Genomic DNA, 57,671 nt, shown 5'->3' on the forward strand with positions numbered 1-57,671 from the left:
CTGGTGATTCATACGATAATGCTCTGGCTGAAACGGTGAATGGCTTATACAAAACAGAGGTGATTGAATATTTAAAAGCAGATTGGCAAGGTTTAGCAGATGTACAACTTGCGACACTAAACTGGGTAGATTGGTTCAATAAAAAGCGTGTACACAGTGCACTGGGTTATGTATCGCCTTTTGAGTTTGAAGCAATGTACTATGATAAGATTAACCCGTTAGGTCAGGTGGCCTAACTTAAATAAAAAAGTCTCCGACAAACCCGGTACGGTTCACACAGTTAAACTCAAGTAGTGCTTTGTCTTTTGATCAAGCGGTTGCCGAAAAGGCCAAAGAAGCTGAAGAAGAGAAAGACGACGCTTAATTTTTGAGTCCGTATGTTCATTACTATGGGCATACGGATTGATGTTTTAAGCGGTTTTCTTTCTATTCGTAATAAAGGCATAGAAAAATAAACTTAAAACGGTTGTCAGTGCACAGAATAAATAGGTGAAACTATAACCTTGCTTAGAAATGAGTAGACCCAACAATACAGAGCCAAGAGCAATACCTAAGTCATACATGGTAAAGAACGTGGAGGTCGCATGGCCAATCCGATGCTTTTCAGCACCTTGAATGGCTAAAGTTTGTAGACAAGGCTGTGCAGAACCAAAGCCCATGCCAACGCATACTGCCGCAACCAATAAACCCGTCAAAGATTGAATCTGACTGAGAATTACAAGTCCTAAGCTAAATAATATAATCGCTGGGTAAATCACATAACTTGCCCCACGACGGTCATAAACTTTGCCTGTAATCGGACGTAGGCTCATCATGGAAATCGCAAAGACGATAAAAAACAAGCTCGCGTAGTTCAGCAGATGTTTAGACTCTGCATAAGTTGAAATGAACGACATGATACTGGCATAGGAAAAAGAAATGATCATGCCCATAATTGAAATATTCAAGGCTTTAGTTTCAACAAAGTCATGGATACTGAGCTTGCGCTTCACGGGTGGTGTCAATTTTTTGGTGGTCTGCTGAAGTGGGATAAAGAAACAAAACAAGAAACCGAGACAGACACTAAACGCTAAAATCCCTGCGATCATTGGATAGGATGCAGACTGGATCAGGGTTAAACCGAGGAATGGCCCAAGTACAATCCCTAGATTAATGGACATGACAAAATAGCCCATGCCTTCGCCTTTACGTTTTTCTGGAATAAACTCATTGACGATAGGTACGGCAACTGTGGTGACGATGCTGAACCAAATGCCATGTAGAAAACGAATCAGTAACAGCAGTTGTAAATTATCGGCAAACAAATAAGCCAAGGAAAACAAACAAAATAGAGCTTCCGCGATAAAAAGCGTTTTCTTATTGCCAAATTTTTCAATAATGATTCCGCTAAAAGGGCGAACTGCGATAGACGATGCCATGAACAAAGTCATGGCTAAGCCTGCTTGTGCAAGGCTTCCACCCAAATCATTCAAAATATAGATTGGGAGGATTGAGGTCTGCGCAAAGTAAAAGATGAACAAAAACAGATTGTTCACTAAGCAAAGAATAAAAGACTTATTCCATAGCGACGATGTATTAAGAGCAGACATGCAGAACCTTTGGTTCGAAGAAGAGGCCACAGGGCGTGAGCTGTTGCTATTATTTTATGCAGAAGCTAGGTCACGGCTGTGAAATTAGAATAACCAAATTATAAGATAATGCACGTGAAAAGTATAATTATAGTAATAAATGCTGGTATTTAAGCGAGTTGAACTGAAAAATATTAAGTTAATTTATCAAAATAAGAGGATAGTTGCAAAAAATCAGTCCGCAGACTGATTTTTTGAGCCGTAAATATGAATACTAGGCTTATAGACCTGCTTCATAGGCTGTGCTTGAAAGGAGTTGTTCTACATCTGCGATATTGTCTGGTTTGATTTTATAAATCCAACCTTTGCCGTAGGGGTCATCATTGACGAAGTCAGGATCATCTTCCAGATTGGCATTGATTTCTACCACGGTGCCAGAAACTGGTGCATGAATATCAGAAGCTGTTTTTACAGATTCAACCACACCCGCTTGTTCGCCTGCAGTGATTTGTTGACCAACTTCTGGTGTTTCAACGTAGACTAAATCGCCTAAGGCATCCTGTGCATGGTCTGAAATACCAGTTACAACAAGATCACCTTCAATACGCACCCATTCATGTGTACTTGCATACTTCAATTCTGAAGGATGATTCATGAATAACTCCTTAAAATACAAAAATCATTTTTCGCATGATTTATACATGCTTTTTTATCAAAACAAAAGATCTATAAATACGGATCTTTACGCCAATTACTCGGGCTGCGGCCACTCCAACGCTTAAATGCTCGGCTGAAATTTGCCACATCACTATATCCCAGTTCATCTGCGATTTGCTCTAAGCTATAGTCTGTACGTGACAAAAGTGACGTGGCATGACGGTAACGCACTTCATCCACAATGGTTGAAAAAGACGTGCTTTCAGCAGCCAGTTGGCGCTTCAGTGTTCGATCAGACATGTGTAAGAGGTCAGCGACATGCTCGATGCTTAAATAGTGTTGTTCTGAGCGCGTCAAAATGTCACGTACACGCATCGATAATCTTCGGCGTTCGCCCATGGCTGAGAGCTCAGCTTCACACTGATTAATGGCTATTTGGCTTGCAAGTGGGTCAGCATTGACCATTTTAAAGCCGAGATAATGCTTATCAAAACTCAAAAGTAAATGTGGTTGATCAAAGCGAACACTATGGTTAGGTAGCTTTGCACGATAGCGATCAAAGCCTTCGGGTTCTGGAAAATCGAAATCAATTTCCCCAGCCAGATTTTCAATACCAGTGAGCGCCTTACTCATCGAAACAATGCCAAAAATAATACTGATCGCAATATCGGTACGCAACGGTTCTATATCGACATCACAGCGTAATTGTAAAGTCGCTTTTTCGCCAAAGGTGGAAAAGAAAAGCTGCAAAAAAGGCATGCGCAGTTGAATAAAGCGGTTAGCAAGTACCAAGGCTTCGCCAATATCATGAGTTGTCATAATGGCATAGCCAATGAAGCCATGAATTGAAATACGCATTTGCGTGCCTAGATGGTAGCCAAGCGTGGGCTCACCAGTGAGACGGCTGGCCAACTTCACAAGTTCATTGGCAGTATGAACAGGTATGCGAAAGTCCGGCTCTGCGAGTTGTTCGCTCGTGAGTTGAAAAGGGGAAAATAGCGTCTCTGCGTTATAGCCCCAACGAGACACAACATCTAACAACAATAAGCCATAAACACCACGAATTCCTTGATCTTGGCGAAGTGAAACTGTTTTCATGCGCGATCCATTGCATTTTTCTTTCTTTTCTGACTGAAGTTATATTGGCATGAATATTTCAAATTCATGGAGCATATTGTTGGACAATATGTTCCGAGCCTATATCAATTCAGTATCCTTTACATTTTTGATTTAGTGGAACGATATTATAAATATCATAAATTTCTGAGCAAAAATATAAGACTCTCGATAAAAATCAAGGCTCAGCAAATGATGCTAAAAGTTAAGTAAAATCTTTTCAAAATCAGCACGCTAAAATCATTGATGATAATGATCTAAGCGTGCTGAGGACGGAAAGTAAAATTAGGCTTCTTTCTTTTTAATTGGATGTTGTTCCGTTAAAAATCCACCTGTTTGACGCTGCCAAAGGTGCGCATAGATACCATTTTTTTGAATCAGTTCTTCATGTGTCCCTTGTTCTGCAATACGACCTTCATCAAGCACAATCAAACGATCCATTTGAGCAATGGTTGAAAGACGGTGCGCAATCGCAATCACCGTTTTATCTTGCATTAAGTCATCAAGGCTAGATTGAATTGCAGCTTCAACTTCTGAGTCTAGGGCACTGGTGGCTTCATCTAAAATTAAGATTGGTGCATCTTTCAAGAACACACGAGCAATGGCGATACGCTGGCGTTGGCCACCTGAAAGTTTCACTCCACGCTCACCAACATAGGCTTCATAACCTGATTTACCACGTAAGTCATTCAGCTGAGGAATAAACTCTTCGGCTTTGGCTTTACGTACAGCAGCATACATTTCTTCATCACTCGCATTGGGACGGCCATATTTGATATTTTCTGCAACACTACGGTGTAGCAGGGAGGTGTCTTGAGTCACTAAGGCAATATTACGACGTAAACTGTCTTGAGTGACATCTTCGATATTCTGCCCATCAATTAAAATTTCACCCTGTTTCAATTGATAAAAATGTAGCAATAGTTGAATCAGTGTTGATTTCCCTGCACCAGAGCGACCCACGATCCCAATTTTTTCACCAGCTCGGATGCGTAGGTTTAAATTGTCTATGACATTTTTACTGTTATACGCAAAAGTGACGTCTTTAAATTCGATCATGCCTTGTTTAACTTCAAGGTCTTTGGCATTAGGTTTGTCTTGAATCGTGATCGAACGACCTAAAGTTTTCATGCCATCTTGAATGGTACCGACACTTTCAAAAAGTGCTGAGGTTTGCCACATGATAAATTCAGCGATACTGCTCAGTTTTAAAATCATAGCCGTTGCAGCAGCAATAACACCAAGTTCAACTCGCCCATTCATCCATAACCAAACTGCAGTACCCAATACACCCGCATAAAGCACTATGTTTAAAAACAGGATGCTGATTTCATATTTAGCGCCTAAACGCATTTGTTTATAGACGGTGACCATGAACTCTTGCATCGAGGCTTTGGCATATAAGCTTTCTCGTCCTGCATGGGCAAAAAGCTTTACTGTTTGAATATTGGTATAGGCATCGGTAACACGGCCAGTCATTACAGCTCGGGCATCAGCCTGTTCATTTGAAACTTTGCTCAAACGTGGAATGAAGTAATACGCTGCGCAGATAAACAACGCTAACCAGACCAGTAACGGTAATATTAGGAGCGGAGAAATAGCGGCAAGCACCAGATTGACCGTGACAAAATAAATCAGCACATAAGCCAACATGTCACCCAAAATAACCCAAAACTCACGTATTGCCAGTGCGGTTTGCATGACTTTTGCGGAGAGGCGTCCTGCAAAGTCATTGTGAAAAAAGTCGAGACTTTGCTTCAGTAGTAAATTATGAAAGCGCCAGCGCAGACGCATAGGAAAATTACTAAATAATATTTGGTGTTTAATAATCGACTGTAAACTGGCAAATAAAATATTGGCCAATAAAATACAGAATAGAAGGGCTAAGTTTGAACCATGTTCCGATAAAAATGTTTCTGGCTGGCTTTTACTGAGCCAATTCACTAAGTCACCAATTTTGGCGTAGAACAAAGCTTCAAAGCTGGCAGCCCCAGCCGTGAATAAAACCAAGATCAACAAATAGCCACGCACACCTTTAGCGGCCTGCCATACAAACGGAAAGAACGTGGTCGGTAAAGGTTGGTTTAAACCTTCGTCTGGATAGGGATCAACACGTTTTTCAAACCATTTGAACATGAATAAAACCTTCAAAAAAATAAGTCATTTATGAGTTAATGACTCGTTTTATAAATAAGCAGAATTTGAAAATTTTAGCATGAAAATACCTCAGTCGTCTGTGTAAATTGCCAGAGACTAAACGTTGTTGTAGCAGTATTGATAGCAAGAAATGTAGATGAATAGATATAAAAGTCTGATTAGAAAGTCTTACAAAGTGAAAAGGAGTGGCTAATTTAATGAAGAGAAAAGGTTGATATTGTGATATATTTCATGTAAATAATCAAGTATTTAATTTACATAATACACAACGTAAATAACACAGTTGTTGAAAAACTAATGTTATGTATTTTCAGAATCTGTATTCTAAAACTAGTAATTTAGACCGTATGTTGAAATGATTATTCTGTATTTTTAAGACCTTGGTATGCCAAAACTAGGGTAGTTTTAGCATACCAAAGTGAAAAAATTACGGGTTTGACAGTGCGATTTGCATGTCATATCCCGATGGTGCTTGGTAAATTTTGAGACCAAATTCGGGAAGAATGGCAATTAAATGATCGAAAATATCCGACTGAATCGCTTCATAGTCTTTCCATGCAATTTGATTGCTAAATGCATAAATTTCCAGTGGCAAGCCTTTTTCAGTCGGTTGTAGCTGACGTACGATTAAAGATTGGTGTTTTGAAATGTTCGGATGCTGATTAAGGTACAGCTCAACATACGCACGGAAGGTCCCGATATTGGTTAAACGTCGCTGATTACAAGGAGATGTATTGCTCAGTTTTTGATTAAACTCAACCAGCTCTGTGCTTTTGTGATCCAAATATTGGTCTAATAATAAAAACTCTTTAAGTTTGCTTTGCTCTGCTTCAGACATAAAGTGAACGCTACTTTGGTCAATATAAAGTGAGCGTTTGATACGACGTACGCCTGCCTGTGACATACCCCGCCAGTTTTTAAAAGTATCTGTGACCAATTTGTTGGTTGGGATCGTGGTAAAGGTTTTATCAAAGTTCTGTACAGTGATGGTATGTAATGACATATCAATGACATCACCGTCTGCATTCAGAGATGGCATTTCAATCCAATCTCCAATGCGAACCATGTCGTAGGATGAAATCTGAACAGAAGCCACCAAAGACAAAATGGTATTTTGGAAGACCAACATCAGCACTGCCGCCATAGCACCGAAGCCCGCCAGCAAGGTGAAGACATCTTTTTTCAGGAAAGTCCCTAAGATCATCAAGCCACAAACGATGAAAATAATGAGTTTGATCAGCTGTAGATAGCCTTTGATAGGCTTATTTCTAGACTTTGGATTACGTTGATAAACCAAATTGAATATATTCAGTAATTCACCAATCGCCAGCGCAATGGTTAAGAAAATAAAGGCCTGTGCCGCCATTTGGACAAAGGTGACCATTTTCGCAGATAGGTGAGGAACGGTAACGATACCATTCATAATGACGATTGCTGGGACAATGTTCGCAATTCGACGAATCACGCTATGCTGCGACATGATGTCGTGATTGGCAAATTTTAGCTTAGTGATGAGATGCCGAATGCCGCGAACGACAACATGCTTGGCAATAATATACGCCAGTATAGCCACTAGAATGAGTATGCAGAACCCTGTCAGCATTTCGATCCAAGGATACTGATCCGACCAATCTTTTAAACTCTGTATAAAATGAAAATTATCCAAAATGCGATCTTCTTTTGATTAAAACACTGTAAATAGTGTAATCAGCTATGCGAATTAAGCAAATTGTGTCACTAAGTTTATACATGTTATCAACGACTTGTTTATTTACTCTCGTAGATTCGGTTTTTAAATCGATATTTGAATGTCATGAAGTATAAATTGTTGATGGTCGGGATGTGTCAGGTCAGTGGAATGGTAAATTAGTTTTATAATGAACTAGGAAAAAAGAAGCTTCCAATATGGAAGCTTCTGATGGTTCAAATTACCACATGAGATCATCAGGGATCACGTACGCAGCGTATGGATCTTCCTCATCGGTGACTGCTTCATTTTTCTCTGAAGTATTTACGATAATAAAGCCTTCAAGTTTGGCATTAATACGATCAGCTAAAGCTTTAGGTAAGAAGGCATAACTTTCATGATCACGTGCAATCACGAGGCTACCAGCAACCAAGGCATTATAAATTTGTTGATTGATATATTGTTTTTTGATTTTGCCATCGTCAATAAACTGATAGGCCACGTCACCATCGGTATCACGGATTTTATGCTGCGTGATCATTTGAATGATCGTCGCTTTGAGCTCTTTTTCTTGCAATATCGCTTTCTTCTCAAGTTCGATGGCTTGATCTTTGGCCTGTTTTTGCTGTTTGTCTTGTGCAATTTTTGCCTTGATCTCAGCTTCACTGCTTTGACCTGTTCTTTGCTCATGCACTGCTTGTTTAGAAAGTTTTTTGGCCTTTTTGTTGTCAACTAAACCGGCTTTGAGTAACTGAGCCTGTAATGCATTTTTTACCATAGCGAATTCCACAACTGCGTTTAAAAACGACGATAACGAAAGTAAATGATCCAATATACAACACTAAGGATCAAGCTTAATGCTGTTGGAACTAAAAAAGAATTGAGTTTTAAATAGGGATACATCCAACTTGCACAGAGTCCGCCGATCAAAAAGCCACTTAAAATCAAAAGATGTAAAACTACGCGCCGACGTTCAACCACGAGTCCGCGCACACGATAACCAAGCGCTAAGCCGAGGTCGGTAAGAACACCCGATAAATGTGTGGTGCGGATGATAGTGCCTTTATAATGGCTCACCATGGCATTTTGCACACCCATTGCGACGCAGGCCCAGAGTAAAGCATAGCGCGGAAAATAAGGCAGAAAGAACCAACATAGGAAAATAAAAAAAGCCACTAACGTGAGTGGTACGCCATAGCGGCGTCCCAATCGAAAGTGACTATTTCCCAGAATTACACCGCTATAAAATGAACCGATGACATAGCAGACAGTTACTAATAGCAAATATAAAATGCTTTCGGGTTGCCAATGTACAAGCGACATCGCCAAAACACTTACATTACCAGTCATATGGGAAACAGACTGGTGTAAAACAGTCACCAGTCCTAAGACATTAATCATTCCTGCATTGACTGCAAGAAAGAATGCCCCCAGTTGAATCCAAAGTGGTAAGTGTTGAAATGGCATAACTTCAAAAAAGAAATAATATACTGATTCTACAATATATTATTTTGAAGCGCGGTCAACTGCTGCAGTAAATAATACGTCAGTTGATGAGTTCAATGCAGTTTCAGTAGAGTCTTGTAGTACGCTAATCACCATACCAATTGCAACCACTTGCATTGAAATATCAGATGAAATACCAAATAGGCCACACGCTACAGGAATCAAGAGTAGAGAACCACCCGCAACACCAGAAGCACCACAAGCTGAAACTGTTGCAAGCACAGATAAAATCATCATGGTGGTAAAGTCAACATTAAGACCTAGCGTATTGACTGCTGCCAGTGTAAGCACAGTAATAGTCACTGAGGCGCCGGCCATGTTAATGGTCGCACCCAGTGGAATGGCAACGCTCGCTGTAGATTCAGCCACACCCAAACGTTTTGCAAGATCTAAGTTCACAGGAATGTTCGCAGCAGAACTACGCGTGAAGAAAGCAGTGATACCACTTTCACGTAAACATTGAAATACCAATGGATATGGATTGCTACGTGTTACCACTGCAACCATAAGCGGGTTGATGACTAAGGCAACGAAAGCCATTGTGCCAAGTAAGACAGCCAATAAATGTGCATAGCTTGCTAATGTGCTTAAACCTGTTTCTGCAAAGGTTACCGCCACCAGACCGAAAATACCGATAGGCGCAAAGTTAATCACCAAACGAATCACGCTATTTACTGCGTGTGCAGTATCATTAAGCAAGTCTTTGGTCGAGTCTTTGGCATGACGGAATGCAGCACCCAAGGCCACAGCCCACGCTAAAATACCAATGAAGTTTGCTTCACTAATGGCAGTTACAGGGTTAGCAATAAAGCTCAGCAGTAGGTTCTTAAAGATTTCAATCAAGCTACTTGGTGGTTGTAAGTCAGTATTTGCAGGTAAGTTTAAGAACAAAGTACTTGGGAAAATGACGCTGACCACAACTGCTGAAAAAGCTGCCAGTAACATACCCACAGCATACATAATGATGATGGGACGCAGATTCGCACTATGACCTACTTTAAAATTTGCAATAGAAGCAAGAACCAAGACAAATACAAGTACAGGCGCGACAGATTTTAACGCTTTAATAAATAAGTCGCCTAGCAGGCTCAAATAAGGTGCAACGCCTGGGAAAACAAGGGCTACACCAATACCCAAAATAATGGCAATAATAATTCGAGTAACTAGACTCATTCGCGCTAAAACAGAAAACATAGAGGCGCCTTGTTGAAATTACGAGGACAAAATACGGATTTTAAGTGCGCCATTTTATACCTAATTTGCTAACTGACTGAAAAATATTTAGATATAAAAATTAAGTTATTGTAATTCCAGTTTTTATTATTCATTTTAATTCATAAAAATGACATATTTAATGGATTTTTATCATAAATGCCTGCTTGATATTTCTCACTATATTGAAAAAGTGCAAGCAGACATTCGGTCTCTTATGAAGTTTTAAGCAGTTGAGGTGAAAGGGTCTGAATGGCTTGATAGTGAGTTAAAAAGACATTCCCACTCAAATGTTTCAATAGTTTTGAGCTTTGCAGTCGATCCATCACAGGACCTTTAACTTCGGACAAATGCAGTTGAATGTTTTGCTTGGCCAATTCTAGATTAATATCTTCCAGCATTTCTAAAGCACTCAAGTCGATACTGCTCACACTGGAGCAATTAATCACCACATGGGCTAACTCAGGTTGTTGGCTCACGGCATTGATCAGCTCGCCTTTCAATATATTGGCATTTAAGAAGGTTAGGCTTTCATCTATACGCATCGACAGTACTTGTGCCGTCGTCTGAACTTGATGGCGTTCAACATTGCGAAAATGTTGAGTCCCCTCGACCAAGCCAATCACAGCAATATGTGGCCGGCTAATCCGCCAAAGCAACAAAATAAAGGTTGAGATCATGCCAATGATCAGGCCAGTTGAAATATCGATACAGACCACACCAAAAAAGGTAATCCACATCGCGATACCATCTGCTTTGGAATATTTCCATGCTTCGATGAAGGGTTTAAAGTCCACAAGTTTCCATATGGAGACGATAATCGTTGCAGCCAAAATAGCTAAAGGAAGGTCCTGAAAGAAACCTGTAAAGTATAAGCTCACTACAATAATCAACAGCGAAGAGAGGACACCAGCCATAGGGGTCTGAGCGCCTGCATCTGCATTAACGACAGTACGAGAAAGGCTGCCTGTTACAGGAAAGGCCGAACTGAAACCTGCACTGATATTGGCTAACCCCAAAGCGATAAGTTCTTGGTTGCTGTTGAGTTGGCTTCGGTTTTGTAAAGCAGTGGCTTGAGCAATGGAAAGTGATTCAACAAAACTGATCATCGCGATCATGGTTGCACCTGGCAAAAGTTGCAGAACTAAAGTCCAGTTCCAATACGGCATATCGAGTGGAGGCATACCAGATGGAATGATTCCGACGGTTTTAATTCCAAGCGTTTGCAGTTGGAAAAAATAGACCAAGGCAATCGAGGCAACCACTAAAAATAAAGGAATGGTACGCGAAAGTAATACGGTCGATCCGAACCAACCTTTTAAGGTATTAGTATTCAGCAGCTTTGGTACATAAATTAAAAATGCGATTGCACACAGTCCAAACAGCAGCGTACCTATGTGGGTTAAACTGGTGTATTGCCAAACACTTACCACAAACTCGGGGATATTATTGGCTTTTAAAGGCAGATCGACAATAAACTTCAACTGACCCAACGCAATCAGCAAAGCAGATGCAATAATGAAACTTTGGATGACGGGGTGGCTAATCAGTTGGATGAGGAAACCAAAGCGAAATAAACCCAACAGCAGGGAAATGATACCGACCATTAGGGCTAATAAACATGCCGCTTGTATATAAACAGGTGAACCAACTTCAAACATCGAGTTCAAAGTCGCAAAGGTTATCATCGAAATGATGGCAACAGGGCCAATAGAAAGCGTCGGGCTGCCGCCAACGATGGCATAAATAATCATTGGGATAATGCTGGCATATAGCCCAGTGATTGGCGGTAAGCCTGCCAACATGGCATAGGCCATGCCTTGAGGAACCAACATGGCAATGACGATAAAAGATGCAAGTAAATCTGACTTAAACGTAGGCGTGTCATAGTTCTTGAGCCATTGCCATGCGGGTAGATAATGGCTTAGACGACGATTCCAATCAGACATAAAAAAATCTAAATCACAAATTTAGATATATTATGCATAAAAAATGCTAAGAAGTCTTAGCATTCGTTTTCAGAGCACAGAAAATATAGCAGTGATTTGGTTTAGAGACGTGGTTTTGGGCAGTACAAGCTATACAAAGTATTTAAAACTTCAATCATGCGTTCATCTTTAATGGAGTAATAAATTTGCTTACCATCACGGCGCGTATTTACCACATCACTTTTACGTAGCATCATTAATTGTTGCGAAAGAGTCGGCTGTTTGATGTCGGTAATTTCTTCAATTTGAGAAACATTAAGTTCTTGTTGCGACAAATGACACAAAATTAATAAACGATCAGTATTGGCTAGAGATTTTAAAATACTCACAACAACTTCAGCAGAGTCGCGCATAGACGTTATTTCAAGTCCTGTGTTCATTTAAAACCTACTCATAAAACAAAACAACTGTGCGCTTAGTATAAAACCAAGCCGTTAATAATGCTGTCTTTTCAAGTCCAATATGCATGGCTTTTAGTGAAATAAAATATTAGCTAAATTTATATATACTTAATATTTACATCAAAATTAGTTATTCGAAATGTTACTTAAGTTCTCGATATTTATATAATTTAAGTCGATTTTTTAAATCAAAAACTCATTCTTTATGATGATTTATAATAAGCTTTGAATATTTTATCATATAGAGGGCATTAAAATCATAATTACAGAGCTTTTTAAAAAATTCATTATAAATTTAAAAAATACAAACATTTATTAAAAGGCATAATTATTGCTAGATAATATTTTTGACCAAAAAGTAAATTTTGAGATGAATGTACAAATTTTTCCATCCCATATAGAAGATGCTGATTATGTGGTTTTGTCATCAGGTTTAGGTGGACATGCGCAGTTTTGGCAGCCACAAATTCAAGACCTACAAACCAAATTTCATGTCCTAACTTACGATCAAGAAGGTTGCCATGAAAACAGTACATTATTAAAACCAGATTATTGTATACGCGATTTGGGGCAGCAGCTTTTGCTGATTTTAAAGCAACAACATATTCAACGCTTTCATTTTATCGGTCATGCACTAGGCGGTTTTATTGGTGCGGAGTTAGCCTACTTGTGTCAATCGACCGAGTATCAGATGTTGTCAATCACGATTTTAAATGGTTGGGACACGTTAGATGCGCATACCTATAAATGCTTTGAAACCCGAATTAACCTTTTAACATGCACTGGCACTGAGGCTTATGTCAAAGCACAGGCTTTGTTTTTATATCCACCAGCTTGGATTTCAGCAAATATAGAAAGTATTCAAAAACAAGAACAGTTGCAAATTCAAAACTTTCCACCGTATGAAAATGTATTGCGACGGCTAAGTGCTTTAATGGACTTTGAACTGAGCGAGGAGATACGAGCCACTTTACAGAATATACCGATGCATTTGATTGCAAACCAAGATGATTTCCTTGTGCCTTACCAACGCTCACAAAACCTAAAACAGTTGTTTCCGCATGCACAGTTGACTCTTTTAAAGCAGGGCGCTCATGCAGCGACTGTAACCGAAACAGTACTGATGAATAAGGAAATGTTGGGCTTTTTAACCGTACAGGAAAGTTCAGTTTAGATTATCGATTGTTTAATTTGGCTTTATAAAGTGAAGGTGTATAGGTTTTAAAATCTATACACCTTTTTTATTTAGGCTAAAAATATAAAAACTCTAGTTTGGATCATTTACCGCACAATCATTGATCACGCCTCACAGAGATAGTGCATAAAATAATAAATAATTTTACTTTTTGGTAAAAAATAAAATTAAGTAAAATTATTTAATATGTTGAAAAATAATAATAAATAATAGTTGGCATGGCTTGTGCAAATATATTTTTACCAAACTAAAGGTTAAAAGTCTTGCTGTATTTAGCCTTTGATGTTCTGCAAATAATGAAATAAGTGTAGAGGATGAACGAGATGAAAATAGGTGTATTTTGCCCGATTGGAAATAATGGCTGGCTGCTTTCTGAAACCGCGCCACAGTACATGCCTTCATTTGAACTAAATAAAAAAATTGTTCAACGTGCTGAGTATTATGGTTTTGACTTTGCTTTGTCGATGATCAAACTGCGTGGCTTTGGCGGGAAAACAGAGTTTTGGGATCATAACCTAGAAACATTTACCTTGATGGCTGGGCTCGCTGCGGTGACCAGTAAAATCCAAATCTATGCAACAGCAGCGACGTTGGTGATGCCGCCTGCAATTGTGGCACGTATGGCATCAACGATTGATTCCATTTCAAATGGTCGTTTTGGTTTAAATGTCGTGACAGGCTGGCAAGCACCCGAATATACGCAAATGGGGATGTGGCCAGGAGATGAGTATTTTGCACAGCGCTATGAATATCTTTCCGAATATGTGGAAATTTTGCGTGAACTCTGGGCGACAGGTCGTTCAGATTTTAAAGGAGAGCATTTTACTATGCAGGACTGCCGTGTGAGCCCACGTCCACAAGCAGATATGAAAATTATTTGTGCGGGCCAGTCTGATACAGGGCTTGAGTTTTCTGCCAAATATGCCGATTACAACTTTGTTTTCGGTAAAGGGCTGAATACACCGACAGCTTATGCAGAAATCAATGAGCGCTTAAAACAGCAAACCGATAAAACAGGGCGTGATGTACAAACTTATGTGTTGTTTATGGTGATTGCTGCAGAAACTGATGAAGAGGCGCATGCGAAATGGCAAACATATAATGCTGGTGCGGATATGGAGGCGATTAATTGGCTAATGAACCAAGGGGGTAAAGATACCAAATCTGGAACAGATACTAATATTCGCCAAATGGCATCTTCGGTTTCGCCTGTGAATATCAATATGGGGACTTTAGTCGGTTCTTTTGAACATGTTGCACAAATGTTGGATGAAATTGGTGAAATTCAGGGGACTGAAGGTATTTTGCTTACCTTTGATGATTTTGTACAAGGGGTCGAAGACTTTGGTCAGCGCATACAACCCTTAATGAAATGCCGTGAACATATCGTGATTGAAGAGGACGCATCCCAAGCTGTTTTGGAGAAAAGTGCATGAATGAGCCGATTGTCTGTACAGAATTTACTAAACAGTGCCTGCACGCAAGAACTTTGAAAGCCGAACCTGAACATATTGCATTGGCACCTGAGCACACGGCATTGATCGTGATTGATATGCAAAATGCCTATACCTCAGAAGGTGGCTATTTGGACTTGGCTGGGTTTGATGTATCTAAAACCAGACCTGTGGTTGAAAATATTCAAAAGTCCATTCTTGCTGCACATGCAGCGGGTATTCAGGTCATTTACTTTAAAAATGGTTGGGATAACCAATACCGTGAAGCAGGAGGGACTGACTCACCGAATTTTCATAAGTCAAATGCTTTAAAAACCATGCGAAAAAATCCTGAGCTACAAGGAAAGCTATTGGCAAAAGGTGGTTGGGACTTTGAGTTGATTGATGCACTCAAGCCTGAACCACAAGACTTAGTCATAGAAAAGCCTCGCTATAGTGGATTCTTTAATACTGCGCTGGACAGTATGTTGCGGGTGCGAGGAATCCGAAATTTAGTCTTTGTTGGTATTGCGACCAATGTCTGTGTTGAGTCAACTCTCAGGGATGGTTTTTTCTTGGAGTATTTTGGGGTCGCTCTTAAGGATGCGTGCTATCAAGCTGGGCCTATCGAGGTGCAAGAAGCTAGTCTTTATAACATCAAAACCTTTTTTGGTTGGGTGTCTGATACACAAAGTTTTGTGAACACCTTTCAAACTTCAAGCAGTCAAACACTGGCAAAAACAGCATAAGTCATACATACGAAAAATAGAGGAAACATCATGCCTAAAGAAATTATTGTGCCTGAAGGCACAGCGAAACCACTTGCACCATTTGTACCTGCAACTAAGGCTGACAATATCGTTTATGTATCAGGCACCTTGGCCTTTGATGAACACAACAACGTTGTTCACGTTGGTGATGCAGCAGCACAGACTCGACATATTTTAGAAACCATTAAACGAGTCCTTGCAACCGCAGGTGGCACAATGGATGACGTCACTTTTAATCATGTTTTTGTGAAAGATTGGGCCGATTATGGCGCGATTAATACTGTATATGCCGAGTATTTTCCAAACGATAAACCTGCACGCTATTGCGTACAGACTGGACTGGTCAAGCCAGAGGCTTTGGTTGAAATAGCTTCGGTTGCACATGTAGCTTAAGTGGAATAATCAAATTTTAATGCCCTGATATACGATTTTTTAGGGCATGGAGAATACGATGAATGCAAAACTGATGAATCAAGATCAAGTTGAAACCATGCAGAATCATAAAGCACCAGAGGCAATGTTGGATCAACATACGTTTCGTCAAGGTATGGCGAATCTAGGGGCTGCGGTCAATGTGATTACAACAGATGGGGGTGCGGGTCAGGCAGGCTTTACTGCATCGGCAGTATGTAGTGTGACCGATACACCGCCGACGTTGTTGGTGTGTTTAAACCGCTCAGCCTCTGTGTTTGAGACATTTAAAACCAATCAAGTGTTATGTGTAAACACGTTGTCGAGTCAGCAACAACATTTATCTAATCTGTTTGGGGGTAAAACGCCAATGCCTGAGCGTTTTGCTCAGGGCACATGGTCCACACTTTTGACCAATGCACCTGTATTGGAGGATGCATTGGTGAGTTTTGATTGTGAAGTAGTACAGACTATGTCTGTAGGCAGTCACGATGTGCTGTTTTGCCAAGTCAAAGCCATGAAGCAAAGTTATGGACTAAATGCGCTGATGTATTTTAACCGTGGTTACTGTGAGCCATTATCAATGTGCTAATTCAAAAATTCCTACTTTTACAAGGAGGGGAAACCCATGCAAACAAAAGAATCGTGGTTTCCAAAATTTAAGCCTTATCAAGGCGATTTAGATACAACGCCTGTGCAAACAGATGAATACTTACCCGCAGGAAAAAGCATTATTTTGGGGTTGCAACATGCTTTTGCCATGTTCGGCGCAACCGTACTTGCCCCCTTGCTGATGGGCTTTGATCCGAATCTAACGATCTTCATTACAGGCATTGGTACGATACTCTTCTTCCTCATGACCGGTGGACGTATGCCAAGCTATTTGGGGTCCAGCTTTGCCTTCATTGGAGCAGTGGTTGCAGTTACGGGTTATACAGGTGTTGGAGCAAACCCAAATCTTTCTTTAGCACTGGGTGGAACCATTGCGTGTGGAGTGTTGTACGCGTTAATTGGCTTAATTGTGATACGCACTGGTACGGCATGGATTGAAAAGTTGATGCCACCTATTGTGACAGGTGCCATCGTGATGATTATTGGTCTACACCTTGCACCAGTTGCTATCAAAAGTGTGTCAGCCAATCAGTTTGACTCTTGGATGGCGTTAATCACGATTATTTGTATTAGTGTCATTGCGGTATTTACCAAAGGTATGGTGCGCCGTTTACTGCTACTTTTAGGCTTAGTTGCATCCTATTTTATTTACTTCTTACTCACCAATGTCATGGGTTTTGGCACTGCAATTGACTTTGCAAAAGTTGGTCAAGCAGCATGGTTTGGTTTGCCAACTTTCCACAGCCCAACCTTTGATATAAACGCCATGATGTTGATTGCACCCGTTGCGATTATTTTGGTGGCTGAAAACTTAGGACATTTCAAAGCTGTGTCGGCGATGACGGGGAAAAATTTGTCTCCTTATATGGGACGCGGTTTCTTTGCAGATGGGGTATGTACCACACTGTCTGCTTCAGTTGGTGGCACAGGGATGACCACCTATGCTGAAAACATTGGGGTGATGGCAGTCACTAAAGTTTATTCAACCACAATCTTTGTTTTTGCAGGTGTATTTGCGATCTTACTGGGGCTTTCTCCTAAGTTTGGCGCAGTGATTAGCACAATTCCCATTGCACTCTTGGGTGGTGCATCCATTGTCGTTTTTGGTTTGATTACCGTTGCTGGCGCAAAAATTTGGGTCGATAACAAAATTGATTTCACCAAGAACAGTACTTTAATGATTGGGGCCGTGTGTCTGATTATGGGAACTGGTAATTACAGCTTACAAATAGGGAGTTTTGACCTAGGTGGTATTGGCACCGCAACACTAGCAGCCATTCTTCTTAATCTTTTCTTGAACCGAGGCAGTGAAAAAGAGCAAGTCGTAGAAAAATCAGAAGATCAAATCAATAGCACTATTGCTCACAGTTAGGAGTACGTTTTGAGTCTGAATATTGCATTTATAGGACTTGGGGCAATGGGCTGGCATATGGCCTCCCATTTGCCAAAACTGGGTTATCCTGTTTGGGTGTGGAATCGCACAGTGGAAAAAGCGTCTTCACATGCGCAAACCTTCGGTACTTTGCAGGTTGAACTTCAACAAGCGATGCAAGCCGATATTATATTTTCATGCTTACCGACCAGTGCAGACGTTGAAGCTTTAATTGCGTTACATCCACCCAAATCAGGAAGTTTATGGGTGGATTGTACCAGTGGAGTGCCTGAGTCTGCGCAGCGAATTTCCACTGATTTGGCAGCACGTGGAGTAACTTACTTAGATGCACCTGTTTCGGGTCAAACCATTGGTGCTGAACGCGGTACTTTGACGGTTATGGTGGGTGGTAATATCGCTGGATTTGAAAGGGCAAAACCTATTATTCAGGCATTTGCAGGGCTGATTGAATACGTTGGGGAAAGTGGTGCAGGCTTTGCGGTTAAGGCGGTGAACAATACGCTCATGGCAACGCATTTATGGGCACTGTCTGAAGGTTTGTCCATATTGAAGTATCAAGGCGTTGACTTAGCTGGCGCATTGAGTTGTATCAATCACTCCAGTGGTAAAAGTACCATGTCTGAAACGGTGATGGCGCAAAAAGTTTTGAGCCGCACTTTTCAAAAAACATTTGCTTTAAACCTGTTGCAAAAAGACATTGGTATTGCGATGGATCTGGCCAAAGAAGGACAGATGAAAACACCTATTTTTCAAATGACACAAGAACTGTTCTTAAAAACAGATCGAGAACAGGCTGTACAAGTAGATTTTAGCGCGGCCGTTACACAGTTAGAAAAGTGGAATAGTGTAAGGCTCGTTTAAGCTGGTCGCGTGGTAGAAAAGCATGGGAAAACTCATGCTTTTCTGTTTAAGTGATTTATTTATCAAATAAAAACATAAGCCCGACCAAATGTCAGTTTGCATTTAAAAATCAGGGTATGATAATGAGTGGATCATTAAAAACAACATAGGAAACATTGGTATGAGTACTGACTCAGCTTTTCCAACGCCTAATAATTTAGGGATAGCGGTTTATAGTAATAATGCAGAAGCGATTGGTAACACACCATTGGTTCGTATTAACCGAATTATACAAAGTCCAGCCACCGTTTTAGCCAAAGTTGAAAGCCGTAACCCTGCATTTTCAATAAAATGTCGTATTGGGGCTGCGCTGATTGCGGATGCGGAAGCACGCGGTGTGCTGAAAGCCGGAATGCACATTGTCGAACCAACCAGTGGCAATACAGGTATTGCTTTGGCATTCGTTGCTGCTGCAAAAGGTTATGCGTTAACTCTAACTATGCCATCAAGCATGAGTATCGAACGTCGTAAAGTGATGAAAGCTTTGGGCGCGAACTTGGTTCTCACCGACCCTGCAAAAGGGATGCGCGGTGCGGTAGAAGAAGCACAGCGTTTGTTGGATGAAAATCCAGACACTTATTTTTTACCACAACAGTTTGAAAACCCAGCAAACCCAGCTATTCATGAATCAACGACTGGCCCAGAAATTTGGGAAGCAACAGGCGGTAAAGTTGATATTTTAGTTGCAGGTGTTGGGACGGGTGGTACGATTTCAGGGATTTCAAGTTATTTTGAAAAAGTAAAAAAACAAGCCCTGTACTCAGTTGCGGTAGAACCTGCTGAATCGCCGATTATTGGTCAAACCAAACGTGGTGAAACTTTGACGCCTGGACCACATAAGATTCAGGGCATTGGCGCTAACTTTATTCCTAAAAACTTAGACCTCGACTTGGTCGATGAAGTGATGCCAATTGATGCTGCAACAGCAATTGATTGGGCGCGAAAAACAGCAAGTCAAGAGGGTATTTTGGTAGGTATTTCAAGTGGTGCCGCGATGGCAGCAGCAGCTGAACTTGCAGCACGCCCTGAAAATGCAGGTAAAACTATTGTGGTGATTTTACCTGACGGTGGTGAACGTTATTTATCTTCAGTTTTGTTTGAAGATATTTCCGTAGACTAATTTTCTGGATGAAAAAAAGCTAAACATAAAATGTTTAGCTTTTTTTATGCCGTTTAGAAACTTAAAGTGCTGCGTGTGAAATTTTATCAGGTGTCATGAGGGCTTGGTTGACATACAGTTTAATCAGACGCTCGCGAGAACCGATTGATTTTTGATAATGCGTTGAATTGAGTAACAATGACGCACCATAGGTCACTGTCCATACATAAGATAAATAGTCACGAATGGACATTGCGCTGTCTAAAGACTTTAAGTAGTCAGAGGTCATGTCTTTAATTTCGATAATACGTTGTTCACGTATTTGGTAGAGCTTCTCAAAAAGTTCTTTGAGTTTACGTTCGTTATTGGTTAAACGTTCTTCAATAACGTGCAGTAAAATCGTACGGTTCGAGTTCAACATATTATAAAGCATGTATTCGGAAACATACGTTTTAATATCGTTGTTATGCTTTTGAGAAATTTCTAGCAGGCGAGTTTCATTCAAGATAATCAGCTCTAAATAAAGTTGATTTTTACTTTTGAAATGCTTGTAGATCGTACCCTTCGCAATATCGAGTTCCGTTGCTAATTCGCTTAAGGTGATGTCTTGATTATTGTCTAATAATAAAGTCTCAGCCATGGCTAAAATTTTCTCTTTGCGTAATAGAAAATTTTGTTGGCGTACTGAAGTCATTGGCTTATTCCAGTGTATTCCATGAGAACTATAGAGAGGCTATTGAACTTGGTTGAAAATGAAAATTCAACTAAGGTCTTGGATATTACTACAATCGTTTTAAAAATATCCACTTGTTCAACAATAGAAATAAATACAGGTGCATTTTCGCATTTCGTTGTCAATAAATTTGATCTCTAGAGATCAAATTTGGGCCATTGCATTCCTTTTTCGTGATTTTTACACTATTGTCAGTATAGCCACTGTGTTCTTAGAGACAAGAACCTTTAGTGCTAAAGCCTCAAATGCAGTGCGGGTTGATAAATGGATCATCTGTCGTATGGATCGATGTCTTATTCACGTGTGTTTATTTTAATGTCTTTATAGATGACTCGCTTTGAGACGGTAGCACTATGAAAAACATTAAAATAAGATCTGAAACGATTAACCCCTTTGTAATATGAAAAAATAGATAGGGAATGTTTTTAAGTCTCTTAATTGGGCTAAAAGCAAATAAACTGCAAAAAAGGATGAAATAGAAAATGATTGTTATTGTAGACGGTGTACGTACAGCAATGGGTGGTTTTCAAGGTTCACTGTCAAGCTGTACCGCACCTGAACTTGGTGCGGTGACAATTAGAGAAGTGTTAAACCGTTCTGGCTTACAGCCGACCGATGTGGATGAAGTGGTCTTTGGTTGTGTACTTCCAGCAGGTTTAAAACAAGGCCCTGCACGTCAAGCAATGCGTATGGCGGGTCTACCTGACTCAACGGGTGCAACAACCATCAATAAAATTTGTGGCTCTGGTATGAAAGCCGTCATGCAAGCGGCTGATGCGATTAAAGCGGGTTCAGCTGAGATTGTGGTGGCCGGTGGTATGGAGTCGATGTCAAATGCGCCGTACTTACTTGAAAAAGCACGCGCGGGCTACCGTATGGGACATGGTAAAACCACCGATCACATGTTCCAAGAAGGTTTAGAGGATGCTGAAACAAGTTTGTCGATGGGTATACTTGCTCAAGAAATGGCAGATAAAAAAGGCTATACCCGTGAGCAGCAAGATCAATATGCCATTGGTTCTTTAAATAAAGCCGTTGCTGCGATTCAAGGTGGTTTCTTTAAGGATGAAATCGTGCCTGTGACGGTAAGTAGCCGTAAAGGCGATGTTGTGGTTGATCAAGATGAACAACCGCTCAATGCCAAAGTAGATAAAATTCCAACTTTACGTCCGGCATTTAAAAAAGACGGCACGATTACTGCGGCAAATTCGAGCTCTATTTCGGATGGTGCTTCGGCACTGGTTGTAACTTCATCCGAAGTTGCTGACGCACGTGGTCTCAAGCCATTGGCAAAAGTTGTGGCTTATGCAAGTAATTCTCAGCATCCATCTGAGTTCACCATTGCTCCTGTAGGTGCCATTGAGAAAGTTTTAGCCAAAGCAGGCTGGTCTGCGAGTGATGTTGACCTGTGGGAAGTCAATGAAGCATTTGCGATGGTCACAATGCTTGCAATTGATAGTTTTCATTTAGACCCTGCTAAAGTCAATGTGAATGGTGGCGCTTGTGCACTTGGTCATCCATTGGGTTCGTCTGGTTCACGTATTATCGTGACTTTACTGCATGCTTTGAAACGTACTGGTGGGAAAAAGGGTGTAGCTGCTTTATGTATTGGTGGTGGTGAGGCGACTGCTATTGCCGTCGAGCTGCTGGACTAAAACTGTAATATTCTTAGCTATGCCTGTTAAGAAAATACTTTAAATAGCTATAATTCGGCATGGTTGATTTCATCAAAGGTTCGATTGATTCGGGCCTTTTTTGTTATGTAAAATACATGCAGATCATGCGACATAAATTTTCAGGGAAAGCATCGATTGTTCAGTACAGCTAAAGGTATAATTAATGTACTTTTATTGCTGAAACGTCTGATATTAGACCTAGATGCTTATAAAAGTAAGTTTTGAGCATTGGATCATCGCTATAATGGGTAGATGATGGATCGTCTACCATCACATGCATATAAGGAACATTTTTTTCGTGTTTGAACTGGACTGTAAATTACTCAGTATCTTTTTTTACGTTTATAAGTTTAAAAGTGTGTCACTGGCGGCTGATCATCTAGAAATGAGTCAACCGACGGTGAGTAACATTCTGAATAAAATTCGCCAACATTATAATGATCCGCTATTTTTGCGGATTGGCAATGAAATGGTGCCAACTGAGCTGTCGAAACAGCTATTTCCATTGGTCAGTGAGGCTTTAAACAAGGTTGAAATTATCAATAACTTCACGATTGATTTCGACCAAGCCACTTCGCAGCAACAGTTTAGTTTGGCCATGACCGATGTTTCACATTTGGTGTTGTTGCCGAAAATTTCGCAATACTTAAAGAAACATGCGCCGCATATTCGTTTGAATATCCGTCCAATCACCTCTGAAACCAGTTATCAAATGGCAAATGGTGAGATTGATTTGGCGCTGGGTTTTTTACCACAATTGGAAAATGGCTTTTATCAACAGCAACTATTCGAGCAGTATTATGTGGTGATTGCCGCCAAAGATCATCCGCGTTTGACAGGTGACAGTATCAGCACAGCGCAATACTTGGCTGAGTCACATATCGATATTGATGCAGGCATGGGACATTACCATATTGAAAACGAACTGCTTAATTTAGAACTAAAACGTGACATTTTAATGCGTTTACCGAGCTATTTAGGGGTAGGTTTGGTGGTACAAGAAACCGATGCAATTGCGACAGTGCCGTATTATTTGAGTGAAGTGCTGCTTTCACGTGGCAATTTAAAGATCTTCAATGCGCCAATTGCCTTCCCAAGTTATGGGGTGAAACAGTATTGGCATATGTCTTATCATCACAAAACCAGTCACCAGTGGCTGCGTCACATGTTCCATGAAATTTTAATGAAGTAATTCTTAAAATTTGATGCTTTTTAGTGCGCATAGCGAAAATATGCGTGCTTGAAATCTAAAGTGCCCATTTATTGCTCATAAATAGTATTACGAAGTTTAAAAATCGTAATACTAAATTGGCACAGCCTTTGCATCGTCTAATCTGAAAGAGTGATCTAGGGTTCCGATACATATCTATTTTATGTATGTCTGCGACCGAGAGTTCACGGTTCGAAAGAGCTACACGGAGGGATAAAAGCCCGGGAGGTAAACAGTTACGATTTAGGCAGAGGCGCATGAGCACAATAACTTATCACGACGATAACGCACTATGGACTGAACTTTTACCGGGTGGGCACCACTGGTCTGGGCGTATTCAACGCGGCACTGTTTTACAGTTTAAGGCCTTGGGAGCACAAGCTAACGTTTCTCTTTTCTGTGTCAACAGCGAAGATAAGCACGAACGTTTTAATATGCCAGATAGCCTAAAGGCACAACATACGGCATTTCTAAGTACAGGGCATGTGTTGTATTCAGACTTAGGTCGGGTCATGGCTTCAATCATTCAAGACGATCATGGTTGGAATGATGCTTTGTGTGGTCCGAGTCGCACAGAACAAATTCAAAAACAATTCGGCACTCAAACTTTCCAAGATGCACGAAATGAGATGTATCGAAGTGGACGCGACAGCCTATTACTTGAAATGACCAAGTATTCATTAGGTCAAGCCGACCTGTCAGCTACGGTCAACCTATTCTCTAAAGTTCGCCCTGATGATGCAGGCAACTTATCTTATATCGATGTCGATAATACCCATCAAACTATTGAATTGCGTTTTGAGATGGACTGTCTGGTGTTTTTATCTGCTGCGCCACATGGTTTAAGCCAAGCAGCAAAGTATCAGCCTGCCGATATTCAAATGCGCTTATTCAAAGCCTCCGCTTTAGCAGTACACGATGTCTGTCGTGACTCATGCCCACAAAACCAACGCGGTTTTCAAAACAACGCGCGTTATTACGCATTCGATGCTGTTTAAGCCCAAGGAGAATACGCATGACCAGTTTACAAGCATTTGATCAAGCTTTTTTAAATGAAGTTTGTCCAGCGGGCGAAGCATGGATGGGTGAAGTCAAGAAGGGACAGTATTTCCGGATTATTGACCTCGAAGGCAACCAAGCAGTCGATACTTTATTTATTTCTGCGAGCAACCCCGAAGAGCGTTATAGCGCAACTGATACTTTAGCCATTAATCAGCAAATTTATCTAGAAAAAGGCACAGCTCTATATACCAACTATGGCAACAAAATCGCCACGATCCATGATGATAACTGTGGTCGCCATGACACCTTAGGCGGTGCTTGTTCATGTGAAAGTAACACCGTACGCTATGCACACGACACATTTCCGATGCACAGTTGCCGTAATAACTTTATGACAGCTTTAGCTTTGCACCCTATCGCAAAAAAGCATGGACTAAATGTCCGTCATATTGGGCCTAATATTAACTTCTTTATGAATGTACCCGTGAGTAGTGATGGGCATCTCAAGTTTGACGATGGAATATCGGCGCCGGGTAAATATGTTGAAATTCAAGCAGAGATGGATCTCATCGTGCTGATTTCTAACTGCCCACAACTGAACAACCCCTGTAATGCCTACAACCCGACTAAAATTCAACTGATTGTACGTGACGGCAAGGAGTAATCAGCATGTTTAAAAAAGTTCTCATTGCCAACCGTGGTGCAATTGCCTGCCGAGTAATTCGTACATTAAAGAATTTAGGCATTCAGTCTGTTGCGGTGTATTCAGAAGCAGACCGTGATTCCTTACATGTGACTTTGGCTGATGAAGCGGTATTTATTGGTGATAGCCCAGCCAGTCAAAGTTATTTAAATATTGAAAAAATTTTACAGGTCGCGAAAGAAGTAGGTGCTGAAGCCATTCATCCGGGCTATGGCTTCTTGTCTGAAAATGCTGAATTTTGTGATTTGTGTGAGTCACAGGGCATTGTGTTTTTAGGGCCAAATTCTGCACAAATGTGTAGTTTTGGCTTAAAGCATACTGCGCGTGAACTTGCCATTCAGGCGAACGTGCCATTGTTACCGGGTAGCCAGCTTTTAGCAGACGAAGCGGAAGCACTGGTGGAGGCGAATCGTATAGGCTATCCCGTGATGCTGAAAAGTACCGCAGGTGGCGGTGGTATAGGTATGCGTTTGGTGTGGAACGAAGCAGAGCTTAAAGATGCTTATGCAACGGTATCTTATTTGGCCCAAGCTAACTTTAAAGATGCAGGTTTGTATTTAGAAAAGTTTGTGGAAAATGCGCGTCATATTGAAGTCCAAATTTTTGGTGATGGTCAAGGTTTGGTTCTGGCTTTGGGAGAGCGGGACTGTTCAGTACAGCGCCGTAACCAAAAGGTAATCGAGGAAACTCCTGCACCACATTTAAATGATGAACAACGTGCTTATATTCAAGGTGTTGCGATTCAATTGATGCAGTCAGTGAATTATCGTTCGGCAGGTACGGTTGAATTTGTGATGGATACTGACACCCAGCAATTCTATTTCTTAGAGGTGAATACACGTCTGCAAGTTGAACATGGTGTGACTGAACAAGTGTTTGGTGTAGACCTTGTGGAATGGATGGTCACTTTAGGTAGCGGTGACTGGACTGCACCAACAGATACACTTGCACCTAAAGGCCATTCGATCCAAGTCCGTTTATATGCTGAAGATCCAATTAAGAACTTTCAACCCAGTGCTGGCTTACTGACCTATGTCGAGTTTGACCCGCAGGCCCGTAATGAAACATGGGTGGAAACAGGTTCAAATGTGTCTTCCTTTTATGATCCAATGATTGCCAAAATTATTGTGACTCACGAAAACCGTGAGAGTGCAATTCAAGCCATGAGCGATACTTTGGCACAAACTTCAGTGGCAGGAATTGAAACCAATCTTGAGTATTTACAAAACATTATTGACGGTGAAGTGTTTAAAGCAGGGACACAGACTACACGTTTCTTAAATACTTTTGAGTGGAAAACCCAAAAAGTTGAGGTATTACAGTCCGGTATTCAAACGTCAATACAAGACGTCACAGGTCGTTTGGGATACTGGGATGTTGGAGTGCCACCATCAGGTGCGATTGATCCACTATCGTTAAATGTAGCCAATCAACTATTGGGGAATCCATTTAATACCGCGGCGTTAGAATGTACATTACAAGGCCCAACTTTAAAGTTTCACTGTGATAGCCAAATCGTGATTACGGGTGGCGACATGCTTGCGACATTGGATGGTGTTGATGTTGCCATGTGGCAGACCCTTAATGTTAAAAAAGGGCAAATTCTTAAAACGGGTAAAATTACGACAGGTTGTCGCAGTTATATTGGTATTAAAGGCGGGTTCAATGTCCCTACCTACTTAGGTTCACAAGCGACTTTTACTTTAGGTCAGTTTGGTGGTCATGCAGGACGCAATTTACTCATTGGAGATATGTTGCCGATTACGGCTTACAGCTCGGTAGAAACTGTTGCACTCAGTGCAGCACAGGTGCCAAGCTTTAGCCATACTTGGAAGATTGCAGTGATGTATGGACCACATGGAGCGCCCGATTTTTTCACCAAACGAGATATTGAGCGCTTCTTTGAGCAAGAATTTGAAATTCACTTTAACTCAAGTCGTACAGGCATTCGTTTAGTCGGTGAAAAACCTGAATGGGCACGTACCGATGGTGGTGAGGCAGGGCTGCACCCTTCGAATATTCATGATAATGCTTATGCCATTGGAGCGATTGACTTCACTGGAGATATGCCAATTATTTTAGGACCCGATGGTCCAAGCTTGGGCGGTTTCGTTTGCCCAGCGGTGGTGGTTAGCTCAGAACTATGGAAAATTGGTCAGCTTAAAGCGGGCGATAAAGTTAAATTTATCCCCATTTCTTATGATCAAGCACAAGTATTAAATCAAAAATATAGCACAGCGTTAACAGCGGATACGACTGAAAATGTAGATTTTGCTCCAAGCTTTAATGCTGAAATGGAGACACTATCAGATGCCGTTTTAGCGACATTAAAAGGTGAAAACGCTAGACCTGATGTGACTTATCGTCCTGCAGGTAATAGTTATCTGTTGGTTGAATATGGAGAGTTGGTTTTAGATCTCAATTTACGCTTCCGTATTCATGCTTTAATGCAATGGGCTAAAGACCAAAGTATCGAAGGAATTATTGATTTAACACCAGGGATTCGTTCGCTACAAATTCACTTTGACTCATTAAAACTTGATCAGAAACATTTGTTAGCATTATTACAACAGGCAGAAAGTGAATTGCCTGATGTGACAGCAATGGAAGTGCCTTCGCGCACAGTCTATTTGCCTTTGGCTTGGGAGGACTCACAAACTCAGTTGGCGATTGAACGTTATATGCAAACAGTCCGTCCAGATGCGCCGTGGTGTCCTGACAATGTAGAGTTTATTCGTCGTATCAATGGTTTAGACTCAAAGCAAGCAGTGAAGGATATCGTATTCAGCACCAATTATTTGGTGATGGGTTTGGGAGATGTGTACTTGGGTGCACCTGTGGCAACGCCGCTGGACCCACGTCATCGTCTAGTGACCACCAAATATAATCCTGCACGCACTTGGACGCCTGAAAATGCAGTCGGTATTGGTGGCGCATATATGTGTGTCTATGGTATGGAAGGCCCGGGCGGTTATCAGTTTGTTGGACGTACAACCCAAATGTGGAGTCGTTACCGCAAAAATCCTGACTTTGAACAGGATAAGCCATGGCTACTGCGCTTCTTTGATCAAATTAAATTTTACGAAGTGTCTGAAACAGAACTGATGCAAATGCGGGAAGACTTTAAAGCGGGGCGCTTAAAGCTTCGTGTAGAAGATGGGGTTTTAAATCTAAAAGAATACAATGACTTCCTCATTGAAAATGCGGCATCCATTTCAAGTTTTAAAGCGGTACAGCAAACGAACTTTGAAGAGGAACGCCGTCGTTGGCATGAGGCAGGTTTGGCTGAATATGTTTCTGAAAGCCTAGATACTGTTTTAGATGACAGTGAAATTCAAATTCCTGAAGGTGGTTGTGCAGTAGAGTCTCACATGCCGGGTTCTATTTGGAAAATTGAATGTTCCTCTGGAGAAATTGTGGAAGAAGGGGCAACTTTGGCCGTGATTGAAGCCATGAAAATTGAAATTCCCATTATTGCACCTGAGCGGATGAAGGTTGAAGCCATTACCATTGAAAAAGGGCAAACGGTAAAAACAGGTCAGGTGCTGTTTACACTGGCACCTGTAGCCTAAATTCAAATATCACGACATACAAAAAAGACTGCTTAGGCGGTCTTTTTTCGATTCTGAAAGTAGGATTTATCTAGTGCTGACAATAAATCGTTTTGTTAAATCGAGATTACAATGCATAGCAAAAAATAGATTGTTATGAAATGGTTATAAAATGATGTTTTGAATCAAAATATGCTAATTTAGTGGGACGCTTAAAAACATTATGGCTTGTATGAAAAAAACATTACTCGGCATGTTATTCATGTTAACTTCATCAGTGCTTATGGCAAATACGCCTAGTCAGGCTGAGGATACTCAAGCATCAAATCAAAATAATATTCGTGTAACGACTCGCCCTGAAATTGTGGGCTTATGGGGAATGGAAATTCCAAATAATCGTAAATGCGTTGAATACTATAATTTTAAAAGTAATAGTGATGTTGTGATTAAAAGTGGGGAAGAATGGTCTACGGGAATTTATGATTACCAGCCATCTACCGATAAAAATGTGCAACTGCCTGCTTTGATTTTGCAAGTCAAATTTGACAATAACCAAGTGGATTGCTCTGGGTCTCAAGAAGATCAGACTGGAGAAATGTCTCAGTATTTTGTGAAATGGCAAAGTCCATCGACCATTAATTTTTGTGCCAATGATAAAGCACAACAATGCTTTGCAACACTACGTCGCGTATTACCTTAATTAATTGTTTTATAAATAAAAAACCGCGATTTATCGCGGTTTTTTATTTAAGGATCAAGGCAATTATTTGTCTTGATTGCCTTCAATTTGCTTTAACAGGTGCTTTTCAAGGTAGTGAATATCCATTGCTTGTTCACAGAATTTTTCATCTTGAAGAATCAAATCTTTATGCAATGGAATATTGGTTTTAATACCGGTCAAAATCATTTCATCAAGCGCTTGGCGCATGCGTGCAAGTGATGTTTTACGATCCTTACCGTGTGCGATCAGCTTCGCAATCATCGAATCATAGTATGGCGGAATGCTATAGCCTTGATAGATATGTGAATCAAGACGAATACCTGCACCACCTGGCACATAAAAATTCTCAATTTTACCCGGTGAAGGTAAGAAAGTCGTTGGATCTTCAGCATTGATACGGCACTCAATTGCATGGCCTTTGACTTCAACTTGATCTTGTTCAATTTCAAGACCTAAGCCACCAGCAATGCGGAGCTGTTGTTCAATAATGTCGATACCTGTCACCATTTCAGTTACAGGGTGTTCAACTTGAACACGTGTATTCATCTCAATAAAGAAGAATTCACCATCTTCAAACAAGAACTCGAATGTACCTGCACCGCGGTACTGCATTAATTTACAAGCATTTACGCAAGCTTCTAAAATGTCAGCACGTGCTTGTTCAGGTAAATTTGGCGCTGGTGCTTCTTCTAACACTTTCTGATGGCGACGCTGTAAAGAGCAGTCGCGGTCATAGAGGTGAATCGCGTGGCCATTACCGTCGGCAAGAACTTGGACTTCAACGTGACGAGGTGTTTGTAGGAAACGTTCCATATACACCGTGTCATCGCCAAACCACATTTCAGCATCACGCTGTGCGGCTTGAACGGATTCAAGCAGGGTATCGACACGTTCTACAATACGCATACCACGACCACCACCACCAGAAGCAGCTTTCACGATCAATGGGAAGCCAATTTCTTTAGCTTCAGCCAGCGCATTTTGCGGTGTAACCGCATTTGCAGAACCCGGTACGGTTGGAACACCTGCTTTACGCATTGCAGTAATTGCAGAAACTTTGTTACCCATCAAACGGATGTGTTCAGGGCGTGGTCCAATAAAAATGAAACCAGAATTTTCTACAATTTCAGCAAATTCAGCATTTTCTGATAAGAAGCCATAACCTGGGTGAATGGCATCTGCACCTGAAATTTCAGCTGCTGTAATAATGGCAGGAATGTTCAAGTAGCTTTCACTGCTCGCACCCGGTCCAATACATACTGCTTCGTCTACAAAACGTAGGTGCATTAAGTCTTTGTCGGCATCTGAATAGATCCCTACAGTCTTAATCCCTAAAGTTTTGCAGGCACGGGTGATGCGCAGGGCAATTTCACCACGGTTTGCAATTAAAACTTTTTGCAACATTATAAGTCCCCGTCTATTACGCGCGGTAGCGGAATAATGGTTGACCGAATTGGATCACTTCGCCGTTTTTCACTAAAATTTCTTCAACCACACCACTTTGCGTTGCTTCAATCGGGTTCATGATTTTCATTGCTTCGATAATACCAAGTGTCTCACCAGCAGTGATGGTTTGACCGACTTTAACAAATGGCGCTTCACCTGGGCTTGGAGCAGCGTAGAACACACCAACCATTGGAGAAGTTTCTACAGCACCACGTGGTGTTTTAGCCGCTGGAGCCTGAGCAACAGGAGCTGCCATAGCAACAGGAGCACCAGCTGCAACAACTGGACTACGACGAGTCAGAGCAATCGATTGATCGCCTTCTTTAACTTCAATCGCTTGTAAGTCAGATTCAATCATCAGGTCGATGAGTTTCTTGATTTTACGAATATCCATGTGACAGTATTCCTAATTATGATTGCGTAGAGGGTTGAATTTTAGTGAGAGCGTAATTGAGCGCAGCGCTATAACCTTGAGCACCTAAGCCACAAATAACGCCAACGGCTTTATCTGATAAATATGAATGATGTCTAAACGCTTCGCGCGCATGAACATTTGATAAATGAACTTCAATAAATGGGATGGCTACACCAAGCAAAGCATCACGTAGAGCAACAGAGGTATGCGTGAGTGCAGCAGGGTTAATAATAATAAATTGGACGCCATCCGCTTGGGCTTGATGAATACGGTCGACAATGGCACCCTCCCAATTACTTTGGAAAGTGTCGAGAGAAATTGAAGCATTTTCAGCTTGTGCAATGAGTTGCTGATTGATGTCGTTCAGCGTTAGAGAACCATATACTTCTGGTTCGCGCTTTCCTAGCAAATTTAGATTCGGTCCATGAATAACCAAAATGGTCGAACTCATTTAGCTTGCTCCATTTATAAATTGCAATAAATCTTTGCAAGATGGCTGCAAAGTTTGCGTATTATGGCATAAAGTTCTACATTTTTTTTATAGTTTGTTTGAATTGACGTAGATGCTTAGTGCCAAACTTCGGCAATATAATGTAAATTTTGCAAGGAATTGACAATGTTAAAAGATTACAAATTTTCGGATTATTACTCTTTTTTACATTGTAAGCCAAATTGACCAAAAGCAGCAGATTTGTTTTCGTTTTGTGCCACAGGTGCAACTCAAGTCTTGAAAAGAGGGCAACTCAGACTTCTTAGTCGGTAGCTCACTCTGCATCAGATCTAGATCAATTCTTATATGGCTAAACTGTATATCAAAATAAAGCTGAAGTTTGATATCGTTTGTATCTGTACATGATCTGATCAATTTATTCTAGCTATTTTGGCTGGCTTGACGACCATGATCAATTCAGTTGCTAAGCTTTATTGGATCAACATTGAACTGGAAAATATCACTTTCATCAATTAAAACATTAACTTGTTACATTAAAGTGTAGGTGGACGCTTTTGTCTGTTGTTAAGGTCTATTTAGCTGATGCCATGATCTTTTAGAAAAAAACTGAAAAACTTGAAACAGTAAAAGGAAAATTCAGGTTTCTAACGGTGTTTTTCAGCATCCTCTTCACTGAAAAATTTTGCCGTTAAATAAGCAAAAAACTGTAGAAAAATTGCTGAGTAGTGGAATGTACTGAAAAAATATCCTCTTGTTGAGTATTGGCTTTTGCTGTGCGAGAAAATTTATAAAACAAAACGATTGGCTATTTTGCTCATTTTAACTGGGTAGATGTGGCTATACATGATGGGATCTAGTGAGTTTAGGATTGGCAATAAGTGAAATTCCGAAGATATGATTTTGAAATCATAATAATTTCAGTTTGTTTTATATACAATTTTTTGAGTTTTGATGATTTTAAGAGGAGAAATAGAATGAGCCAAAGCCAACATCTTTATAATAACTATTTTTACGCACTCCTATCATTTTTTTAATAGGAAAAAAACAGCCCATGTTGGGCTGTTTTGCGTTCAGATCTAGCGCATTAAGCAATAAAGTCTAAGATAGCCTGATTGAAGGCTTTGGGCTGTTCGATATTTGAAATATGAGAGGCATCGATTTCAAATAGGGCACTACTTCGGATGTGATTCACCATGTACTGTGCATCTGAGACTGTTGTTACGGGGTCTTTACGCCCTGCAATAACAAGTAAAGGCACGTAAATACTTTCGAGTTTTTCACGTAAATCCGCTTTAGCCAAAGCTTCACAACAACTCGCATAACCTTCTGGGCTGCCAGCACCTAAGTCGTTTGAAAGCGCTGCTACAGTTGCTGCGTTGCTTTGGATAAAGGGTTCGGTAAACCAACGGTTTGCAGCCGTCGATGCAATGGGTTCTAAACCTTGGGTGCGTACTAATGATGCGCGATCATTCCATGCTTGTTCATTGCCAATTTTGGCAGAGGTATTACATACAATGGCACGGTGAAAACGTTCAGGTTTATGAATGATTAACCACTGACCTGTAAGTCCGCCCATTGAGATACCGCAAAAAATGGCTTTCTCAATGTTTAAATGATCCAGTAAATGGATCAGGTCTAGACCAAGTTGTTCAATATCATAAGGCCCTTGAGGTGCGGAAGACTGACCATGCCCGCGAGTGTCATAGCAAATCACAAAATAGTTTTTCTGGAAAAAAGTAATTTGTGGTTTCCACATGTTGAAGTTTGTGCCTAGCGAGTTTGAAAAAACGATCGCGGGATTTTTGGGGTCACCAAAGGTCTGATAGTGAATTTCGGCATTGTTTGAAGTAAACCTTGGCATATGCTTTTCCTTAATTCATTAAAAATTTTGAGTGTTTCCACTGTTGTTATCAACAAAAAGTGTTATGAGCAGAAACACCACGTCAGATCATAAGAAGGGTTAAACCCGCTGAATAATCATTGCAATGCCTTGGCCGACCCCAATACACATCGAACACAAGGCATAGGTTCCACCCGTTTGTTCTAACTGGTTTAAAGCCGTGGTGACTAAACGTGCACCCGATGCACCCAGTGGATGACCAATCGCAATTGCACCACCGTTTGGATTCACTTGTGTGGTGTCATCTGCCAGACCTAGGTCACGGGTAACGGCCAGTGCTTGTGCAGCAAAAGCTTCATTCAGCTCAATCACATCCATCTGCTCTAATGTCAGATTGGCTTGTTTCAGTAACTTTTTGATGGCAGGTGCAGGTGCAAAGCCCATAATGCGAGGTTCAACCCCCACAGCTGTAGATGCAATAATCTTGGCACGGGGTTTAAGTTGGTACTGCTCAATCGCTGCTTCTGAAGCGATCAGTACAGCAGCCGCACCGTCATTGATGCCTGATGCGTTTCCTGCAGTGACGGTGCCTTCTGCTGTCACGACTGGCTTCAGTTTTGCCAAAGCTTCCAAGGTGGTCGATGCACGTGGATGTTCATCCGTGTCGACCACAATCGGATCACCCTTACGCTGTGGAATATTCACAGGGATGATTTCATGCGTAAAAAAGCCTTGAGCTTGCGCGGTTGCGGTGCGCTGTTGACTCGCCAAGGCAAACTGGTCTTGATCTGCGCGATCAATATTAAATTGTTGTGCCACGTTCTCCGCGGTTTGCGGCATGGTCTCTACACCATACATCGCTTTGAGCTTAGGATTGATAAAACGCCAACCCATAGTGGTGTCTTCAATCTTTTGACTACGGCCATAAGCTGTTTCTGATTTCCCCATCACAAAAGGTGCACGAGACATACTTTCGACGCCACCTGCGATGATTAAATCTGCTTCGCCGGCTTTAATTGCACGGGCTGCCATCGCAATGGCATCTAGGGATGAACCACATAAGCGATTCACAGTCGTGGCAGGAACTTCAACGGGTAAACCTGCAAGCAGTGCTGACATACGCCCCACATTACGGTTATCTTCACCCGCTTGGTTGGCACAACCATAAATCACGTCATCGACTTGGGTCCAATCCACACTAGGGTTGCGTTGCATTAAGCCTTGAATCGGCACTGCACCCAAGTCATCGGCACGCACTGGAGCGAGTCCACCCGCATAACGGCCGAATGGAGTACGAATGGCATCGATAATATATGCGTCTTTCATGTTTAATCTTGTCCTTTAAAACGGGACTCTGCTGATAGATCAACTGTATCTATTCACGACGGAGTCTTATCATGTTCAGTCAAATAGCAGTAACTCGTTCTCGTCCCTTTTTTAAAAAAGTGACCAAAAACTTTGTCATCAACAAAACCTGTTCACTCACAGCAATTTTCCACTGCTGTTGCAAAAACAATATTTTTAAAGCGCTCGACGGGTTGTTGATGACTATAAGCTCTAGCAAATTTTTCTGAAATTTACTGTGTCGCATCCACCAATGGAGCACCCGTCATCGCCTGCAATTCTGCAAAGCTTAGGCCGTCAACTTTCTCAATCACTTTTAAACCGTCTGCGGTGACATCAATCACACACAAGTCGGTGTAGATCCGATCGACACATTTCAAACCTGTTGCGGGATAAGTCAGTTCAGCCACAATCTTCGGCTCACCTTGTTTGGTCACATGGTCAGTGGTGATAAAGACTTTTTTAGCACCAACGGCTAAGTCCATCGCACCACCGACGGCAGGAATCGCATCGGGTGCACCGGTATGCCAGTTGGCCAAGTCACCATTGGCTGCCACTTGAAAGGCACCTAATACTGCAATATCTAAGTGACCACCACGCATCATGGCAAAAGAATCGCCATGGTGGAAAAAAGCACCGCATTCGAGCATGGTCACATATTCTTTACCCGCATTAATCAACTCAGGGTCTTCTTGACCTTTTTCAGGTGGTGGACCAAAAGCCAATAAGCCATTTTCAGAATGTAAGAACACGTCTTTGTCACTTGGTAAGTAACTGGCAATCTTGGTCGGTAAGCCAATCCCGAGATTGACATACGCACCATCTGGAATATCTTGTGCGACACGTTCCGCAATCTGATTGCGGCTGAGTTTTTGATAGCTCATGATGTTCTCCCGATTACACAGCAACAGGTTCAGGTTGGACCTGCACCACGTGTTGAACAAAAATACCTGCGGTGATGATGTGTTCAGGGTCTAATTCACCCAGTTCTACCACTTCAGACACTTGGGCAATGGTTACACCTGCCGCCATAGCCATAATCGGGCCGAAGTTACGTGCCGACTTGCGGTAGACCAAGTTACCCCAACGGTCGCCTTGTTGGGCTTTAATCAAAGCAAAGTCAGCTTTGATTGGATATTCCAGTACATAATCTTTCCCGTCGATGTGACGGGTTTCTTTGCCTTCGGCCAATAAGGTGCCATAACCTGTTGGGGTAAAGACTGCGCCCAACCCCATGCCTGCGGCTTGAATACGACAGGCCAAGTTGCCTTGTGGTACCAGTTCCAATTCGATTTTGCCTGCACGATAGAGTTCATCGAAGACCCAAGAGTCGGACTGACGTGGGAACGAACAGATGACTTTTTTCACGGCACCCGCTTTCAGTAGCTTGGCTAAACCATAATCGCCATTACCAGCATTGTTGCTGACGATTGTAAGGTCTTTAATGCCGAGTTGAATTAAGCCATCAATCAGTTCAGCAGGTTGTCCTGCTGTACCAAAACCACCAATCATGATGGTGGAGCCATCCTTTATTTGCGAAAGTGCTTCTGTTAAAGAAGCTGAACTTTTATCAATCATAATATTGTCCTAGGCACAACGTACCTATTAACTTTTAGAACTTGGATTGGAGCTTGGTGTTGAAGCTAAAGCTGAAACGTCAGGGCTGCGTTTGGTTAAAATTAGATGCGCAGTTAAACCAATGACGATGCCCCAAAAAACGGAACTTAGACCTAAAAAGTGCATACCTGAAGCTGTAGCTAAAAAAGTAATGAGTGCAGAATCTCGTTGAGATTCATCTTTCATGGCTACAGCGATATTGGTTGAAATGGCACCCAATAAAGCCAAGCCAGCCAAAGCGGCAACAAGCTCTTTTGGCAGCAAGCTAAAGAGCAGAACGATACTGCCTGCAAACAAACCACCTAAAATATAGAAAATACCGTTAGCAACGCCTGCGATATAACGTTTTTCTTTTAACTCATGCGCATCTTTGCCCATACACAATGCAGCCGTAATGGACGCCAAAACAATGGTGATACCGCCGACACATGCAACAGCTAAAGACACAATACTGGTGGTGGTGATAATCGGTTTGGCAGGTATGTCATAGCCACTCAGTTTCATGATGGCCATGCCCGGTAAAAACTGTCCCGTCAGACTGACTAAAATCAGAGGCAGGGCAAGGTTTAAGGTGGAGTGCCAAGTCCATTCAGGGCTGATGAACTGAGGAATAGCAAGTTGGACATCTAAACTCACCGCATTCATTTCACCAAGCCCAAAGCTCAAGGCTACACCTGAAAGCAGTACCCAAAGCATGCTATAGCGTGGTGAAATTCGTTTTGCGACTAAAAAGACAAACAGCATGCTAAATACAATAATAGGCATACTGTTAGTGGCACTAAACAGACCTAAACCAAACTGAAATAGAATACCTGCCATCATCCCAGCAGCCACCGACTGCGGAATCCATTTCAATAATTTATCAAAGTAACCACTGATCCCGATCAGGAAAATCACCACGGCTGAGGTGATATAAGCGGCTACAGCTTCATTCAGGCTAATATTCGGGAACAGGGTGACCAATAAAGCCGTACCTGGTGCAGACCATGCTGTAATCACAGGGACTTTGAACTTAATGGAAAGAAAGATTCCTGCCACGGCTGCTCCAATAGAAATACCCCAAATCCATGAAATCATCATGGTCGGGGAAACCTGAGCTTGTTGTGCAGCCTGAAAGAAGATAATGAGTGGTCCTGAATAGGAAATCAGCACCGCCAAAAATCCTGCGACAGTGGCTGAAATAGACCAATCTTCTTTCAAAGTTTTAAACAGGGTAGCCATTCATTTGCCTCCATGCAGACATGATCCTGTATATAAAAGTAATAACGATCAATTAGCCTTGATCGCCACCGCCAACAGGAACAACTGTACCTGTCATATATGACGAATCATCTGAAGCAAGGAATACAATCGCATTCACTTGTTCCTGAATCGTGCCATAACGGTTCATAAGACTACGATCAATGGTTTGATCAACCACTTGTTGCATCCACGCTTTTTCATTTTCAGACAATGGATTTGCATTACGTGGCACTTTACGCGGCGGTGCTTCGGTTCCACCCGTAGCAACCGCATTCACTCGGATCCCATCTTCAGCATGTTCAAAAGCCAGCGATGCAGTAAGGGCGTTGACCCCGCCTTTGGAAGCCGAATAAGGCACACGGTTAATGCCACGAGTCGCTATAGAAGACACATTTACAATCGTACCTTTTTGATTTTTAATCATTTCAGGTAAAACAGCACGACAACACCACAGCGTTGGAAATAATGAGCGATTCACTTCTTTGATGATTTCTTCTTCAGAAAACTCCTCAAAAGGTTTCATCCAAATTGCACCGCCGACGTTGTTGATGAGCACATCGACACGGCCATAGACCTCAAGTGCTTTGTCTACAACACTTTGTGCGCCTGCGAAGGTTTCAATGTTGGCTTTGACTGTGATTGCATCGCCTTGATGCGCTTCAATTTCTGCTAATGTTTCATTGACATAGTCAGATAAGTCAGCTAAGACAACTTGCGCACCTTCATCAGCGACTTGGAGAGCAACACCGCGACCAATGCCTTGAGCAGCACCAGTCACAATTACGACTTTGTTTAAAAATCTTTGACGATCAGACATGAGAAGTGGCCCCAATCAGTTTGCAGAGAATTTTTCAAACAGGAAGTTTGCAGGCTTTACGCCTTCGCTATCTAACCAACCGCGAACAGCATCAACCATAGGGACAGGACCGCAAAGGTAGACATCGACGTCACCGCCATTGAGCCATTCATTGTCGATGTGACCCGTCACATAACCTTTACGCTCGTGTGCAGAGTCTGGACTTGCAACAACGGTACGGTACTCAAACCATGGGAGTTTGGCTTGAAGTGCATCCAGTTGTTCTAAAGCAACTAAGTCAAAATCATTGGTCACGCCAAATACTAAACGCACAGGGTGTTCTGCGCCTTTTTCTTCTAAGACTTGCAGCATAGACATAAAAGGGGCAATACCTGTACCGCCTGCAAGCATGACAACAGGACGCACTACATTACGCAGGTAGAAGCTACCAAATGGACCAGTAAAAGTCATTTTGTCGCCCGCTTTGGCAGTACTACTTAAAAAGCTACTCATTTTGCCATTCGGCACGTTACGTACCACAAAACCTGTTAAACGGTTACCTGGTTTCGAGCTAAATGAATATGAACGCGTTTCTGCTGTCTCTGGAATGCCGACGTTGACATATTGACCCGCTAGGAAGTGAATATCAGGTTGACCTTCATCAAGCTGAATATCAAAAGTAATGGTCGATTCTGATAAGTTTTCAACAGCGACTAAAGTGCCTTGGTACTGGTGAATTTCAGTTTTGCAGACTTCAGATGAAGCTTGAATTTGGAATACGGCATCCGAGCTTGGACGGCATTGGCAAGCCAAAATATAGCCTTGTGCCGCTTCTTCAGGTGTTAACGCATCTTCAATATACGTCTCTTCAGGCATGTCATAACTACCAGATTCGCAAAAAGCGCGGCAAGTCCCACACGCACCATCACGGCAGTCTAGCGGAATGTTAATTTTTTGGCGGTAAGCGGCATCTGATAATGACTCACCTTGAGTCACGGTAATAAAACGCGTTACGCCATCTTCAAATTGAAGTGCAACATTGTGGTTTGACATGGCTGAATATCCTTTAAAAACGTTGAAACTTGGAACTCTCAGCCAAAACTCCATTTGGCTGAAAGCATACTAAGGATGTGTGGCTAAAACTTAGAGGTGATAAACATCAATCACTTGGTTGATGTAATCATTTTTCAGTACTACGTATTTGCTTAAAATTTGTGGTTTTTCACCTGAAAAATCGATTTCATAGCGTGACATACCAAAGTAGCTATAACTGGTTTTGTAGCGGAAGCTCAGCGTATTCCAGTTAAAACGGACGGTAACTTTATCGCCATCACGCTCAATCACTTCGATATTGTTCACATTGTGACAAGTACGTGTGTCTGGCATGGTCGCAGAAGAGCGTTCAGTTTTAATGCGGAACACACGGTCTTCTAAACCTTGGCGGTCTGGGTAGTAAATCAGTGAAATTTCAGACTGCGGATCCGTAGTCAGGGTATCGTCGTCATCCCATGCAGGCATCCAAAACGATGCAGAAGGGGCATAACATGCAAGCCAATCGTCCCATTGTTCATCATCTAAAAAGCGTGCTTCTTGATACAGAAACTGACTGATTTGTTCGATGCTAACGGTATTAAGTGTTGTAGGAGCATTCATGCCACTTCTCCTTGTTCATTTGCAGTTTCAACAGCCAGTGCTTTTTCATTGGCTATTGCAATTTTCATCATGTCTAACCAGTGTTGGTGCTGAGCAAGGTAGAGGCCTTCATCTTCAGTTTTTACACCTGAAAGTTTTGGTTTTAGACCAATTTCATTAGCAGCATCATCTGGGCCATGAATCCAATGTTTTGAACCGCGGCACATATCGTTCCATTCCAGTTCAATGCCTGCGTAGCCCGCTTGGCATGCACGGAATTCTTCTAAATCATCTGGTGTTGCCATGCCTGAGGCATTGAAGAAGTCTTCGTACTGGCGAATACGGCGCGTACGAGCTTCCGCGTTTTCACCTACAGGTGCGATACAGTAAATCGTGACTTCAGTTTTATTAACTGAAATTGGGCGAAGTACGCGAATTTGTGAACCGAACTGATCCATCAAATAGACGTTTGGATAAAGACAAAGGTTGCGTGAGCGCTCAATCATCCACTTCGACATTGCTTCGCCAAATTTTTCAGAATATTCGTCGGCTTTCGGGAAGTTTGGACGGTCTTCTGGATTCGCCCACTGTGTCCAAAGCAGCATGTGACCATTGTCAAAACCGTATGAACCACCGCCTTGTTTGCCCCAAGCGCCTGCGCTCATGGCACGGATGTTGTCACCCGCTTGTTTTTCTTTACGTTGTTGCGTGGTCGCTGCATAGTTCCAGTGCACCGCTGAAACGTGATAACCATCTGCGCCATTTTCTGCAGTTAGTTTCCAGTTGCCTTCATAAGTGTAGGTAGACGCGCCACGTAAAACTTCAAGACCTTGCTCAGATTGATCCACAATCATGTCAATGATTTTGCTGGTTTCGCCTAAGTATTCTTCTAAAGAGGGAACATCTGGATTTAAGCTACCGAACAAGAAACCTTTATAGTTGCCAAAACGTGCGACTTTTTTCAGATCATGTGAACCTTCGTGGTTAAAACAGTCTGAATAACCTGCATCTGCTGGATCTTTAACTTTTAAAAGCTTGCCTGAGTTGTTAAATGTCCAACCATGGAAAGGGCATGTATAGGTTGCTTTGTTGCCACGTTTATTACGACAAAGCTGTGCACCACGGTGTGAACAGGCATTGATCATTGCATTGAGTTCACCATTACGGTTACGTGCAATCAGAATCGGCTGACGGCCAATATACGTCGTGTAATAGTCATTGTTATTTGGAATTTGGCTTTCGTGTGCCAAGTAAACCCAGTTACCCTCGAAGATATACTTCATTTCTAGGTCAAAAAGGGCTTGATCAGTAAACACTGAACGATGAAGTTTGAATTCGCCTGTTTCAAAGTTGTCGACAAGTAATTCATCGATACGATCGAGATGGCTAGTATTAATAACTGGGATACGTGGCATGTCCGTTCTCCGACTTTCCAAAAGTGAGGAAGTCCCCGAAATGCGACTTTGCAGTGGCTATTTCGGTTCCAAGGGTAATTAAGCGCTAGCGCGACGACGTTCAACTTCAGTTGATGGTGCAGCCGCTTGGTCTTTCACCAGTTCAACATTGAATTGAATGTGTTTGAATGGACCACTTAAACCACGGCGCGCAATTTCAGCTTCATCGGTAATATCGACAGCGGTAGCCACTAAGCCTTCACGTGTTGCAAATGCAAAGTCATCCCACAGGTATTGGTCACCCTCAATGTTGAATTGGGTGGTTAACTTGCGGTAGCCTGGTGCAGAAACGAAGTAATGTACGTGCGAAGGACGGTTACCATGACGGCCTAACTTGTTCAATACAAATTGAGTTGTCCCTTCTGGTGGGCAACCATAACCGACAGGCATCGTGGTGAGAGCAACGTATTTACCATCTTGGTCGCTAATGATTGAACGACGTAGATTGAAGTCTGATTGTGACTTATCGAAGAAAGAGTAGTTGCCTAAGCTATTGGCATGCCAAACTTCAACTTTTGCACCTTCAATAATCTGACCATCAGTGTCAGTTACTGTCCCTTCAATAATCAGAGTCGGAATTTTGCCTTCTTCAGAACCATCATCCATACGCGTAAATCCAACCGATTCAGGCGCACCAGCTACGTATAAAGGACCCTCGATGGTACGTGGCGTTCCGCCTGTAATGCCTGCTTTGGCATCGGCTTCATCTGCACGTAAGTCAAGATAGTGCTCAAGACCAAGTCCGGCCGCAAGTAAACCGAGTTCGTTGGCTTGGCCTGCATCCGTAAAGTATTCAAGACCTTTCCAAACTTCAGTTTGGCTCAAATCTAAATCTTCAATCGCTTGGAATAAGTCACCCAATAGGCGAACCACAATTTGTTGAGTACGCGCGTCTACAGAACCTGTTGCTGTATCCACATTCATATTTTTGACTAATGCATCAATCTGTTGACGATTCATACTAGTGCTCCTTAAGTATGTTTGCTGTGTGGTGGCTAGCTTTATTGATTTATTTAAAAGCTTAGCTGCCACGTTCCTTGTTAATTTCTTTCACTGGAATATTCACTACGTTCCAGTGATTAAATTGCATAAAATCTTTTTTCAATTAACGATCATCTTCTCGAATAGACGATGGATGTCGGTTTAAAGGCATCACTTCAATATTCATATACGGGTACAGAGGTAAACCTTGCAAAATGTTGTGTAGCTCTTCATTGCTGTCTACATCAAAAATGCTGATGTTTGAGTATTGACCTGTAATACGCCAAATATGTCGCCATTTGCCTTGAGCTTGTAGCTCTTGCGAATATGCTCTTTCGACTGCTTTAATTTCACTGGCAGTTTCAGCAGGCATATCCAGTGGAATGTTAACATCCATACGTACGTGAAAAAGCATGTATAACTCCTAAACGGTTAAGACGTCGCTTAAGCGCGGCGCAGCTGATCAATCTTGTTTTCATCCAGTTCAATACCGAGTCCTTTGCCTTGGGGTAAGTGCAAAGTGAAGTCAGTGTATTGAAGTGGGGTTTTTAAAATATCTTGGGTTAACAGCAGTGGGCCGAATAGCTCTGTGCCATAGGCTAAATTTTCAAAGGTCGAGAACAAATGTGCCGAAGCAATCGTGCCGACTGCACCTTCAAGCATGGTCCCGCCATACAAATCTATACCTGCTAAGTTGGCAATCTTCGCGACTTCATGACCTTCAATTAGTCCACCAGACTGAGCCACTTTGACTGCAAAAACAGAGGCCGCATTGGTTTTGGCTAAACGGTAGGCTGAGCTTGGTCCCATGAGCGATTCATCCGCCATGATGGCAAGATCAAAACGTCGTGTTAAACGCTGCATTGCATCAATGTTGTCGATCGCACAGGGTTGTTCAATCAGGTCAACACCACCATTTTGTAGGAGTTGAATACCCTTAATCGCATCTAGCTCAGACCATGCACGGTTCACATCGACACGGATGGAAATGTCTGAACCCAGTGCTTGTTTAATCGCAAGAACATGTTCAACATCTTCTTCTACACGGCGTGAACCAATTTTAAGTTTGAAAATATTGTGGCGTTTTGCCTCAATCATTTTTCGGCCTTCAGCAATATCTTTTTCAGTGTCACCAGATGCCAATACCCAAAGTACAGGTAAGCTGTCACGTAAACGGCCACCCAATACTTCAGAAAGAGGTAAATCTAAACGTTGCGCTTGGATGTCGAGTAGAGCGGTTTGAATTGCACATTTGGCAAAACGGTTACCATTAATATTCTTTTTCAAAGCACGCATGGTTTGTGCGATGTTTTGAGCTTTAAGGGACTTCAATAAAGGTGCAAAATAAGTTTCAATATTGGTCTTAATGCTTTCTGGACTTTCTTCACCGTAGCCCAGTCCACCAATCGTTGTCGCTTCACCCCAACCGATAAAGCCATCTTCAGTGCTGATTTTCACCAAGACAAGCGTTTGCGTTTGCATAGTCGCTACCGCCATTTTGTGTGGGCGAATAGTGGGGATTTCGACGAGTAAGGTTTCTATAGATTTATACATCGTAACTCTGCGCAGCCTTGCGTTGTGTACCTGATTTGATATACCTTAAAAGAATAAATATGAACTGTCGAAGATCAAATTAGCATTTTAATATATCTTAAAGGTATAAATAGTCATGGAATTGAGACACCTCCGCTACTACGTAGCTGTTGTAGAAGAGCAGAGTTTTACCAAAGCTGCTGAAAAATTATTCATTGCACAGCCTCCTTTAAGCCGCCAGATACAAAATCTGGAGGCTGAATTGGGTGTGCAATTATTTGAACGTGGCAGCCGTCCACTCAAGACCACGGAAGCAGGACAATTCTTCTATCAACACGCTGTTAAACTTTTGTCTAATGCCGAAGAAGTCAAAGCCATGACACAACGTGTAGGCTTGGTTGAAAAAACGGTGACTATGGGCTTTGTAGGTTCATTGTTATATGGTTTATTGCCTAAAATTGTGTATTTATTTCGCCAACAGCAGCCACATTTAAAAATCGAATTGATCGAAATGAGTACCAAAGACCAGATTCAGGCCTTAAAAGAAGGGCGGATTGATGTTGGTTTTGGACGCTTACGCATTTCCGATCCTGCTGTGCGTCGGGTTTTACTGCGTGAAGAACCGTTGATGTTAGCGGCACATTCTAGTCATCCTTTGACGGCGCAAAAACAAGGCGTGTACCTGTCGGATTTGGTCGATCAAAACTTATTTCTTTATCCAAGTCATCCCAAGCCAAACTTTTCTACTCAAGTCCAAGGGCTGTTTTCAGAATATGGACTGGAACCCAAACATTTAAAAGAAGTTCGTGAAATACAGTTGGCACTAGGGTTGGTTGCAGCCGGAGAAGGAATTTGTGTGGTTCCAGAAAGTGCACGAACCATTCAACTGCCGCATTTGAACTATATTCCAATCTTAGATGATGCAGCGACTAGCCCCATTTTTCTGGCGATTCGTTCCATGGATGAAAGCGAAGATATTCGTTCATTATTTGATTGTATTTATCAGGTCTATGACCTTGAAGCGATCAAATATGACCGCGCATTTATCTAAACTTGGGGATTTAAATTCCACGATACTTTTAACGTCTACACTTTAAAACGAGCCATTTCAGCCATCCTTGGGGATGGCTTTTTTTATAGTCATTTTCGCTTGGTTTTGCTTATTTTTTGTCTCTCGCTGCAATCATTGGTTATATAAGCTATTTATTTAAAACAATAAAAACCTTAACCGACCTTAAAGGTATAAATATAGAGTTATTCGGTTTTGGACAAGAAAGCTACTTTTGCTGCAATGTGCACAGCAACAAACATTCGCAAGCAGGAGGCTTAAAGTGAATACAAATCCAGTTAACATCAACACGGTGGTCGATGAAGCCAAATTTACGCCCTTTCATTGGAGTGTACTCATTTGGTGTCTACTGATTATTATTTTTGACGGTTATGATTTAGTCATCTATGGCGTGGCACTGCCACTTCTGATGCAAGAGTGGGGACTCAGTGCAGTACAAGCAGGCTTACTTGCGAGTACCGCATTGTTTGGCATGATGTTCGGTGCAATGAGCTTTGGTACGTTGTCTGACAAATTGGGCCGTAAAAAGACCATTATGATTTGTGTGGCTATTTTTAGTGGCTTCACCTTTCTAGGCGCATTTGCAAGTAATCCTATTGAGTTTGGTATTTTACGTTTTCTTGCGGGACTTGGCATTGGTGGGGTGATGCCAAACGTGGTCGCACTCATGACTGAATATGCTCCGAAGCGTATTCGTAGCACACTCGTTGCGGTTATGTTCAGTGGCTATGCTATTGGCGGCATGACCTCAGCTTTACTGGGTGCATGGTTGGTAACAGACTATGGTTGGAAAATCATGTTCTATATTGCCATCATTCCATTTTTGGCTTTGCCGATTCTTTGGAAGTTTCTACCTGAGTCTTTAATGTTCCTGACTAAAAAGGGTGAAACTGAAAAAGTCCGTGAAATTGTACAAAAAATTGCACCGGAGCAAGCAATTCAGCCAGAAACGACTTTTAAACTTAATGAACCTGTTGCTGGTGATGACGCTCCATTAAAAGCATTGTTCCAACAAGGTCGTACCTTTAGCACCATGATGTTTTGGGTGGCATTCTTTATGTGCCTGCTCATGGTCTATGCGCTTGGAAGCTGGTTACCAAAACTGATGATTCAAGCAGGCTATTCGCTTGGTGCAAGTATGATTTTCTTATTTGCTTTAAATATTGGCGGTATGGTTGGAGCGATTGGCGGTGGTGCGCTCGCAGACCGTTTCCACTTAAAACCAGTTTTGACAACCATGTTCACCGTGGGTGCTATTGCACTGATTCTACTCGGTTTCAACAGTCCACAAATGGTGCTGTACGGTTTAATTGCGATTGCAGGCGCAGCAACCATTGGTTCACAAATTCTACTGTATACCTTTGTCGCACAGTTCTATCCAACTGCAGTACGCTCTACAGGTATGGGCTGGGCTTCAGGCATAGGACGCATTGGCGCAATTGTTGGGCCTGTACTGACAGGTGCATTGTTAACTTTTGAGTTGCCACATCAAATGAATTTTCTCGTGATTGCGATACCTGGTGTGATTGCGGCTTTGGCAGTGTTTATGGTCAACTTAAAAGTGTCTGTAGACGGTGAAAAAACCAAATCAAAACAAGTGTTTGATGCAGTTAAATCCACAGCCAATTAAATAATACTGAACCCATGAGTCTAGTGCATTAGTAGTAGGCTCATTTCAAAAACTGTATGAACTGTTAAAATCAATTTGCTTTTTAGAAGTTGTTTTTTAACGCGATTTTTAATGCGATAAAAAGTTTCATTTTAAAGTATTAAAAGAAATGCATTGCGTTAGAAAACAGCGATGAAAAAGAGAGCTAAATATTAAAGAGTAAAAGTCAGGACAGACTTAAATACACAGGACCCGTGTTGAATGAAACAATTTAAGAAGAACGTTTTAGTTGTAACTTTATCCATGTTAAGTAGTGCAGCATTACACGCACAAACCAATACGACGGCAGAGATTGAGCAACTTAGAAGTGAAATTAATGCGTTAAAACAAATGCTTCAACAGAATACGCAGCAACAACAGCAGCAAGCTGTTCAATTGAGCACTGTTGAACGTCAAGTGTTGACGACGCCAAAAACAGTTGAAAAAACGGGTTTAGGTTTGACCAAAGGTGGGGCAGAGTTCAACTTATACGGTAATGTTCGAATGGATGCATCGTATCAAGCTGAAGGCGGTAGCAAAGACATGCCTTATAACCAAATCAATAGCGTACCTTTAGAAGGAAATGCTGAAAATAGCGATCGTTTAAGATCAACTCTTTCAGCAACGCGATTAGGTTTGGACTTTAAAGCACCAGTCGCCGATCAGAACTTAAATGCCAAAATTGAGGTCGACTTTTTAGGCGGTGCAAACCTTGATAATTTACGTATTCGTCATGCGTATTTAAACTATGGTAACTGGTTAATTGGTCAAACGTGGTCAAACTTTGCGACTCCAGACTATATCCCTGAAACGATTGATGCTTTGGCTTATGTGGGTGCTTCAATTAAACGTACACCTCAAGTGCGTTATACCCATAAATTCACGCCAAATACTAACTTAGTCGCGGCAGTTGAAGACCCGAAAGATGCCAGCATGAGCCAACGTATGCCTGCATTTACAGGACGACTGAATCATAAGTTTAATGATGCACTTTCAGTCAGTGGACGTGCAATGGCGCATGAAAAACGTATTCAAAATCAAGAAGAGTGGGCGTATGGCGTAGGTGTTGGTGCCAAATTTGACATCAGCCCTGTGACTTCTGTGAAAGCCGACTACTACCATGTCAAAGGTGATAGCAGCTTTGTATCCTTTACAAACCCTGGCGTAGTTGCAACAGGCACAAGTATTGAACAAAGTGAGTTTGACTCAATTACTGTCGGTTTAACACAGAAGTTTAATGATAAATTACGTGGTACGTTGGCATATGGTTATATGACTTTTGATAAAAATCAGGACTACCTTGATGCTGTAGCTGATGATACCAAAATCAATAAAAACTTATGGCAGGCATGGGGCAATTTATTCTATAGCCCAGTTCAGCCTGTTAGCCTTGGTGTCGAGTATGTCTACGGTGAGCGCGAAGCATTTGCACCTGCGGCAAATGGTAGTAAAAAAGGTGAAGACAACCGTGTGAACTTGGTTGCGATTTATAACTTCTAATGCTTGAAGTGATAACCCATTTTCACTTTGATATGTATAGAACGATGTGAAATTTCGCATAGAAGCCGAAGGATAACCCCTTCGGCTTCTTATGTTTTGCCGTTTAATTTAATCCATACTCAGTTTTGAGCAAAAGCTGCGAATGTAATGCAATAATAGAAGTCTCATCAGAACTTAAGTTATTTGTCACATAAGAATAAATCATGAAAATAAAGCACATGTGCTGCCATCAACGGGTTACATTATGTGAGGTAAGTAACTGTATATAGAGTACTTGATGACAATAACATGGATTCTTTTTACGCTTATGGCCGCTTTTATGCAGGCTTGGCGCAACGCTTTTCAAAAGCAACTCAGTACCACTGTAGATGTTTATGGAGTGACTCTAGCACGGTTCATCTTTGCTTTACCTCTAGCACTAATTTACATCAGTTGTCTTTACCACTTCCAACCTGTGACAGATTCCGTCCATTTTAATCTCCGTTTTGCTATCTATGTGCTTATTGCGGCGTTGAGCCAAATTGCAGCAACAGCCTTGATGGTTCAGCTTTTTAAGCAAAAAAATTATGCGATTGGAGTGGGTCTTGCTAAAAGTGAGGCAGTACTTGCTGCAATTATTGCCGTCGTCTTTTTATCCGATCATTTAAGCCTTTTAGGCTGGTTAGGGGTTGCTGTCGGAGGCTTGGCAGTATTTTTAATGTCCAAAGGGCGGGACTTTTCTGATTTTTCCGTACAAACCTTATGTATAGGTATCGGTAGTGGTTTATGTTTTGCCATTACCTCGCTCTTGGTACGTGAGGCCAGTTTAGAACTAGATAATTTACCGTTTATTCACCGTGCAGCTTGGGTGCTCTTAATGGTGATTGGAACACAGTGCTTTTTACTTTTAATGTATTTGGGTATATTTCGCCGTGCAACGTTATGGGCCATGTGGCAGCGTATTGGACTTACATTTCGTGTCAGCTTATGTAGTTTTTTGGCGTCACTGGGTTGGTTTAGTGCCATGAGTATGCAGTCCGTGCCCATTGTAAAAACTTTGGGGCAGGTTGAGATTATTTTTAGTATGTTGATTTCAGCCTACTTCTTTAAAGAAAAGCTGGCACGTGCTGAACATCTCGGTATTGTATTGGTGGTGGTTGCTGCATTTTTAGTGATTTGGGCTTGAAGTCTGATCTTTACACAGCCCCTGTCATTCATTTGTAATGACATTAACCATTCAAAATTTAATGTAACTGCCGTTTTACTAGTCTTCAACTCAAAAAAATAGAGATTAAACCCATGTCTAGGTTTAATCTCCAAAGTGTGTTTTCTCGTGGAGTTTAATTTTGAGGCCCGAAGTTAGATGTTGATATTAGTGCAGCAAACTTCAGATTCTTACTGAAGAAGGTAATTTTGATCTGCACCGACAAAGAAAATCACACCTATACAAAAAAGCCCACAGTAAATCGCGAACCAGATAATCATGTTTTTAAATGCTTTATCTGAAATTGAACTATCTGCATATTTTGCTGGTTTTTTTGAGTCTAGATCTTTCATGGTTACTGCACTCAACTGAGGTGATGAGTACATTATGTAAAGCAAACGACTGATGAAACAGATACAAAACAAGATTAAAAAAATATAACAGATGAAGCAGAATTGCTCATGACTGTTATATTTTAAACCTGTGGGGGACACAGTATGCAGATATCATTAACTTGCGTTAGTTTTTAGAGTCCTATCACTTAAAAATACAAAAAAAATAAAAATAATCTTATATTTAAAATACCACTCATGAATTTTATACATACTGAATCATTAGAAATGATCATTTCATTCATGGTTCTAATTTTTGTACATTAACTAAAATAGCACCTTGTCTGCGTAGACTAGAGTACTTGAACCTTCAGCATGACGTTTAAGTGCAAAACGATATTTAGAACACTATATTTAGAGAGTATTATGAAAAATTTTGAAAATAAAGTGGCAGCGATCACAGGCGCAGGTTCAGGCATTGGGCAGCAGTTGGCGATTCAACTGGCTAAACAAGGTACACATTTGGCACTCAGTGATGTCAATGAACAAGGTTTGGCTGAAACCTTAAATCACGTCAAAGATTATCCTGTTTCAGTCACGCTCACAAAACTGGATGTTTCAGACCGTAAGGCAGTAGAGGATTGGGCAAAGCAGTGTCAGCAAGACTTTGGGCAGGTCAATTTCGTTTTTAATAATGCAGGGGTCGCGTTAGCGAGTACTGTTGAAGGCTTAAGCTATGAAGATGCCGAGTGGATTTTCAACATCAACTTTTGGGGTGTGGTATATGGAACCAAAGCTTTTTTACCCTACTTAAAACAAAGTGGATCTGGGCATATTGTGAATATCTCAAGTCTATTTGGGCTCACTTCTCAACCTACTCAGAGTGCCTATAATGCGACAAAGTTTGCTGTCCGTGGTTTTACCGAAGCACTGCGTCAAGAGTTAGATTTGCAAGACTGTGGCGTTAGCGCAACTTGTGTTCATCCGGGTGGTATACGTACCAATATCGCCAATAGTGCACGAATGAGTGACAGTATTCGTGCGCTGGGTATGAACCCAGAGCGTGCCAGTCGTTCTTTCAATAAAATGCTTAAAACTCCGCCAGATGTGGCAGCACAGGCCATTTTAAAGGCTGTGAAAAAAGATGAGCGCCGTGTCTTAATTGGAACAGATGCCAAAATTATCGATCTGGTACAGCGTATTACACCAACAGGCTATACACAGGCCATGAACTTTTTGACAGGTAAAAAACGCCGCAAATAAAGACGTATTCACATGAAAGATGATTTTATTGTTTTAACCGAGTATGCTGAATCGAGTAATTTTTAAATTAAAAAAAGCTTCGATTTCAATGCTGAAGCATTCCGTTAAATAAAATGATAAGGAGTCCGACATGAGTGATTCTCATAACCATGATCACAGTCATGTTGAAGTGACTGCAAAAAATGCCAAGAAATTAACCATTGCACTTGCCTTGACGTTCACCTTCTTAATTGTGGAAGTGGTTGCAGGATTTATTACGCAAAGCCTAGCCTTACTGTCCGATGCAGCGCATATGTTTACCGATGCCGCTGCTTTAGCCATTGCTTTAGCAGCCATCAAAATTGGGCAAAAACCTGCCGACGATAAACGCACGTTTGGTTATCAACGGTTTGAAATCTTGGCAGCTTTGTTTAATGCCATGATGTTGTTTGTGGTGGCGATTTACATTTTATATGAAGCCTATCAGCGTTTTAGTCAGCCACCTGAAATTCAAAGCTTGGGCATGTTGGTTGTCGCGGCTTTGGGTTTAATCATCAACCTAATTTCAATGAAAATTTTGGTGTCGAGCAGCCAAGACAGCTTAAATGTGAAAGGGGCTTATCTTGAGGTGCTGAGTGATGCCTTGGGTTCTGTGGGCGTGATCATTGGCGCATTGGTGATTTATTTCACAGGTTGGATGTGGGTAGATACTGTTATTGCGGTGTTGATTGGCTTTTGGGTCTTACCTCGAACTTGGGTGCTACTGAAACAAAGTATCAATATTTTGCTCGAAGGTGTGCCAAGTGAAATTGATATCGAATCTTTACGTAATGACTTGCTGGCTTTAGATGGAGTGCAAGGCATTCATCAGCTTAAAGTCTGGGCCATTACCTCTAAGAATGTGCATTTAACAGCGCATTTGATTGCCCCTGATGTAGATCAAAGAGCTTTATACCACCAAGCTGTAGAGTTATTGGGGCATGAGCATGGGATTACGCAAGTGACTTTGCAGATTGAAGAAGATGAATGCCATCCACACCAACATGAACATAGTCATTAAAAAGACTTGACCTTAGACTTAGTCTAGGCTTTACAATAGCGTCACTTTATTTCAGTACGACATTATGCGTTCTACCACGTGGATTAGCGTCTTAGTTGCTTTATTCATGTTCCAAAGTCTTTGGAACGTGGCGGCAGCTTTTTGCGTCCATGAAGAACAAAAAACTCAAGTCGTGACACAACAAAGTTTTCATTTTGGCCACCATCAAACCACCTTGTGTGTGTCTGATGATAAGGCACACCAGCAAAGCAGTGTTGATGACCATACTCAAATGGCAAATGATCAGTTTGAATTGGGTGAAGATCATCAAGATCATTTGCCCTCAATGGCTCATTTGATTATTCCGAAAGAAAAAAACTATCAACTGCCACTCACGCTTGAACTTAGTGAGCGTCCGCAGTTTTTTTGGCACAATGCCTATCAAGCCCCTGATTTATTGGGGCAACATCCTCCTCCTGAACTTTCCCCGCTAATGGTGGGGTAGCCTAAAACATTTCCCACCACTTCTTCTAAAAATTAGTGGGAAAAAACATGTCGAATCAATTTAAGGCGTTTATACGCCAAGCCCTTGCTGTAGGCATAACAACAGCTGCGATGCAATGGAGTTTTGCCGAACCGATCAAGACTTTGGATGAAGCTTTAGCAAAAGTAGAGCGCTATCAAAACCAAAATGACATTGGGCAGCAGCGTCAAAGTATTTCAGAGCTGAACATCAAAAACAGTGGTTTATGGCAAAACCCTAGCTTAAATATCAATCAAGATGGTTTTGGTTCAGATACTGATCGTGAGCACAGTATTGCCATCAGTCAGCCCTTAGATGTGTTTGGACAGCGTAAGCTCAATCAAAAACTCGCAGAAACAGCGCAGCAACAAGGGCAGTTACAGCAACAACTGTGGACAGCACAAAGCCAATTGGTGGTGAAATTTGCATGGTCTCAGTTGGCTTTGGCACAAGTTGAAAAATCGCTGTACGCAGCACAACTCAAAGTGAGTCAAAACAATTTAGACAGTGCCAAAAAACGTTATCAGGCGGGCAGTATTGCTTTGGTTGACTATGAACGTGCGCAAATCGAAAGTTTGGATATGCAGCGCTTATACCAACAAGCGGTATTGGCAGAAGAAGTAGCACAGCGTCAACTCTCAAACCTTTGGGGCGAAACCAAAGCCGACATTCAACTTAATTCCACCTCAATGCCATGGCCAGATCAAAGCGATGCCACGGTACAGCGTTATATTGCTGAAGGTTGGTTGGAAAAGCTGTATGCCCTGAATATTCAACAGTCCAATTTAAACATTGAAAGTTTAAAAGTGCAGGCGCGTCCCAATCCGACCTTAAATGTCGGCATAAAACGGAGCCAAGCACCGAATGAAAGCAGTGATACCACATTAGGTGTCGGCGTGGATATTCCGCTGAATATTTTTAACCGTCAGCAATACAGCATTCCGATGGCCCAGCGTCAGCAAAGCTTGTTGAATCAGCAGCAACAGCGCGAGTTAAAACAGCAGATTTTAGATATCGCCAATGCCATGCATGAGCTCAAAGGACTAAAACAGCAGTTCAGTGCGATCAGTCAACAAACCACTTTGGCAGAACAAGTGCAAGTCCGCACGCTGCAAGGTTTTAAAGCGGGAAAGCTGTCCATTACCGACATCCAACAAGCTAACTCACAACTGCAAAGCATACGCCTTGGGCAGTTGCAGTTATTACGTCAAGCTTGGCAGACTGCATTGAGCGCAGAAGCACTCAGCCTCGGTACCAGCTATGAACAGATCAGTAGTTCAGATGCTTATAGTCAAATCAGCAAAAATTCAATCGCACAAATACAAGACCTCATCCTTGGCGGAGCACAATAATATGCAACTAAAAAACCAATTTGGAAAAATATCACAGCCATTGATGATTGGGCTTTTGCTCCTCATTACATTTCTCATCGCTTTAGGGATCTGGTTTAGCTCAAAAGATACAACCACTGATGAGCATGCGCATGCAGAACATGAAGAATCTGAACATGCGGATGAACCCGAGGCAGAAAAAGGACATGCCGAGGAAGGTGAAATTCAACTGACGGCACAGCAACTGACAGAGCAAGGCATTCAAATCGCTTCAGCTCAACTAGGTGTGGTGTCTCAAGTCACCGTTCTACCCGGAAAGCTTGTGGTTAATACCGATCAGCAAGCTCATATTTCGCCAAACTTTGGTGGGCATGTGGAACAGGTGAATGTTGAGCTTGGTCAAAACGTACAAAAAGGACAAACTTTAGCTGTACTGTCTGTACCCGAACTGATCGATCAACAAGCCAATTTGCGGATGGCTCAAGCCAGTTTGGATTTGGCACGTCAAGATTATCAACGTGAACAGCAGTTATGGTCACAGGGCATTTCTGCCAAGCAAGACTACCAACGGGCAGAAAATGCTTACCGACAAGCGCAGATTACTGTGCAGTCCGTGCAAAGCCGTTTAAACGCTCTAGGGGCAACAGGTGGGGTAAATGGTCGTTTTGCCATTAAAGCCCCCATTTCAGGTGTGATTAGCCAAAAAGATATCGTGGTAGGTGAAAACGTACAATTGGCCGATCAACTTTTTGTGATTGAACAATTTAAAGAGTTATGGCTTGAGTTTAATCTGCCTGCTCAATACTCAGGCCAGTTACAAGCCAATCAGAGTCTGACATTTAAGCCGAATGCTTCTGAGCAAAAATATGAAGCCGTCATCCAAAGCTTAACTTCTCAAGCCGATGCGCAAACAGGACGTTTGGTGGTACGTGCTAAATTAAAAAGCCAAGCGGCTGAACTACGTCCAAATGTTTTGGTGAATATCTTTTTAGACAATACCAGTTCAAAAACAGCGCTTCGCGTCCATAAAAGTGCTATTCAAAACATTGAAGGTCAAACTTCGGTATTTGTGGTCGACGCTGAGGAAAAAGGGCTAGTGCATTTAAAAGCGCAGCCCGTTCAACTTGGGCAAGCTTCAAATGACGCTCAATGGGTGGAAGTGATTTCAGGCCTAACAGCAGGACAACGCTATGTCAGTCAAGGTAGCTTTGTGCTTAAGTCTGAACTAGAAAAAGGCGAGGCTGATCATGCACACTAATCATGATTTACCCAAGCCTGAGGGTTTGTTTGAACGAATTATTCAATTCTCTATTCAAAATGCAATTTGGGTTATGCTCTTTGTCTGTACATGGATTGCGGTCGGAGTTTATAGCTATCAAAAACTGCCGATTGATGCAGTGCCCGATATTACCAATACGCAAGTACAAATTAATACCCAAGCCAATGGCTTTACCGCACTGGAGGTTGAGCAGCGGATTACCTATCCAATTGAAACTGCAATGGCGGGTATTCCCGATTTACAGCTGACTCGCTCGATTTCACGTTATGGTTTGTCCCAAGTCACCATTGTATTTGAGGATGGCACAGACATCTATTGGGCACGTCAGCAGATTAATCAGCGGGTGCAAGAGGTCAAAGCGGACTTACCTAGCGATGTTTCCCCAACCATGTCACCAGTTTCGACGGGTTTAGGTGAAATTTATCAGTGGGTCATTAAAGTCGAACCGAATGCTAAAAAAGCGGATGGTACGTCTTATAGCGCGATGGACTTGCGGGAGATTCAAGACTGGATTGTACGTCCACAACTGCAACGTGTTGCGGGGGTTGCCGAGGTCAATAGCATTGGCGGGTTCAATAAAACCTATGTGGTTGCTCCCGACTTTAACCGTATGCAGCAGTTGAATATTTCCTTAAGCCAGCTACAAACAGCTTTACAGGAAAATAATGAAAACCGTGGTGCCGGCTATATTGAGGAAAATGGTCAGCAGCTCACAGTCCGTGTTCCGGGGACACTCAACAGTCTTGCAGACATTGAAAATACAACGGTTGCCAGCCCAAATGGGAACCCCATTCGTGTCGCGGATATTGCGCAGGTTTCAATTGACCATGAGCTCCGAACAGGAGGCGCAACCTATAATGGCGAAGAAACTGTACTCGGCATCGCTATGATGATGATGGGGGAAAACAGCCGAACGGTGTCTAAAGCTGTAGATACCAAAATTCAAGAGGTGCAAAGCAGTTTACCGCAAGGTGTCAAAATAGAAACAGTTTATGACCGTACCACTTTGGTGGAAAAAGCCATTAAAACGGTGCAAAAGAACTTGGTTGAAGGCGCAATCTTGGTGATTGTGATCCTGTTTTTATTCTTAGGTAATATTCGTGCTGCATTAATCACAGCCTGTGTGATTCCATTGTCTATGCTATTTACTTTAACGGGTATGGCACAGCAGAATATCAGTGCCAACCTGATGAGTTTAGGGGCATTGGATTTCGGTATTATTGTCGACGGTGCAGTGGTGATTGTTGAAAACTGTATTCGCCGTTTAGCCCATGCACAGCAGTTACTCAAACGTCCGTTAACTCAGTCTGAGCGCTTTAAAGAAGTGTTTTTGGCAGCGCGCCAAGCCCGTCGCCCGCTCATTTTTGGTCAATTGATTATTTTAGTGGTGTATTTACCGATTTTTGCACTGACTGGTGTAGAAGCAAAAATGTTCCACCCAATGGCTTTGACGGTTGTACTTGCACTCGTTGCGGCCATTATTTTGTCGATCAGCTTTGTACCTGCGGCTGTCGCACTTTTTGTTAAAGGTGACATCAAAGAAACCGAAAGCCGTTGGATGCTGTGGCTAAAGGATCGTTATCAGCGGGTATTGGACTGCGCCTATCAGTATAAAGCGGTGGTTTTGACCTTTGCACTGTGCTTGTTGATGTTGACGGGATTACTTGCAACGCGTATCGGCAGTGAGTTTGCGCCACAACTGAGTGAAGGTGACTTTGCTGTACAGCAACTGCGTTCCCCAAGCACAGGATTAGAAGAGTCACTTCGTATTCAGGAAAATACTGAAAAGCTACTTCTGAAGAAATTCCCTGAAATACATGCTATTTTTGCGCGAACAGGCACGGCTGAAGTGGCGACCGATGTAATGCCTCCAAATATTTCAGATAGTTACGTCATGCTGAAACCCCGTGATGCATGGCCAAATCCAAAAGAAACACTCGATGAACTGCGTATCCGTATGCAGGCCTATTTAGCAAAATTGCCCGGTAACAACAGTGAGTTTTCTCAGCCAATTGAACTGCGTTTCAATGAGTTAATTTCGGGTGTCCGTAGTGATGTCGGTGTCAAAATCTT

The 57,671-nt window shown here is 41.9% G+C and carries 51 protein-coding genes and 1 riboswitch (1 of these 52 running past the window's edge); of the genes, 25 read left to right on the forward strand and 26 right to left on the reverse strand.

What is annotated here, in order from left to right:
* Positions 1-236, forward strand: a 236-nt coding sequence (locus MF4640_RS06880) for an integrase core domain-containing protein (protein WP_002122586.1), incomplete at its 5' end; no start/stop codon positions are given.
* A 174-nt stretch (positions 237-410) separates the two neighbouring features.
* On the opposite strand, the gene MF4640_RS06885 is transcribed toward MF4640_RS06880, so the two are convergent.
* From MF4640_RS06885 to MF4640_RS06935, 10 genes are all read right to left on the reverse strand, one after another.
* Positions 411-1,589 carry an MFS transporter gene (locus MF4640_RS06885; protein WP_078389081.1) on the reverse strand — a complete coding sequence of 393 codons (1,179 nt, stop codon included), beginning with the start codon at positions 1,587-1,589 and terminating at the stop codon, positions 411-413.
* A 259-nt stretch (positions 1,590-1,848) separates the two neighbouring features.
* Positions 1,849-2,223 (reverse strand): glycine cleavage system protein GcvH, encoded by a 375-nt coding sequence (gene gcvH / locus MF4640_RS06890; protein ID WP_004693240.1) that lies wholly within the window; start codon positions 2,221-2,223, stop codon positions 1,849-1,851.
* Positions 2,224-2,294: 71 nt separating this feature from the next.
* Positions 2,295-3,323, reverse strand: coding sequence for an AraC family transcriptional regulator (locus tag MF4640_RS06895; RefSeq protein WP_078389082.1), 1,029 nt, complete (start codon positions 3,321-3,323; stop codon positions 2,295-2,297).
* A gap of 303 nt (positions 3,324-3,626) precedes the next feature.
* Entirely contained in the window at positions 3,627-5,477 is a 1,851-nt protein-coding gene (locus MF4640_RS06900; RefSeq protein ID WP_078389083.1) for an ABC transporter ATP-binding protein, read from the reverse strand.
* A 448-nt stretch (positions 5,478-5,925) separates the two neighbouring features.
* Positions 5,926-7,164: a mechanosensitive ion channel family protein gene (locus MF4640_RS06910; RefSeq protein ID WP_078389085.1), complete on the reverse strand. Its 1,239-nt coding sequence runs from the start codon at positions 7,162-7,164 to the stop codon at positions 5,926-5,928.
* Positions 7,165-7,426: 262 nt separating this feature from the next.
* The gene (locus MF4640_RS06915) at positions 7,427-7,963 is read right to left on the reverse strand and encodes a DUF2058 domain-containing protein (RefSeq protein ID WP_005399509.1); all 537 of its coding nucleotides are present in this window, start codon (positions 7,961-7,963) and stop codon (positions 7,427-7,429) included.
* A 20-nt stretch (positions 7,964-7,983) separates the two neighbouring features.
* The gene (locus MF4640_RS06920; protein WP_004693233.1) at positions 7,984-8,652 is read right to left on the reverse strand and encodes a YoaK family protein; all 669 of its coding nucleotides are present in this window, start codon (positions 8,650-8,652) and stop codon (positions 7,984-7,986) included.
* 39 nt (positions 8,653-8,691) lie between these two features.
* On the reverse strand, positions 8,692-9,885 hold the full coding sequence (gene sstT / locus MF4640_RS06925) for a serine/threonine transporter SstT (protein WP_078389086.1): 1,194 nt from the start codon (positions 9,883-9,885) through the stop codon (positions 8,692-8,694).
* A gap of 233 nt (positions 9,886-10,118) precedes the next feature.
* Positions 10,119-11,852, reverse strand: coding sequence for a SulP family inorganic anion transporter (locus tag MF4640_RS06930; protein ID WP_078389087.1), 1,734 nt, complete (start codon positions 11,850-11,852; stop codon positions 10,119-10,121).
* Positions 11,853-11,953: 101 nt separating this feature from the next.
* Complete coding sequence (locus tag MF4640_RS06935; RefSeq protein ID WP_004693230.1) at positions 11,954-12,271, reverse strand: ArsR/SmtB family transcription factor; 318 nt, start codon at positions 12,269-12,271, stop codon at positions 11,954-11,956.
* A gap of 391 nt (positions 12,272-12,662) precedes the next feature.
* Between MF4640_RS06935 and rutD the strand changes: the two genes are divergently transcribed.
* The 8 genes from rutD to cysK all read left to right on the forward strand — a co-directional run bounded on the left by rutD (position 12,663) and on the right by cysK (position 20,126).
* On the forward strand, positions 12,663-13,466 hold the full coding sequence (rutD, locus tag MF4640_RS06940; protein ID WP_078389112.1) for a pyrimidine utilization protein D: 804 nt from the start codon (positions 12,663-12,665) through the stop codon (positions 13,464-13,466).
* A gap of 344 nt (positions 13,467-13,810) precedes the next feature.
* On the forward strand, positions 13,811-14,923 hold the full coding sequence (gene rutA / locus MF4640_RS06945; protein ID WP_078389088.1) for a pyrimidine utilization protein A: 1,113 nt from the start codon (positions 13,811-13,813) through the stop codon (positions 14,921-14,923).
* A complete protein-coding gene (rutB, locus tag MF4640_RS06950; RefSeq protein ID WP_078389089.1) occupies positions 14,920-15,669 on the forward strand; it encodes a pyrimidine utilization protein B in 750 nt (249 codons plus the stop codon). Before rutA ends, rutB begins: the two co-directional genes overlap by 4 nt.
* Positions 15,670-15,699: 30 nt before the next feature.
* On the forward strand, positions 15,700-16,083 hold the full coding sequence (rutC, locus tag MF4640_RS06955) for a pyrimidine utilization protein C (protein ID WP_078389090.1): 384 nt from the start codon (positions 15,700-15,702) through the stop codon (positions 16,081-16,083).
* Positions 16,084-16,156: 73 nt separating this feature from the next.
* Positions 16,157-16,693: an NADH-dependent FMN reductase RutF gene (gene rutF / locus MF4640_RS06960; RefSeq protein ID WP_227518630.1), complete on the forward strand. Its 537-nt coding sequence runs from the start codon at positions 16,157-16,159 to the stop codon at positions 16,691-16,693.
* Positions 16,694-16,729: 36 nt separating this feature from the next.
* Positions 16,730-18,085, forward strand: a complete 1,356-nt coding sequence (gene rutG / locus MF4640_RS06965; RefSeq protein ID WP_078389092.1) for a pyrimidine utilization transport protein G — start codon at positions 16,730-16,732, stop codon at positions 18,083-18,085.
* A 45-nt stretch (positions 18,086-18,130) separates the two neighbouring features.
* Positions 18,131-18,967 carry an NAD(P)-dependent oxidoreductase gene (locus tag MF4640_RS06970; RefSeq protein WP_413772692.1) on the forward strand — a complete coding sequence of 279 codons (837 nt, stop codon included), beginning with the start codon at positions 18,131-18,133 and terminating at the stop codon, positions 18,965-18,967.
* Positions 18,968-19,127: 160 nt separating this feature from the next.
* Positions 19,128-20,126, forward strand: a complete 999-nt coding sequence (cysK, locus tag MF4640_RS06975) for a cysteine synthase A (protein WP_078389093.1) — start codon at positions 19,128-19,130, stop codon at positions 20,124-20,126.
* Positions 20,127-20,187: 61 nt separating this feature from the next.
* On the opposite strand, the gene MF4640_RS06980 is transcribed toward cysK, so the two are convergent.
* Entirely contained in the window at positions 20,188-20,799 is a 612-nt protein-coding gene (locus MF4640_RS06980; protein WP_004693224.1) for a TetR/AcrR family transcriptional regulator, read from the reverse strand.
* A 521-nt stretch (positions 20,800-21,320) separates the two neighbouring features.
* Here MF4640_RS06980 and MF4640_RS06985 point away from each other — a divergent pair.
* From MF4640_RS06985 to MF4640_RS07010, 6 genes are all read left to right on the forward strand, one after another.
* The gene (locus tag MF4640_RS06985; protein ID WP_005399498.1) at positions 21,321-22,493 is read left to right on the forward strand and encodes a thiolase family protein; all 1,173 of its coding nucleotides are present in this window, start codon (positions 21,321-21,323) and stop codon (positions 22,491-22,493) included.
* Positions 22,494-22,812: 319 nt separating this feature from the next.
* On the forward strand, positions 22,813-23,706 hold the full coding sequence (locus tag MF4640_RS06990; RefSeq protein WP_005399497.1) for a LysR substrate-binding domain-containing protein: 894 nt from the start codon (positions 22,813-22,815) through the stop codon (positions 23,704-23,706).
* A gap of 144 nt (positions 23,707-23,850) precedes the next feature.
* Positions 23,851-23,954: riboswitch (guanidine-I (ykkC/yxkD leader) on the forward strand.
* Between the two features lie 27 nt (positions 23,955-23,981).
* Positions 23,982-24,722, forward strand: a complete 741-nt coding sequence (locus MF4640_RS06995) for an urea amidolyase associated protein UAAP1 (RefSeq protein WP_005399496.1) — start codon at positions 23,982-23,984, stop codon at positions 24,720-24,722.
* 17 nt (positions 24,723-24,739) lie between these two features.
* Entirely contained in the window at positions 24,740-25,390 is a 651-nt protein-coding gene (locus tag MF4640_RS07000) for an urea amidolyase associated protein UAAP2 (RefSeq protein WP_005399495.1), read from the forward strand.
* A 5-nt stretch (positions 25,391-25,395) separates the two neighbouring features.
* A complete protein-coding gene (gene uca, locus MF4640_RS07005) occupies positions 25,396-29,001 on the forward strand; it encodes an urea carboxylase (RefSeq protein ID WP_078389094.1) in 3,606 nt (1,201 codons plus the stop codon).
* Between the two features lie 211 nt (positions 29,002-29,212).
* Positions 29,213-29,680, forward strand: a complete 468-nt coding sequence (locus MF4640_RS07010; protein ID WP_010326667.1) for a hypothetical protein — start codon at positions 29,213-29,215, stop codon at positions 29,678-29,680.
* Between the two features lie 63 nt (positions 29,681-29,743).
* Here the strand turns inward: MF4640_RS07010 and accC are convergent, their stop codons facing one another.
* The 15 genes from accC to MF4640_RS07090 all read right to left on the reverse strand — a co-directional run bounded on the left by accC (position 29,744) and on the right by MF4640_RS07090 (position 44,473).
* Positions 29,744-31,105: an acetyl-CoA carboxylase biotin carboxylase subunit gene (gene accC, locus MF4640_RS07015; protein ID WP_005399493.1), complete on the reverse strand. Its 1,362-nt coding sequence runs from the start codon at positions 31,103-31,105 to the stop codon at positions 29,744-29,746.
* Between the two features lie 16 nt (positions 31,106-31,121).
* Positions 31,122-31,541 (reverse strand): acetyl-CoA carboxylase biotin carboxyl carrier protein, encoded by a 420-nt coding sequence (gene accB / locus MF4640_RS07020; RefSeq protein ID WP_004979753.1) that lies wholly within the window; start codon positions 31,539-31,541, stop codon positions 31,122-31,124.
* Between the two features lie 16 nt (positions 31,542-31,557).
* Entirely contained in the window at positions 31,558-32,013 is a 456-nt protein-coding gene (gene aroQ / locus MF4640_RS07025; RefSeq protein WP_010326669.1) for a type II 3-dehydroquinate dehydratase, read from the reverse strand.
* Positions 32,014-33,097: 1,084 nt separating this feature from the next.
* A complete protein-coding gene (gene pcaD, locus MF4640_RS07030; protein WP_078389095.1) occupies positions 33,098-33,874 on the reverse strand; it encodes a 3-oxoadipate enol-lactonase in 777 nt (258 codons plus the stop codon).
* Positions 33,875-33,973: 99 nt separating this feature from the next.
* Positions 33,974-35,179, reverse strand: coding sequence for a 3-oxoadipyl-CoA thiolase (gene pcaF, locus MF4640_RS07035; RefSeq protein ID WP_078389096.1), 1,206 nt, complete (start codon positions 35,177-35,179; stop codon positions 33,974-33,976).
* A gap of 251 nt (positions 35,180-35,430) precedes the next feature.
* The gene (locus MF4640_RS07045) at positions 35,431-36,081 is read right to left on the reverse strand and encodes a 3-oxoacid CoA-transferase subunit B (RefSeq protein ID WP_078389097.1); all 651 of its coding nucleotides are present in this window, start codon (positions 36,079-36,081) and stop codon (positions 35,431-35,433) included.
* A 13-nt stretch (positions 36,082-36,094) separates the two neighbouring features.
* Entirely contained in the window at positions 36,095-36,775 is a 681-nt protein-coding gene (locus MF4640_RS07050; RefSeq protein ID WP_004693199.1) for a 3-oxoacid CoA-transferase subunit A, read from the reverse strand.
* A gap of 27 nt (positions 36,776-36,802) precedes the next feature.
* Positions 36,803-38,035 carry a benzoate/H(+) symporter BenE gene (gene benE / locus MF4640_RS07055; protein ID WP_005399488.1) on the reverse strand — a complete coding sequence of 411 codons (1,233 nt, stop codon included), beginning with the start codon at positions 38,033-38,035 and terminating at the stop codon, positions 36,803-36,805.
* 52 nt (positions 38,036-38,087) lie between these two features.
* Positions 38,088-38,873, reverse strand: coding sequence for a benzoate diol dehydrogenase BenD (gene benD, locus MF4640_RS07060; RefSeq protein WP_078389098.1), 786 nt, complete (start codon positions 38,871-38,873; stop codon positions 38,088-38,090).
* A 15-nt stretch (positions 38,874-38,888) separates the two neighbouring features.
* On the reverse strand, positions 38,889-39,905 hold the full coding sequence (gene benC, locus MF4640_RS07065; protein WP_005399486.1) for a benzoate 1,2-dioxygenase electron transfer component BenC: 1,017 nt from the start codon (positions 39,903-39,905) through the stop codon (positions 38,889-38,891).
* Positions 39,906-39,995: 90 nt separating this feature from the next.
* The gene (gene benB, locus MF4640_RS07070) at positions 39,996-40,505 is read right to left on the reverse strand and encodes a benzoate 1,2-dioxygenase small subunit (protein WP_004979732.1); all 510 of its coding nucleotides are present in this window, start codon (positions 40,503-40,505) and stop codon (positions 39,996-39,998) included.
* A complete protein-coding gene (gene benA / locus MF4640_RS07075; RefSeq protein ID WP_004693190.1) occupies positions 40,502-41,899 on the reverse strand; it encodes a benzoate 1,2-dioxygenase large subunit in 1,398 nt (465 codons plus the stop codon). The genes benB and benA overlap by 4 nt, the downstream gene beginning before the upstream one ends.
* Positions 41,900-41,977: 78 nt before the next feature.
* On the reverse strand, positions 41,978-42,898 hold the full coding sequence (gene catA / locus MF4640_RS07080) for a catechol 1,2-dioxygenase (RefSeq protein ID WP_078389099.1): 921 nt from the start codon (positions 42,896-42,898) through the stop codon (positions 41,978-41,980).
* A gap of 145 nt (positions 42,899-43,043) precedes the next feature.
* A complete protein-coding gene (gene catC / locus MF4640_RS07085) occupies positions 43,044-43,334 on the reverse strand; it encodes a muconolactone Delta-isomerase (RefSeq protein WP_078389100.1) in 291 nt (96 codons plus the stop codon).
* A gap of 29 nt (positions 43,335-43,363) precedes the next feature.
* Complete coding sequence (locus MF4640_RS07090) at positions 43,364-44,473, reverse strand: muconate/chloromuconate family cycloisomerase (protein WP_078389101.1); 1,110 nt, start codon at positions 44,471-44,473, stop codon at positions 43,364-43,366.
* Positions 44,474-44,588: 115 nt separating this feature from the next.
* On the opposite strand from MF4640_RS07090, the gene MF4640_RS07095 reads away from it, so the two are divergent.
* The 10 genes from MF4640_RS07095 to MF4640_RS07145 form a co-directional block, all read left to right on the forward strand.
* Positions 44,589-45,503, forward strand: a complete 915-nt coding sequence (locus tag MF4640_RS07095) for a LysR family transcriptional regulator (RefSeq protein WP_005399482.1) — start codon at positions 44,589-44,591, stop codon at positions 45,501-45,503.
* Positions 45,504-45,783: 280 nt separating this feature from the next.
* Positions 45,784-47,151: an MFS transporter gene (locus tag MF4640_RS07100; RefSeq protein WP_058869586.1), complete on the forward strand. Its 1,368-nt coding sequence runs from the start codon at positions 45,784-45,786 to the stop codon at positions 47,149-47,151.
* A gap of 240 nt (positions 47,152-47,391) precedes the next feature.
* Complete coding sequence (locus tag MF4640_RS07105) at positions 47,392-48,669, forward strand: DcaP family trimeric outer membrane transporter (protein WP_078389102.1); 1,278 nt, start codon at positions 47,392-47,394, stop codon at positions 48,667-48,669.
* Positions 48,670-48,946: 277 nt separating this feature from the next.
* Entirely contained in the window at positions 48,947-49,834 is an 888-nt protein-coding gene (locus tag MF4640_RS07110; RefSeq protein ID WP_039889616.1) for a DMT family transporter, read from the forward strand.
* A gap of 776 nt (positions 49,835-50,610) precedes the next feature.
* Positions 50,611-51,447 carry an SDR family NAD(P)-dependent oxidoreductase gene (locus MF4640_RS07120; RefSeq protein ID WP_005399478.1) on the forward strand — a complete coding sequence of 279 codons (837 nt, stop codon included), beginning with the start codon at positions 50,611-50,613 and terminating at the stop codon, positions 51,445-51,447.
* Between the two features lie 130 nt (positions 51,448-51,577).
* Positions 51,578-52,486 carry a cation diffusion facilitator family transporter gene (locus tag MF4640_RS07125; RefSeq protein ID WP_005399477.1) on the forward strand — a complete coding sequence of 303 codons (909 nt, stop codon included), beginning with the start codon at positions 51,578-51,580 and terminating at the stop codon, positions 52,484-52,486.
* A 64-nt stretch (positions 52,487-52,550) separates the two neighbouring features.
* Entirely contained in the window at positions 52,551-52,970 is a 420-nt protein-coding gene (locus tag MF4640_RS07130; protein WP_005399476.1) for a cation efflux protein, CzcI-like, read from the forward strand.
* A 47-nt stretch (positions 52,971-53,017) separates the two neighbouring features.
* Complete coding sequence (locus tag MF4640_RS07135; protein WP_078389103.1) at positions 53,018-54,340, forward strand: TolC family protein; 1,323 nt, start codon at positions 53,018-53,020, stop codon at positions 54,338-54,340.
* Between the two features lies 1 nt (position 54,341).
* Positions 54,342-55,577 carry an efflux RND transporter periplasmic adaptor subunit gene (locus MF4640_RS07140; RefSeq protein ID WP_078389104.1) on the forward strand — a complete coding sequence of 412 codons (1,236 nt, stop codon included), beginning with the start codon at positions 54,342-54,344 and terminating at the stop codon, positions 55,575-55,577.
* Positions 55,567-57,671, forward strand: the 5' portion of a protein-coding gene (locus MF4640_RS07145; protein WP_078389105.1) for an efflux RND transporter permease subunit. Its footprint extends 1,042 nt past the window's final position; the window shows 2,105 of its 3,147 coding nt (coding positions 1-2,105); its start codon is at positions 55,567-55,569; the stop codon falls past the right edge of the window. The genes MF4640_RS07140 and MF4640_RS07145 overlap by 11 nt, the downstream gene beginning before the upstream one ends.

It is taken from the genome of Acinetobacter sp. MF4640 (assembly GCF_002018895.1).
Classification (GTDB): Bacteria; Pseudomonadota; Gammaproteobacteria; order Pseudomonadales; family Moraxellaceae; genus Acinetobacter; species Acinetobacter johnsonii.

Coding starts and splice junctions, on each gene's coding strand:
- MF4640_RS06885 (WP_078389081.1), bottom strand. CDS start 1,589: ATGTCTGCTCTTAATACATCGTCGCTATGGAATAAGTCTTTTATTCTT.
- gcvH (WP_004693240.1), bottom strand. CDS start 2,223: ATGAATCATCCTTCAGAATTGAAGTATGCAAGTACACATGAATGGGTG.
- MF4640_RS06895 (WP_078389082.1), bottom strand. CDS start 3,323: ATGAAAACAGTTTCACTTCGCCAAGATCAAGGAATTCGTGGTGTTTAT.
- MF4640_RS06900 (WP_078389083.1), bottom strand. CDS start 5,477: ATGTTCAAATGGTTTGAAAAACGTGTTGATCCCTATCCAGACGAAGGT.
- MF4640_RS06915 (WP_005399509.1), bottom strand. CDS start 7,963: ATGGTAAAAAATGCATTACAGGCTCAGTTACTCAAAGCCGGTTTAGTT.
- MF4640_RS06920 (WP_004693233.1), bottom strand. CDS start 8,652: ATGCCATTTCAACACTTACCACTTTGGATTCAACTGGGGGCATTCTTT.
- sstT (WP_078389086.1), bottom strand. CDS start 9,885: ATGTTTTCTGTTTTAGCGCGAATGAGTCTAGTTACTCGAATTATTATT.
- MF4640_RS06930 (WP_078389087.1), bottom strand. CDS start 11,852: ATGTCTGATTGGAATCGTCGTCTAAGCCATTATCTACCCGCATGGCAA.
- MF4640_RS06935 (WP_004693230.1), bottom strand. CDS start 12,271: ATGAACACAGGACTTGAAATAACGTCTATGCGCGACTCTGCTGAAGTT.
- rutD (WP_078389112.1), top strand. CDS start 12,663: ATGAATGTACAAATTTTTCCATCCCATATAGAAGATGCTGATTATGTG.
- rutA (WP_078389088.1), top strand. CDS start 13,811: ATGAAAATAGGTGTATTTTGCCCGATTGGAAATAATGGCTGGCTGCTT.
- rutB (WP_078389089.1), top strand. CDS start 14,920: ATGAATGAGCCGATTGTCTGTACAGAATTTACTAAACAGTGCCTGCAC.
- rutC (WP_078389090.1), top strand. CDS start 15,700: ATGCCTAAAGAAATTATTGTGCCTGAAGGCACAGCGAAACCACTTGCA.
- rutF (WP_227518630.1), top strand. CDS start 16,157: ATGAATCAAGATCAAGTTGAAACCATGCAGAATCATAAAGCACCAGAG.
- rutG (WP_078389092.1), top strand. CDS start 16,730: ATGCAAACAAAAGAATCGTGGTTTCCAAAATTTAAGCCTTATCAAGGC.
- MF4640_RS06970 (WP_413772692.1), top strand. CDS start 18,131: ATGGGCTGGCATATGGCCTCCCATTTGCCAAAACTGGGTTATCCTGTT.
- cysK (WP_078389093.1), top strand. CDS start 19,128: ATGAGTACTGACTCAGCTTTTCCAACGCCTAATAATTTAGGGATAGCG.
- MF4640_RS06980 (WP_004693224.1), bottom strand. CDS start 20,799: ATGACTTCAGTACGCCAACAAAATTTTCTATTACGCAAAGAGAAAATT.
- MF4640_RS06985 (WP_005399498.1), top strand. CDS start 21,321: ATGATTGTTATTGTAGACGGTGTACGTACAGCAATGGGTGGTTTTCAA.
- MF4640_RS06995 (WP_005399496.1), top strand. CDS start 23,982: ATGAGCACAATAACTTATCACGACGATAACGCACTATGGACTGAACTT.
- MF4640_RS07000 (WP_005399495.1), top strand. CDS start 24,740: ATGACCAGTTTACAAGCATTTGATCAAGCTTTTTTAAATGAAGTTTGT.
- uca (WP_078389094.1), top strand. CDS start 25,396: ATGTTTAAAAAAGTTCTCATTGCCAACCGTGGTGCAATTGCCTGCCGA.
- MF4640_RS07010 (WP_010326667.1), top strand. CDS start 29,213: ATGAAAAAAACATTACTCGGCATGTTATTCATGTTAACTTCATCAGTG.
- accC (WP_005399493.1), bottom strand. CDS start 31,105: ATGTTGCAAAAAGTTTTAATTGCAAACCGTGGTGAAATTGCCCTGCGC.
- accB (WP_004979753.1), bottom strand. CDS start 31,541: ATGGATATTCGTAAAATCAAGAAACTCATCGACCTGATGATTGAATCT.
- aroQ (WP_010326669.1), bottom strand. CDS start 32,013: ATGAGTTCGACCATTTTGGTTATTCATGGACCGAATCTAAATTTGCTA.
- pcaD (WP_078389095.1), bottom strand. CDS start 33,874: ATGCCAAGGTTTACTTCAAACAATGCCGAAATTCACTATCAGACCTTT.
- pcaF (WP_078389096.1), bottom strand. CDS start 35,179: ATGAAAGACGCATATATTATCGATGCCATTCGTACTCCATTCGGCCGT.
- MF4640_RS07045 (WP_078389097.1), bottom strand. CDS start 36,081: ATGAGCTATCAAAAACTCAGCCGCAATCAGATTGCGGAACGTGTCGCA.
- MF4640_RS07050 (WP_004693199.1), bottom strand. CDS start 36,775: ATGATTGATAAAAGTTCAGCTTCTTTAACAGAAGCACTTTCGCAAATA.
- benE (WP_005399488.1), bottom strand. CDS start 38,035: ATGGCTACCCTGTTTAAAACTTTGAAAGAAGATTGGTCTATTTCAGCC.
- benD (WP_078389098.1), bottom strand. CDS start 38,873: ATGTCTGATCGTCAAAGATTTTTAAACAAAGTCGTAATTGTGACTGGT.
- benC (WP_005399486.1), bottom strand. CDS start 39,905: ATGTCAAACCACAATGTTGCACTTCAATTTGAAGATGGCGTAACGCGT.
- benB (WP_004979732.1), bottom strand. CDS start 40,505: ATGAATGCTCCTACAACACTTAATACCGTTAGCATCGAACAAATCAGT.
- benA (WP_004693190.1), bottom strand. CDS start 41,899: ATGCCACGTATCCCAGTTATTAATACTAGCCATCTCGATCGTATCGAT.
- catA (WP_078389099.1), bottom strand. CDS start 42,898: ATGAATCGTCAACAGATTGATGCATTAGTCAAAAATATGAATGTGGAT.
- catC (WP_078389100.1), bottom strand. CDS start 43,334: ATGCTTTTTCACGTACGTATGGATGTTAACATTCCACTGGATATGCCT.
- MF4640_RS07090 (WP_078389101.1), bottom strand. CDS start 44,473: ATGTATAAATCTATAGAAACCTTACTCGTCGAAATCCCCACTATTCGC.
- MF4640_RS07095 (WP_005399482.1), top strand. CDS start 44,589: ATGGAATTGAGACACCTCCGCTACTACGTAGCTGTTGTAGAAGAGCAG.
- MF4640_RS07105 (WP_078389102.1), top strand. CDS start 47,392: ATGAAACAATTTAAGAAGAACGTTTTAGTTGTAACTTTATCCATGTTA.
- MF4640_RS07110 (WP_039889616.1), top strand. CDS start 48,947: ATGACAATAACATGGATTCTTTTTACGCTTATGGCCGCTTTTATGCAG.
- MF4640_RS07120 (WP_005399478.1), top strand. CDS start 50,611: ATGAAAAATTTTGAAAATAAAGTGGCAGCGATCACAGGCGCAGGTTCA.
- MF4640_RS07125 (WP_005399477.1), top strand. CDS start 51,578: ATGAGTGATTCTCATAACCATGATCACAGTCATGTTGAAGTGACTGCA.
- MF4640_RS07130 (WP_005399476.1), top strand. CDS start 52,551: ATGCGTTCTACCACGTGGATTAGCGTCTTAGTTGCTTTATTCATGTTC.
- MF4640_RS07135 (WP_078389103.1), top strand. CDS start 53,018: ATGTCGAATCAATTTAAGGCGTTTATACGCCAAGCCCTTGCTGTAGGC.
- MF4640_RS07140 (WP_078389104.1), top strand. CDS start 54,342: ATGCAACTAAAAAACCAATTTGGAAAAATATCACAGCCATTGATGATT.